The organism is Streptomyces sp. NPDC057743 (genome assembly GCF_042798755.1).
GTDB lineage: Bacteria > Actinomycetota > Actinomycetes > Streptomycetales > Streptomycetaceae > Streptomyces.
This window is the reverse complement of the sequence record NZ_JBHVJX010000029.1, coordinates 54,871-99,371: the sequence shown is the minus strand read 5'-3', so window position 1 is coordinate 99,371 and position 44,501 is coordinate 54,871. Positions and strand designations below refer to the sequence as shown.

The window sequence follows — 44,501 nt, the reverse complement described above, 5'->3', positions numbered from 1 at the left end:
CAATCCACACCGAACCCGGAAGGCCCTCACCCGTTCAAACACCCCGACGGTGCATGTCACCTGTCACCAACGTGCCGGGACAGCACACCTAGGGCTAGGGACCCGCCCGCCCCGTCACCGGAACACCCACCCACGCCGGAACACCCGCCCACGCCGGAAGGCCAACCCATCGGAATGCCACCGGCCCCCGGAACGTTCTTCGAAGGGACCGCAACCACCACCGGCCCCCGCCTCTCCTCTCCTCTCCTCTCCTCTCCTCTCCTGGAGCACGATCCTGATGCTGTTCTCCCGCTTCAAGACCCACCTCCCCGCCCCCGAGGAAGCGCTGAAGGGCCGCCCGGAGCGGGACTTCACCGTCCCCGACCGGCACACCGTCCTCGGCAACCCGCTGCTCGGCCCGTACCCGGACGGCCTGGAGATCGCCGACTTCGGGCTGGGCTGCTTCTGGGGCGCCGAGCGGAAGTTCTGGCAGACCGACGGCGTGTGGACCACGCTGGTCGGCTACCAGGGCGGCCACACCCCGAACCCGACCTACGAAGAGGTGTGCAGCGGCCACACCGGCCACACCGAGGCCGTCCGCGTCGTCTTCGACCCCAAGGTCGTCCCGTACACCGCCCTGCTGAAGCTCTTCTGGGAGTCCCACGACCCCACCCAGGGCTTCCGCCAGGGCAACGACATCGGCACCCAGTACCGCTCCGCCATCTACACCCACTCCCCCGCCCAACAGCAGGCCGCCGAAGCCTCCCGCGACGCCTACCGCACCGTCCTGCACTCCTCCGGCTACCCCGACCCCACCACCGAGATCCTCCCCGCCACCCCCCGCCCCTTCTACCCGGCGGAGGCGTACCACCAGCAGTACCTCGACAAGAACCCCGCCGGTTACTGCGGGATCGGGGGGACGGGGGTGTCGTGCCCGGTCGGCGTGGCCCCGGCCGGCGACTGACGGCGCGACGCAGACCGGCACCGGCCGGAAGCGCTCGTTCTCGTGGCTCGGGGCAGGCGGGTCTCGAACCTCGCTGCCCCGGGCCCGAGTTGGGGGGCAGTCGCGAGAGCTCGGACGCTTCCTGTCAGTGGCCGGGGCTACGCTGTGGGGTGTGGTCGCGGTGTGGTCTTCAGGGGGTGCGCGCGGTGTCGAAAGCGTCTGAGTTTCGTGGCTTCGATGTGGCGTGGCGGGGTTACGACCGCCAGCAGGTGGATCTCTGTCTCAAGGCCCTGGCCGAGGCCGACGCGCCGATCGGCCCGCCTCCGTTCGGGGTCGTGCGGCGGGGCTACGACCGTCGGCAGGTCGATGCGCGGATCGAGGAGCTGTTGGCGGACAAGGCGGACAAGGGCGCCGGGGGCTGACGGCCCCGGCCCGCGCCCCACGTGTACGGCAACGGGGCGGCGGTCAGGGGTGGTTGTGGCTGCGGTGGAGGCGGGCTTCCAGGTGGTTGATCGCGAGGTTGGTGAGGGCGATCAGCAAGGTGGTCAACAGGGCCGGTAGCCAGGGGTGTTGGACGTGGAGGCCGGGGGTGAAGGCTTCGACGAACAGGGTGGCCAGGAAGGTCGTGGCGGCCGAAAGGGCCATCTCTGCACGGTGCTTGGCCTTGGGCGAGGGGAGGGCGAGGCGCAGGGCCAGGCGTACGGGGTAGGCGAACGCGCCGGCGAGCAGGCCGCAGGGCAGGAGGAGTAGGGCTGCCCAGATGAGGGGGCCCGTGCCGTCGGCTTCGATCAGGTTGCGGGACAGGTAGCCGATGGTCAGGACGCCCGCCAGCACTGCCGCGGCCACGAGGGCGAGTACGCCGAGGCTCAGGCCGGCCATGCCGACGGCGGCGAGCGCTTTGCCGCGCGGAGGGAGGGAGGCCCAGGTGGGCTCTTCGTCTGGGCGTTGGCGTTGGGGGTGCACGGTGATTCCTGGGGCGGCCGAAGGGGTCAGGTGCGTGGGGGACGTTCCGGGCGGTGGAGGTGGGCGCGGTCGGCGGCGGTGGTGCCCTGGTGCCAGCCGGCGGCGTCGCGGATGCCGCGGAGGCGGACCGGGGCGGTGTCGGGGAAGAGGGCGCCGGCGGTCTCCTCGACGGCGAGTTCGCGGGCGGCGAGGACGGGCAACAGCCGGTCCTCGGCGGCGGGTTCGGCGGTGGCCTCGGCCGTGGCGGCGGCGGTGGCCGCGGCCAGGCGGGTGCGGATGCGGTCCGCGTACGCCACGAGGAAGGTCTGGCGGAAGTCGCGGGTGCGGCGGGAGCGGCCCCGGGCATGGTGGTCGTCGGCCGCGCGCTGCATCGCGGCGGTGGCCTGGAGGAGCAGCGAGGCGTGCAGCAGCTCGGTCGCCTCCAGGTCGGGCGGGAAGCCGACGACGGTGGAGAAGCCCAACTCGGCGGCCCAGACGGCCTGGCAGCGGTTGGCGGCCGCGACGGCGTCGAGGAGCAGCGCCTTGCCCTGTTCGTAGGGGCCCTCGATGCCGATGCGGAGCGCCGTGGGTCCGTCGGCGGGCGGGGCGCCCTGGGGGCCGTGAGCGGGGGCTAGGAGGGCCTCGTCGATGCTGTGACGGGCCATCAGTTCCTGGGCCTTGGCGGAGAGCGCCTCGGCCTCCTCGGCGAAGGTGGTCGCCTCCGCCTTGGCCAACAGGGCGCGGATCCGGGTGAGGAGGCGGGGCGCGGGCCGTTCGCCGGGGCCGGTCGGGCCGGCCGTCGCGGGCGGGGGCGGCAGCGGGGTGATCCTGGGGAGCCGGGCAAGCAGGCGGAGGGTGCCGAGGACGTCGTAGGCGGTCTCGAAGCGGGAGGTGCGGCGGCGGGCGGCCAGCGCGTCCAGGTAGGCGGGGTCGCGGTCCCACCAGACACGGACGTCGAGGCGCTCCAACTGGGCCTGCCAGCGCGGGCCTTGGGAGGTTTCGGGCGGGCGGGGGCGGCGCGCCGCGTCGGCGGCGATGGCGTCGAGGACGAGGGCGGCCGGTGCGGGGGTGGCGGCCTCCCGGCGGACGATGCGTTCCAGGTCGGCGGGTTGCCAACCGCCCCTCCAGCAGCGGTGGACGGCGTCCGCTGCGGCCTCGACGACGACGGCGCTGATCGCCTCCCAGCCGGGGGCCGCGGCGGTCAGCATCGAGGCACCGGCCTCGATGGCGTCCTCGGCCGCGGTCCCGTCCGCCGCGTAGCGGACGCTGCCGAGGACGGTGCCCAGCAGTTCGGCGGCCTGGCGGGCGGCGTCCGGGGCGGGGCCGGCCTCCGCGTTGCCCGGGCCCGTACGGCCGGCACCGGGGCCGCCCCGGGTCGCGCCGCCCGTCTTGGCCGCCCGGTCACGGTCCCCACTCCGGCCGTTCCGGCGCCGCTTGCCGCCCCCGTTGTCCACGTGCTCGTTCACCCGGCCACTGTACGGACGGCCGGGACGGTGCCGGTCGGGCGCCCGGTCGCGCAACGGCCGGCGCCCGGCGCCTCGCCTTTACAGCGGGGCGCCGGGCGCCGGTCATCGAGAGTCATGCGCGGTGCAGGGGCGTCACTGCGTCGGTCTCAGACCGCGCTGCCGGCCACCCACTGCGACCAGGACATGTTCCACCCGTTGAGGCCGTTGTCCGGCTTGATGGTCTTGTCAGGGGAGTTGACCACCTTGACTACGTCGCCGAGCTGCGAGTGGTCGAAGAACCACGCGCCGTTGGTGGACGGGTCGTTGCCGCCCTTGACGTCCTTCAGGCCGATGCAGCCGTGGCTGGTGTTGGCCTTGCCGAAGATGCCCTTGCCCCAGTAGTTGCCGTGGATGAAGGTGCCGGAGTTCGACAGCCGCATGGCGTGCGGGACGTCGGGGATGTCGTACTCGCCCTTGCCGTCGTTGTTGGTGAAGCCGACGGTGGAGCCGTCCATGCGGGTCTGCTTGAACTTCTCGGAGATCACCATCTGGCCGTTGTAGGTGGGGTGTTCGGCGCTACCCGAGGAGATCGGGATGGTCTTGATGGTCTTGCCGTCGCGGACCACGGTCATCTGGTGGGTCGCGGCGTCAACGGTGCTGACCTGCGAGTGACCGACGGTGAAGCGGACGGTCTTGTTCTGGATGCCCTTCACGCCCGGGGACGCCTCCACGCCGTCCAGGGCCAGCTTCATGGTGACCTCGGAGTTCGGCTTCCAGTAGCCCTGGGGGCGGAAGTCCAGCCGCTTGTCGCCGAACCAGTGGCCGACGACCTGCTGGTTGCTGCTGGACGCGACCTCGATCGCCGACTGGACGGCCTTGCGGTTCTTGACCGGCTTGTCGAAGTTGATCGACACCGGCATCCCGACGCCGACCGTCGAGCCGTCCTCGGGAGTGAAGTTCCCAAGGAAGCTGTTGCCCGGCGAGACCGTGGTGAAGGTGGCGTTCTCCACCGCGGTGCGGCCCTGGCCGTCCACCGCGTGCGCGGTGATCTTGTAGGTGGTCGCGCGGGACAGCGCCTGCTTGGGCTTCCAGGAGGTGCCGTCGGCGGAGAGGGTGCCCGGGACGGTCTTCTGCTGGGTCTTGTCGGTCTGGTGCGTGACCACCGTGGTCATGGTGACGTCGGTGAGCTTGCCGCCACCGGCGGTCACCTTGACCGCGTTGAGACCGGCGTCGGTCGAGCCGTCCTTGGGCGTGATGGTGATCTTCGCCTGGGAGGCGTCCTGCGCGGCGGCCTCGTCCACCTGCTGGGTGTTCTCGTGCTGGGTCTCCTGGCGACCGCTCCCACCGTCGCCGTGGCCGGTGGCGCTGCTGGCACCACAGGCGGCGACCGTGAGAACGCCGCCGAGCAGCGCGGCACTGGCTATGAGGCCATTGCGGCGCTTGCGGTCCGTCATCACACGCTTCTCCATTGCTACTGACTTCTGCGAAAAATCCCCGAGCGAGCCGCCAGCTGAACGCGGGCAAAACTGGGCGCAGGCATTCCGGCCGCCTCCCATTGGAACGCTATTTCCGTTTCGCCCGCCTCATTCCTGGCGTAAATGTGGGGAACGACACGCAATAGCGCCAAAACGACCTTCGCCCGAATAATGACCCAGAACGCGCATATGACTGCGGAGCGCTGTTTCCCTTACCCCCGCTTCACTACGTCACCGCACTCCACGTCACGACGGCCCGACCGGATAACGACCGCGCGCCGAAGACGTCATCGGCCCCGGACGACGCCGTCGGACCGGCCCGTACACGACATCGGCCCCCGCACGACACCGGGTCGTGCGGGGGCCTGGGGGCTGGTGTTGCGCGGAGTGCGCGGGGTGCGCGGGCCTCGACGAGGCGGTGGGACGGGACGGTCAGCCCTCCCCGTCCGCGTCGTCCGCGAGGTCCCACTCCGCCGCGTCCCACTCGGCGTCCGGGTCGTAGTCGGTCATCTCCTCGCTGCTCCAGGACGCCTGCGCGAGTTGGGTGCCGGGCACCCCGGTGACCAGGTCGAAGGGGTCGACGAGGTGGGCCAGCGCCTCCGCCGGATCGTCTCTGACCGTTTCCAACGACTGCCTGCGTTCGTCGTCCGGGAGCGCGGGGTCGTCGTTGAGGCGGTCGACCGCGGCGCCGGTCAGCCGGGCGGCGTCGGTGACCTCCATGACGAGTTCGACGTGAAGCCGTACAAAGCGTGATGTCTCACCATTGCTCATGTCCGGAGGGTAAGCACGACCGGGTCCCGACTACCGCGCGACCCGCGGCGGTCACTAACATCTGCGGTCAACGGCCAATTCGCCGAACCCACAAGGGGGATAGCTTTCGTGACCGCACGTCGACCACTGCTGACCGCCGCTGCCGCGGGATCGGTGCTGTTCGCCCTGTGGTTCGTGCCGTCCGCCAACGCGATCGTGGGAGTTGACGGGGAGCCACATTCCGGCCCCCGTGCAGAATCCGCAACGACCGGCGTCGGACGGGCGAATGTATCGGACGCGGCCGACCCGAAGGGGCATTCCGGCAAGGCGTCCGCGGAAAAGAACTCCGGTGCGCAGAGCGCGAACCGCGGCTCCACCACCACCCGGCCCGACGGCGGCCCGCACCACTACCTCGCCGACACCGGCAGCCCGGACACCACGCCCTACGCGGTGGGCGGCGCGGCCTTCCTGGCGCTCGGCGCCGCGCTGGTCGGCTACTCCGTGCGCCGCACCCGCGACGGGGCGGCCTGAGCCGGCAGCCGCACCGCCGGCCAACCGACCGCCCGGCGCCGCGCCATGACCCCCGCGCCGCCCCTTACGACAGCATCAAGTCAGCGCCGGTCAGCCCGCCTTCACAACACTTGACCGCAGGCCCCCGTCCGACGGCCGGCGACCGGCGACCGACCAACCGCCACCGGCTGCCGCACGCCACCAACGGACGGCGGCAGCCACCCCGACCGCGGCATCTCGCCGCCCACGGCCGGGAGTTGACGCGCTGCCAGGCCACCCGACGCGGCATCAGGCGACCTGACGCAACCGCAACGTCAGGCAAGCTCCCCGGTGACCGACTCCGCCGCCGCCACCAGCTTCCCGTCCCGGACGAACGCGTACGCCGCCTCCAGGTCCGGCGCCAGGAAGCGGTCCTCGCCCGGCCCCTGCACGCCCGCGTCGCGCAGCGCGGCCAGCACCGCCCGGGTCGCCGGCGCGGGCGTCAGGCCCTCCCGCAGCTCGATGGCGCGGGTCGCCGCGTAGAGCTCGACGGCGAGGATGCGGGTGAGGTTGTCCACCGCGGTGCGCAGCTTGCGCGCCGCCGACCACCCCATCGAGACGTGGTCCTCCTGCATCGCGGACGACGGGATGGAGTCCACCGACGCCGGGGCGGCCAGCCGCTTCAACTCGCTGACCAGCGCGGCCTGGGTGTACTGGGCGATCATCAGGCCCGAGTCGACGCCCGGGTCGCCGGCGAGGAAGGCGGGCAGCCCGTGCGAGCGGTTCTTGTCCAGGAGGCGGTCGGTGCGCCGCTCGGCGATGGAGCCGAGGTCGGCCGCGGCGATGGCCAGGAAGTCCAACGCATAGGCCACCGGCGCGCCGTGGAAGTTGCCGTTGGACTCCACCCGGCCGTCGGGCAGCACGACGGGGTTGTCGACGGCGGCGGCCAGCTCCCGCTCGGCGACCAGGCGGGCGTGCGCCAGGGTGTCCCGGCCGGCGCCAGCGACCTGGGGCGCGCAGCGGATCGAGTAGGCGTCCTGGACGCGCGGGGCGTCGTCCTGGTGGTGGCCGGTGAAGCCCGAACCGGCAAGGAACGCCAGCATGTTGGCGGCCGAGGCGGCCTGCCCGGGGTGCGGGCGTATCGCGTGCAGCTCGGGTGCGAGGACCTTGTCGGTGCCGAGCAGCGCCTCCAGGGAGAGCGCGGCGGTGAGGTCCGCCGAGGTGAACAGGCGGGCCAGGTCGGCGCAGGCCATCACCAGCATGCCGAGCATGCCGTCGGTGCCGTTGAGGAGCGCCAGCCCCTCCTTCTCGCGGAGCTCGACGGGCGCGATGCCGTGCGCGGCCAGCAGCTCGCCGGACGGCCGGACGACGCCGTCGGGGCCCTCCGCCTCGCCCTCGCCCAGCAGCGTCAACGCGCAGTGCGAGAGCGGCGCCAGGTCGCCGGAGCAGCCGAGCGAGCCGTATTCGTGGACGACCGGGGTGATGCCGGCGTTCAACAGGGCGGCCATGGTCTCGACGACCACCGGGCGGACACCGGTGTGCCCGGAGGCGAGCGTCTTCAGCCGCAGGAACATCAGGGCGCGGACCACCTCGCGCTCGACCCGGGGGCCCATGCCGGCCGCGTGCGAGCGCACGATGTTGCGCTGGAGTTGGGCACGCAGCTCGGGGCTGATGTGGCGGACGGCGAGGGCGCCGAAGCCGGTGGAGACGCCGTAGACCGGGTCCGGCTTGGCCGCCAGCTCGTCGATGAAGGCGCGGGAGGCGGCGACGGCGGTGCGGGCCTCTTCGGACAGCTCGATCCGGGCCGCGCCGCGGGCCACCGCGATGACGTCCTGTGCGGTGGTGCCGGACGTCCCCAACACCACAGTGTGCATATCCATATTCAGGCACCCTAGAGACTGAATCTTCGGATGTCACCACCGGATTCCGGGTTCATCCCTTACCGATCTTCACCCGGGCCGGGCCGCCCCGACAGCCGGCCCGCCTCACCTCCGGAACCTCCGCCGCTCCGGCCCGGACCGCGGCTGCGGCGAGTCCGCCAGCCGCACCACCGGGTCCTGCGCGCCGCCGTGCCGCCCGGCCACCACCGGCTCGCCGGACTGCGCCGCCTTGGCCCGGTACTGGGCCGCGTCCGCGAGCCGGAAGAGCCGACGGGCGCTGCGCACCGGGCCGATCGGGTCGCCGGTCGAGGCGACCCCCACCGCGACCCCCTCGCCGAGGTCCAACTCCGCGGCCCGCGCGCACAGTTCACCGGCCACCTTGACCACCTCGTCGGACTCCGGCCCGACCGCCAGCAGACAGAACTCGTCCCCGCCCAGCCGCGCCGCCAGCGTCCCCGGCAGCATCGCGCCGCACAGCGACAGCACCGAACCGAAGCGCTCCAGGAGCCGGTCGCCGACCGCGTGCCCGCGGGAGTCGTTGACCCGCTTCAGCCCGTTCAGATCGCACACCACCAGGCTGACCACCAGGCCGCCGGTCCGGTGCTGCTCCAGCGCCTCGTCCAGCCGCATGTCCACCGCCCGACGGTTGGCCAGCCCGGTCAACGCATCGGTGAACGCCAGCCGGCGGGCCTCCGCGAGCCGCTCGGTCTGCGCGATCCCGGCGGCCGCGACGGCGGCCAGCACGGTCGCGAAATCGGCGTCCGCCCGCCCGAACACCGGCTCGCCGGCCGGCCGCGCCACATACAACTCGCCCCACGCCCGACCGTGCAGCACGATCGGGGCCACCACGCAGCACCCCCGGCCGCGCCGCCGCAGCGCCGCCACCCGCTGGTGGTTGTACGGACCCCGGTGCCGCGCGCCCCCCATCCCGTCGTCCGGCTCGCCGTCGGCGACCTCCACCCAGGCGTTGGGCTCCCCACCGCCGGCCCACTGCTCGTGCAGAAACCCGACGATCTCCGGGAACTCGTGCACCGGATACGCCTCGTCGTCCGGGAACTCCCGCTCCCCCGCGGCGAGTTCACCGACGTTCGCCAGCACCCGAAGCTGTCCCAGCTCGCGCTCCCACTTGGAGATCGCCGCGAAGGAGCCCCCCAACGCCTGCCGCACCCCCTGCGCCGCGGCCCGGGCCGCCTCGCGCAGCGTGGGCGCGGCCGCCATCGCCTGGGCCAGCTCCACCACGGCCCGAAGCCTCGCGTCACCCTCGCCCGTCACCGGATCCTCACATTCCGTCACCGTGAGCACGCTCTGTACTACAGCGTAGGAATGATTAACCCTCTTCGCCCCTTCCGCCGGTCAACGACCACCGGAAGGAGCGGCCCCGGGGCTCACTCCCCCGGCCAGTCCGGGTCCCGCTTCTCGTTGAACGCGGCGACGCCCTCGGCCCGGTCCCCGGAGAACGCCACGCTCCGCCAGGCACCGTCCTCAAGGTCCAACCCGGCCCGCAGGTCCAGCCCCTGCCCCAGCCGCATGGCGCGCTTGGCGGCGCGCAGCCCGACCGGCGAATTGCGGGCGATCGTCGCGGCCAGCGCCAGCGCCTCGGCCCGGTCCTGCCCGTCCGCCACCAGCCGGTCCACCAGCCCCAGCTCGGCCGCCTCCGCGGCCGGCACCCGGCGCGCGGTGAAGACCAGTTCGGCCGCCCGCGCCGCCCCCACCCGGCGCGGCAGCAACTGCGTCCCGCCGCCACCGGGAATGACGCCCACCGACACCTCCGGCAGCCCCACCACCGCACTCCCGTCCGCGACGATCAGATCGCAGGCCAGCGCCAGCTCGTAGCCGCCGCCGAGCGCGAAGCCATGGACCGCGGCGATGGTCGGCACCGGCAGCTCCAGCACGCCGGTGTACGCGGCGCGGGCCCGCGGGCGCTGCCGCATCAGCTCCGCATCCGTGAAGGAGTTCCGCTCCTTGAGGTCGGCGCCCACGCAGAACGCCCGCTCGTGGGTGGAGGTGAGCACCACCGCCCGTACGGAACGGTCGGCGGCCAGCGCGGCGCACGCCTCCGCCAGCGCGTCGGCCATCGCCGTCGACACCGCGTTCATCGCCTTCGGCCGGTCCAGGACCAGCTCCGCCACGAAACCGTGGCGCTCGACGCCGACCCACTCCTCCGCGCCGAACCGCTGCATTCCGCTCATACCGCCCTCCCGATTGCCGGTTAACGCTCGTTGACCTGATCGCCCGAGGATCATGTCAGCTCGCGGCGGTTTACGGCAGGGGCCGACCCGGCCGGGCGCACCTCACCCGCGCCGGGTCAACATCCACGGCTCGACGACGCCCAGCCCGCGCACCGGCCGCTGCCACATCGGCTGCAACGCGAAGCGGTAGGGGGGCGGGGGGCTGCCGGTGCCCTCCTGGGCGGCCTTCTCCGCGGCCGCGGCGTCCGCCTCGGAGACCGGTGCATCGCCGGTGCGCCCCAACTCCTCCGCGAACGCCTCGTCCACCAACACGGCGTCCCGCGGCGCTATCGAGGTCAGCCGGCTCGCCAAGTTGACCGTCGTCCCGAAGACATCGCCCATACGGGTCGTGACCGTGCCGAACGCGATGCCCACCCGCAGCTCGGGCATCGTCTCGTCGTGGCCCATCGTCTCGATGAGCCGCAGCCCGATCTCGGCGGCCACCCCGGCGTCGTCCGCCGCGAACAGCACCTCGTCCCCGAGCGTCTTGATGAGTCGCCCGCCGTGCGCGGCGACCAGGTCCGCGGCGGTGGTCTCGAACGCCTCGACCAGCTCGCCGAGTTCCTCCTCCTCCAGCCGCCGGGTCAGCCGCGTGAACCCGACCAGGTCGGCGAAGCCGACCGCCAGCCGACGGTCCACCATCTCCGCGTCGTCCTGGGCCTGGACGACGCGCCCGGTCGCCGCGGCGAGCTGCCGCCGCCACACGTAGACCAGGAACTCCTCCAACTCCGGGAGGAGAAGCTCGACCAGCGGGTACGTGATCTCCGTACGGGTCAGGCCGGAGTCCTGGGGCTCGGTCAGCCCCTCCAGGAAGGAGTCGATCTGCCAGTCGGCCAGCCGGGCGGTGGTCTGCCCCGTGGAACGGGCGACCTGCACGGCCATCGCCTCGCTGAGCAGCCCCGCCTCGACCAGGCCGGCGAGCCGGCGCAGGGCCAGCACGTCGGCCTCGGTGAGGGCCTTGACCTGGCCGATGTCCGCGAAACCCATGGCGCGCCAGAAGCGCGCCGCGAGGTCCATGGAGACGCCGGCGCTGCGGGCCGCCTGGAACGGCGTGTAGCGGCGCTCGGCACCGATGATGAGCTGCTCCAGCTTCACGGCGATGTTGTTCTCGCCGTTGCCCTCGCCGTTGCTCTCTCCGTCGCCTTCGGCGCTGGTCGTGCCGCCGCCTTCGCCGCTGCCCTCGCCGCCGTTGGCCGTGCCGCCGTTGGCCGTGCCGTCGCTGCTTGCGGGATCACCCGTGGGCTCGCCCGCGGGGGCCTCGCCCACCGCGCCGCCCTCGGCATCCGCCCCGCGCGGGGTGGCCCCCGAGTCGTCCGCGGTCACCGGCCACTCCCTGTCCGATCCCTGCGCACTGCCCTTCCGATCTGCCCGCTCGCCCGTGATCCGCTCCCTGACGGACCGCCTCAACGATACGGCAGGTGTGCTCTGCCTCACGTGGTCGCTGCGCTGGCTTGCGGCCCACGTCGTGGTGACGGCGCGTTCGTTTCCCGCCGGATGCTGTCGGTTGGTCGTTGCGCGCCGTGGCGGCGGGGTGTGTTTTGTGGTCGCCCCGCGTTGTTGGCTGGCCGGTTTCGTGGTGGCTGGGGTGGCCTCGCCCACTCTTCGGTGGTGGGGGTCGGAGGGGATGCCCCGGAGCCCGTCCTCGGTGCGGGCGCCTCTGGTCAGTCAGATGACGCATACCCGGGGCTTTGCTCCAGATCCTGCGGGCGGGCTCCGGGGCATCCCCTCCGACCCGGCGCCGTGGGCGGCTTTCCCACCGCGTCGGTTCCGGGTCGGCTACGTGTTCGCGTCCCCTGGGTAGCGTTGCCGGCCGCGGCCCGGCGGTCGTCTTCCCGACTGGCCCGGCGGTCGTCTTCCTGCTGTCGCTGACTGTGGGGGCGTATCCCCAACCCTCCTCACCACCCCCACCCACTCGACTACAATCCGTAACGGAACGTGGAACTCCCCACCCCTCCGCGTTCGTTGCCGGATAAGAGGAGGCGGCGGCGAGCAAGGCAGCGGACCATGCCCGGCCCGCGGGCGCCCCAGAGCCGCAATCGTGGGAGGGGAATGGGAGGAGATCGTGGGAGGGGCAAGGGCCATGCGTAACCGCTACGCGTAACCGTCGCCCGTTGCTGGGCGCAGGTGGACGATGTCGCCGGCGTCGACGGGGTGTTGGACGCCGTCGGCGGTGGCCAGGATGAGGCGGCCGTCTCCGTCGAGGGCGACGGCCTCGCCCTCGACGGAGCGGTCGCCGGGGAGGATCGCCCGCACCTGGCGGCCCAGCGTCGCGCAGCCCGTCGCGTACGCCTCCTGGAGGTGGCAGGCGGCCGGGTCGCCGTCCGCCGCCTGCCACTCGCCGTACCAGTGCTCCAGGGAGCGGAGGACGGCGCGGAGCAGGGGGTCGCGGTCGGTGTTGGGGGCGCCGGCGAGGGCGAGCGAGGCGGCGGTGGGGACGGGGAGTTCGTCGGCGGTGAGGGTGACGTTGAGGCCGATGCCGAGGACGACGCCGTCGGCGGCGCGTTCGGCGAGGATGCCGCCGGTCTTGCGCTCGGTGCCGTCCACGGTGACCAGGACGTCGTTGGGCCACTTCAGGGCGGTGTCGACGCCGGCGGTGCGGGAGAGGGCGGTGGCGGTGGCCACGCCGGCGAGGAGCGGGAGCCAGCTCCAACGGACGGCCGGGACCGTGGGGGTGAGGTAGACGGAGACGAAGAGGCCGGAGCGGGGCGGGGCGGACCAGCGGCGGTCCAGGCGGCCGCGGGCGGCGGACTGTTCCTCGGCGACGAGGACGGCGCCCTCGGGCAGGTCGCCGGCGGCGGCCCGGTCCGCGAGGTCGGTATTGGTCGACCCGGTGGTGGGGACGACGTCCAGGGAGGACCACAGCGAACCGGGCCGGACGAGGGCCCGGCGCAGCGCGGGGGCATTCAGCGGCGGGCGACCCAGATCGCTCCAGCGACCGGCGTCTTTGTCCCGGTTTTCCGGTGGTTGAGGCGTCATGGTCACAGCCTAGGGTCTGTCCGATGGGTCAGGGTCGGGTAGGCCGGGGCGTCTGGTGCGGTGCATCGCAAGGCGCCAAAGCGCCCCGATAGCGGAGCTATTGGGGCGGTTTGGCGACGCCGCGAGGTGCCGTGCCAGGCGTCGCGGCCCCGGCCATGACCCATCGGACAGACCCTAGGTGTGGTCAACGACGCAGTGCCGCAGAGCAGTCCCGCCGATACGCTACGAGGCGGTAGCCACACCCGTACCTCCCTTTCGTACGAGTGCCAGTCCAGGACGAGCAGGAGCCGCATCCCGATGTCCGAACCGCAAGCGAACATCCACACCACCGCGGGCAAATTGGCGGATCTGCAGCGGCGGATCGAGGAAGCCACACATGCCGGCTCCGCCCGCGCGGTGGAAAAGCAGCACGCCAAGGGGAAGTTGACGGCGCGTGAGCGCATCGACCTCCTCTTGGACGAGGGCTCGTTCGTCGAGCTGGACGAGTTCGCGCGGCACCGGTCGACGAATTTCGGGATCGAGAAGAACCGGCCGTATGGGGATGGCGTCGTCACCGGTTACGGGACCGTCGACGGGCGGCCGGTGTGCGTGTATTCGCAGGACTTCACGATCTTCGGCGGCTCGCTCGGCGAGGTCTACGGCGAGAAGATCGTCAAGGTGATGGACTTCGCGCTGAAGAACGGCTGCCCGGTCATCGGGATCAATGACGGCGGGGGCGCCCGGATTCAGGAGGGGGTGGCCGCCCTCGGGCTGTTCGCGGAGATTTTCCGCCGCAATGTGCACGCGTCGGGCGTGGTGCCGCAGATTTCCCTGATCGTGGGTCCGTGCGCGGGCGGTGCGGTGTATTCGCCGGCCATAACGGATTTCACGGTGATGGTCGACCAGACCTCGCACATGTTCATCACCGGGCCGGACGTCATCAAGACGGTCACCGGCGAGGACGTCGGCTTCGAGGAGTTGGGCGGGGCCCGGACGCACAACACCACCTCGGGCGTGGCGCACCACATGGCGGGCGACGAGAAGGACGCCATCGACTTCGTCAAGAGCCTGCTGTCGTACCTGCCGTCCAACAACCTCTCGGATCCGCCGGCGTTCGCCGAGGAGGTGGATCTTGAGGTCTCGGACGCGGACCGCGAGCTGGACGTGTTGATCCCGGACTCGGCGAACCAGCCGTACGACATGCACACGGCGATCGAGCACGTGCTGGACGACGGTGAATTCCTGGAGACCCAGGCGCTGTTCGCGCCCAACATCCTGACCGGGTTCGGGCGGGTGGAGGGCCATTCGGTCGGCGTGGTGGCCAACCAGCCGATGCAGTTCGCGGGTTGTCTGGACATCAAGGCGAGCGAGAAGGCCGCGCGGTTCGTGCGGAGCTGCGACGCGTTCAACATCCCGGTGATCACGTTCGTCGACGTGCCGGGGTTCCTGCCGGGGACGGACCAGGAGTACGACGGGATCATCCGGCGCGGCGCCAAGTTGATCTACGCGTATGCGGAGGCGACGGTGCCGTTGATCACCGTGATCACGCGGAAGGCGTTCGGCGGCGCGTACGACGTCATGGGGTCCAAGCACCTGGGTGCGGATCTGAACCTGGCGTGGCCGACGGCGCAGATCGCGGTGATGGGGGCGCAGGGTGCGGTGAACATCCTGCACCGGCGGACGCTGGCGGCGATCGAGGATCCGGCCCAACAGGACTCCCGGCGCCAGGAGTTGATCCAGGAGTACGAGGACGCGCTGCTGAATCCTTACGTCGCGGCCGAGCGGGGCTATGTCGACGCGGTGATCATGCCGTCGGAGACCCGGCGGCACATCGTCCGCGGGCTGCGCACGCTGCGCAACAAGCGGGAGGCGCTGCCGCCGAAGAAGCACGGCAACATCCCGCTGTAGTCCGCGTTGGTGCCCGTCGGAGGAGGTCGGTTGTCGATGATCAAGGTGGTGCGGGGCAATCCCACGCCGGAGGAGTTGGCCGCCGCGCTGGCGGTGGTGAAGGCGCGGGCGGCGGCGGTGGCCGCGGGTGGCGCGCCGGAGGCGGGTGGCCGGGGAGGCGAGTGGGCGGATCCGGCGGCGACGGTGCCGGCCCGGTCGCGGTTGCCGCATCCGGGGCCGCGGGCGTGGCGGACCAGTTATTGGCCGCGGTGAGGTGCTGACGGTGACCGTGTGGCGTGGGTCGCCGCGCGGTGCGCCGGGGGTCGGTGCATGGCGCACTGACTAGTCCTCCGCGGTGCGGCGCCTGAGTACGCGTACTCAGGCGCCGTTGCCGTTGGGGGCGGGAGGATCGAGGCCATGCTGTGGTCCGATCCACCCGATGAACCGCCCGAGGAGCTGCGCGAGGTGCAGGCCAAGCTCCGTCGGATGGGCATCGTGCTGGCCACGGCGATCATGGTGGGGACGTTGGTCGTCGTGATCAAGTAAGGGCTCCACGCGATGCCTCTTTGGGGCGGCCGGTTCCCCCGTTTCCATCGGGCCGCTGTCACTTCCGTCACGTGGGTCTCGTCACGGCTTGCAACCGCAGCGGCCGAACACGCATCTTTCTCTCTCGACAGTGCAATTCGGGCACCCGGCCGCGGTGATCTTCAGCGGCCGGCCGGCGGAGGGGAGTTCATGAACAGGCCACTCAGACACATAGCCGTCTTCTGCGGGGTGTTGGTGGTCGCCCTGCTGGTCCGGGTGACCTGGGTGCAGTTCGTGCAGAGCGATCAGCTCGCGAACGACGAGCACAACCGGCGGGTCAAGATCGAGGCGTACTCGTATCCGCTGGGCAACATCATCGTGGGCGGCAAGCCGATCACCGGGTCGGTGGAGACCAGTGGTGACTTCAAGTACAAGCGGACGTACACCGACGGCGCGATGTACGCCCCGGTGACCGGCTACGCCCGGCAGGCGGCGGGCGAGACGATGCTGGAGGGCGTCTACAAGAAGGTGCTCAACGGCAAGGACGACCGGCTCTTCTTCAACCGGGCGCGCGGGATGCTGACGGGCGAGAAGCCGCGCGGCGGCGACGTCCTCACCACGATCAACGAGAAGGCGCAGAAGGCCGCCTACAAGGGGCTCACCGATCTGCACGCCAACGGTGCGGTGGTCGCCCTGGACCCGCGGTCCGGCAAGATCCTGGCGATGGCCAGCACGCCGTCGTACGACCCGTCGACGTTCGCGGGGCTCTCGACCGAAGAGGGCAAGAAGTACCTGGCGCTGGACGCCGACAAGAGCAAGCCGATGAACAACCGGGCGCTGCGCGAGATCTACCCGCCCGGCTCGACGTTCAAGGTGCTCACCGCCGCGGCGGCCCTGGAGCACGGCACGGTCACCGACATCAACGCCTCCTCCGGTGCCCCGGCGCCGTACACCCTGCCGCAGACCCGTACGCAGGTCGGCAACGACGTGGTGGGGGCGCCGTGCGACAAGGCGTCGCTGAAGACGGGCATGCAGTGGTCCTGCAACAACGTCTTCCTGGACGCGGCGCACAAGTTGGGCACCGACAAAATGCGGGAGACCGCGGAGAAATTCGGGTTCAACGCCGAGCAGTTCACTCCGGTGCGTTCCGCGGTGAGCGGTTATCCGAAGAAGCTCGACCAGCCGCAGACCGCGCTGACCGGTATGGGTCAGGGCAGCGTGACCAGCACGCCGTTGCAGATGGCGATGGTCGCCGCGGGTATCGCCAACAACGGCAAGGTGATGAAGCCGTACATGGTCGAGGAGTTGCGCGGTCCGGACCTGTCCACGATCGAGAAGATCGACCCGAAGCCGCTCCATCCCGATGACCCGCAGGCGGTTTCCAAGGACACCGCGCAGAAGGTGCAGGAAATGATGGAGTACACCGTTTCGGACGGCACCGCGTCGAAGGCGAAGATCGACGGGGTGACGGTCGGCGGCAAGACCGGTACGGCACAGCACGGCGCGAACGTGAACGACGAGCGGCCGTATGCGTGGTTCGTCTCGTACGCGAAGCTGCCGGACGGCAGTTCGCCGGTGGCGGTGGCGGTCTTCGTCGACCCGAAGGACATGAGCATTCCCCGTTCGGAGATCGCCGGTGGAAAGCTGGGCGGGCCGATCGCGAAGTCGGTGATGCAGGCGGTGTTGAACAAGGGCTGACGCGGGCTGCGGAATGCGGCGGGCCGGGCGGCCGGGAAAGCGGAGAAATCAGAGAAGCGGGGAAGCAGAGAAATCGCCTCCCGCACGTACCGGGCCCGGTCCGCTGGCCTTCGTGGCCTCCGTACGATGGCGGGCATGACCGAAGCTCCGCGCGCCCGCCGCCTCATCCTCGCCTCCCAGTCCCCGGCCCGCCTCGGCCTGCTCCGGCAGGCCGGCCTGGCGCCGGAGGTCGTGATAAGCGGGGTGGACGAGGACGCGCTGACCGCCGCCACCCCCGAGGAGCTGGCACGGGTGCTGGCCGAGGCGAAGGCCGAGGCGGTCGCGGCCCGCCCGGAGGCGGCGGGCGCGCTGGTCGTCGGCTGCGACTCGGTGCTGGAGCTGGACGGGCGGGCGCTGGGCAAGCCGGCGGACGCCGAGGACGCCACCGCCCGGTGGAAGGCGATGCGCGGCCGGTCCGGGGTCCTGCGCACCGGTCACTGCGTGATCGACACCGCGTCCGGCCGGCGGGCCAGCGCCACCGCGTCCACCACGGTCCGCTTCGGCGAGCCGAGCGACGCGGAGATCGCCGCGTACGTGGCCAGCGGTGAACCGCTGTACGTGGCCGGCGCGTTCACCCTCGACGGCCGCTCGGCGCCGTTCATCGACGGGATCGACGGCGACCCGGGCAACGTCATCGGCCTGTCGCTGCCGCTCCTGCGCCGCCTGCTGGCCGACCTGGACATCGCGATCACGGATCTTTGGGCCTGAGGGGGCCCGCGCCTCACCGGTTGAGGTCGAAGACGGGCACCCCGCGCCCCGCGTACTCCTTCGGTTCGACCGTGGCCACCAGCGCGTTCGCACCCCACTCGGGGAGGTGGCGGGCGGCGTGGAGCGCCGCGCCGATGCCCACCGGGACGCCGTCCCGGTGCAACTGGGCCACCGCCAACGTCGCCGGGTAGTCCAGGTCGACGGTGTGGATGACCTCCAACTGCCCGACGTGCTCGGCGAGCCCCGGGTGTTCCCGGTCGGCTTCCAGGAGGGACAACACCGGTGCCCACAGGCGGGCGTCCGACTCCAGATGGGCGCGGTGGATCAGCGCGGAGACCTGGCGGTTGCCCGCCAGCGCCGTGAGCGTCGGGGTGTCGAGCACGAGGTGGTGCCAGATCACGTGGCTGCTCCCGACTGTTGCGCGAACGCCTCCCGGAGCCGGGCGCCCATGGCCGCGCTCTCGTCGTCGCTGACCTCGACGCCGAAGTGCTCCGCGAGATAGGCCCGAGTCCGCTCCGCCTGCTCCCGGCGCTCCTCCTCGGTGAGGGTCTCCTCGGCGAACTCCTGCACCAGCGCGCGGATCGACGTTCCGCGGGACTCCGCGATCACCGCCAGCCGGTTCCGCACCTCGGCGGACACTCGAATCATCGCATCAGACATAGCTGGAGTATACGTCGATGTATACAGGAGTGGGGGCCGACGACCACCCCCTCAGAACACCGGTAGCGCGTACAGCGACCGGCCGTTGAGGGCGAAGACGCGGTTGCCGTCGGCGACCAGCCACTGGCGGTCGGCCCGGGGCAGTTTGTACGTCCACACGCCGCGACCGTCCGTCGCGCCGACCGCGTTGACCTCGTAGAAGCCGTCGCCCTCGATCGTCCACAGGCCCTGGCCCTGGAGGACGACGGGGGTGCTGATGTTGGACGCCCCCAGGATCTGGAAGACCTTGCTGCCGTCCTTGGGGCTCCACTTGTTGGGGTAGGTGGACTTCGAGTCCAGGTATGCCTGGCAGGTGGCGTAGAGGGCGTCGTCGGTGGCGGTGACCGGGCTCCACTTCATGCCGGGCTCGTTCATCAGGCTGCGCCTGCGGACCGTCCACAGTTCCTTGCCGTCGGTGATCCGACGAGCCGTCATCGAGAGGCCGTTGAGGTAGACGGTGTTGCCGTGGCAGGTGGGGCGGACGAAGTCGTCGGACTGGTGGCGCAGGTCCCATGTCCGGCGGCCGTCGGCGGTGTCGACGGCGAGGACGTTGCCGTCGTTGGTGCCCAGGACGAGGCGGCCGTGGGCGACGACGCCGGGCGGGGTGAGGGTGGTGCGGAACGGGGCGTCCAGGGGCGCGGTCCAGCGGATCCGCGCGTCCGAGCGGCCGATCGCGCGCAGTTGGTGGTCCTTGGTCAGGACGTAGACGGCGGTGTCGTCGGCGGCCAGCAGGAGCTCGGCGCGGGCGTCGGCCGTCCACCGGGGTTCGCCGGTGGACGGGACGAAGGTGCGCAGCGTCCCCGCGGCGTCGACGGCCGCCAGCAGGCGGTCCGAGAGGGAGAGGTAGCGGCCGGTCGCCTTGATGTCGCGGGCGGCCCAACGGCGTTTGCCGTCCACGACGTTGTGGGCGGCGATCCCGCCGTCGACGGCGCCGAAGACGATGACGTCGCGGACCGGGAGCGGGGCGGGGGTGTCGTCGGCGAGGACGTCGAGCGGGCCCCAGAGGGCCTTGGGCTGGCCGCCGACGATGTAGTCGCCGTCGTCGGCGTTCAGGGCGTGGGCGGTGGGCGTGGCGACCGCCGGTGGGAAGGCGAACAGGTCGGTCGTGGGCGCCGGTTGGCGCTCTCGGGGCCACCACAGGGCGGCCGCGCCGCCGCCGGCGGCGAGCACCGCCCCGCCGGCCGCGAGACCGAGCACCATCCGGCGCCGGGACACCGGGGTGCCGGCTTCCGGGGCGGCGGTGAGCGTGGTCAGCTCGCGGACGGTGGCCTCCCGCTCGGCGACCTCTTGGGCGATCGGGCCGCGGCGCCAGGCCCGGTCGGCGCCGCGGGGCGGGGCGAAGGCGGCGGCGACGTCCGCCGGGGCGGGGCGGGCGGCGGGGTCCTTGGCCAACAGCGGTTCGATGAGCGGGCGAAGCGGTGCGGGCACCCTGCTGGTGTCGGGCGCGTCGTGGACCACGGCGTACTGGACGGCGGCGATATGGCCGCCCTCGAAGGCGCGTCGGCCGCTGGCCGCGTAGACCAGGACGGCGCCGAGCGAGAAGAGGTCGGCGGGCGGGGCGACCCGGTGGCCGAGGACCTGTTCGGGGGCGCCGTAGCCGGGGGTGACCGGGATCTGGCCGGTGGTGGTGAGGGTCAGGCCGTGTTCGGGGCGGGCGATGCCGAAGTCGATGATGCGGGGGCCGGACGAGGTCAGCACGATGTTCGGCGGCTTGAGGTCGCGGTGGATCAGGCCGGCGGCGTGGATGTCGGCGAGGGTGCGGGCCAGGGACGCGGCGAGCGCCCGCACCGCGGCCTCGTCGAACGGGCCGTGCGCCTCGACGGCCTGGTCGAGCGTCGGCCCGGCGAGGAACTCGGTGGCGATCCAGGGGTGTTGGCCCTCGGTCTGGGCGGCCAGGACGGCTGCGACGCCCGTGCCGGTGACCGCCCGGGCGGTCCCTGCCTCGCGGATGAACCGGCTGGCGAGGTGGGTGTCGGCGGCGAGTTCGGGCCGCAGCACCTTGACCGCGGCGACCGTGCCGGCCGCGTCCTGGCCGATATAGACCTTGCCCATGCCGCCTTCGCCGAGCACGCCGAGCAGCCGGTACGGGCCGAGCCGCAGAGGGTCTCCGGTGTCCAGGGGTTTCATGGGCGGGGGCTTTCTGATGCGGCCGGCGGGGGCGCCGGGGCAGTGGGGCGGGTCACCGAAGCGGGAACGCGGCGAGGAAGTGGCCGCCGACCGCCAGGACGGTCTTGCTGCGCTCGTGGGCGGCGAAGCGGTCCGCGGTGGTCTTGTAGGTGTGGGCGGTCAGGTGGCTGGTGAGCGAGACCGCCCGCAGGACGCCCTCGGCCTTGCTGTGGACGTAGAGGTGGCCGGGGCCGACGACCGGCGGGTCCTGGACGGCGGACCGCCCGGCGTCGCCGCCGAGTTGGGTCCAGCGGACCGCGCCGGTGGTCGCGTCGCGGGCGACGGCGCCCAGGCCCTGCTCGACGGCGTAGAGCGTGCCGTCCTTGAGGGTGGGCGGGCCGTAGGTCTTGCCGGCGCGGGTGGCGGAGCTGTCCCAGGCGGGGGTGCCGTCGCTGAGCCGTAGGGCGCGCAGCGGCCCGTTGCCCAGGTAGAGGTGGCGGGCGTCGGTGGCCAGTTGGGGGCGGACGGCGTCCTTGCCGACGGGCAGCGGCCGGTCCCAGAGGAGCTTTCCGGTGCCGGTGTCCCGGCCCTGGGCGCGGATCGTGCCGTCGTTGGTCTCGAAGAGCAGCAGCAGGCGGTCGGCGGTGGCCTTGGCGGCCGGGAAGTACAGGCGGGTGGAGCCGACGTACTTGCCCTTGGGCGGGCGGGGCGGCAGCGGTTGCCGCCAGCGGACCGTGCCGTGGCTGCGGTCGACGGCGGCGACGTACCAGGTCTGCTTCTCCGGCTCGAAGTAGATGTCGTTGCTGCGGCCGGTGCAGGCCGCCAGGTAGAAGGTGTCGGCGGTGACGGCGAGGAGTTGGTTGAGCCAGAGGACGCCGTTGAAGTCGGCGAGTTCGAGGGCCGGGTCGCCGGCCTTGCCGGTGGTGGGGTCGAGGGTCTCGATGCGCAGCGGGGCGTTGGCGCCGGCGTGGTCGATGACGGGCATCCGGAAGAGGTGGCCGCCGTCCCAGGCGGTCTCCCAGCTTCCGCCGCCGTCGGTGACCCACGTGACGTTCCCGTCGGCCGGGTCGAAGGCGGCCAGGCCCGCGGAGGCGAAGACCAGCCCGAGGTCGCCGAGGGCCGCGGGCGGCGCGGGACTGCCCGGCCCGGCGGTCGGGTCGGGCTCGGCGATCTGCTTCTGCCAGAGGGAGTCCAGCTTCTTCTTGGCCAGCGGGGGGACGCTGGGGCCGGGCTTCGGCTTCCGGTACGGCGACGCGTCGAGGGCCCGGTCGCCGGAGGAGAGCCAGGCCCACAGTCCGGCGCCGGCGCCGGCCAGGCCCAGGGCGGTGCCGGCGCCGGCGGTCAGCAGGCCGCGGCGGGACAGCCGGCCCGGTGCCGGGGCGCCCGGGGTGGGCGACAGCGTGGCGGCGCCCTCGGGGGCCGGCAGCCGCTCCGGGGGCGCCTGCCAGACCTCGCTCGCCCGGGCGCCGATCAGCGCCAGCAGGTGAGCGGGGAGGCGGTCGACGAACTCGCCGTCGGTGAACTCCCCGTCACCGCCGGAGAGTTGGCCGGCCAGTTCGGCGGTGGTGGGGCGGGCGGCGGGGTCCTTGGCCAGGCAGCGGGCGAGCAGCGGGGCCAGGGCGTCGGGGGTGCCGGTCAGGTCGGGGTCGGCGTAGCGCACCCGGTAGAGGAGGTCGGCGGGCGCCCCGCCGCCGAACGGGCCGCGGCCGGTGGCGGCGAAGACCAGCACCCCGGCGAGGGCGAAGACATCGCCGGCGGGGGTGTGTTCCTGCCCGGACGCCTGCTCCGGCGACATGAAGGCCGGGGTGCCGACGGCGGCGCCGGTGTGGGTCAGCCGGGCGTCGCCGAGGGCGCGGGCGATGCCGAAGTCGATGACCTTCGGGCCGTGCGCGGTGACCATGATGTTGGACGGCTTGAGGTCGCGGTGGACGACGCCGGCGCGGTGCAGTTGGCCGAGCGCCCCGCACAGCGCGGCGCCGAGGGCGCGCACCGCGGACTCGGGCAGCGGGCCGCCTCGCTCCACCGCCTCCGTGAGCGGCGGCCCGAGGACGTACTCGGTGGCCAGCCAGGGGGTTTCGGCGGCGGGGTCGGCGTCCACGACCTTCGCGCCGTGGCGCCCGCCGATGACCCGGGCGGCGTCCACCTCCAGCCGGAAGCGGGTGCGGTAGGCGGTGTCCCGGGCGATCGGGGCGTGCATCGTCTTGACCGCCACGGTGCGGCCGCCGGGCGAACGGGCCAGGTAGACGGTGCCCATGCCGCCGCTGCCCAACCGGGCGAGCAGGCGGTACGGGCCGAAGCCGGGCGGGTCGTCGTGGGTGAGCGGGAGGGGCACGGGAGTCAGTCCTGGCGGCGGGAGGGGGCTATCGGGAGCGTGGCGCCGGCCGGCGCGGGGGTGGGCGGCGCGGCGGGCGCGGGCGGGGCCGGGACGGTCGGGCGCCGCGCGGCCGGGATGTCGGCGGCCAGCAGGGCGGCGGACTGGCGGGCCAGCGCGGCGATCACCCGGCCGGGCAGCCAGCCGGGGCCGAACAGGGCGGCGGTGCGGCCGGGTTGTGCCGGGTCGCCGTCCTTGGCGGGGGCGAGCGCGTCGAGGAGTTCGGCGGTGCTGGGGCGGGCGGCCGGGTCCCGGGCGAGGCAGCCGGCGACCAACGCCCGCAGCCCGGCGGGCAGTTCCTCGCGTTCCGGCACGGTGTGCCCGGTGGCCGCGTACGCCAGCGTCGCGCCGAGCGCGTAGAGGTCGCCGGCCGGTTGGGTGGGGCCGCCCGCGGCCTGTTCCGGGGGCAGGCTGCCGGATTCCAGGCCGGGCAGCCCGGAGCGCGCGGTGCCGTCCGCGGCGGCGGCCCGTACGGCGCCGAAGCAGGTCAACCGGGGCCCGTCGGCGGCCAGCAGCACCGCGGCCGGGGAGACCCCGGCGTGGCTGAGGCCCTGCCCGTGCCCCACCCCCAACGTCTCGGCGAGGGCGGCGCCCAGGGCGCGGACGGTGGGTTCGGGGAGCGGGCCGCCGTGGGCGTCGAGGGCGGCGGGCAGGGGCAGCGCCGGCAGGTAGGGGCGGGCGTGCCAGGGCGGGGTGCCGTGGGGGGCGACCTCGGTGGCCGGGGACGCCCACGGGCCGAGGAGGTAGCGGGAGGTGTCCGCCTCGGCGCGGAAGCGGTCCGGGTCGGTGCCGGGCAGCGGCAGGCCGAGCAGCACCGTCCGGTCGCCGTCCGCGCTGCGCGCCATGTAGCGGCGCTCCGGTACGGGGACGGGGGACGCGGGATCGTCCAGGCGGTTCAGCACGACATAGGGACCGACCGGATCGAATCGTTCCGGTTCACTGCCCCCTGTGTCCTGCGGCCGCATGGCCCCTCCCCCGTGTCTTCTCCTGTTGGTCACCGTTCGCGGCCCGGCCCGTGGGGCGGGCGTGCGGCGAACGGCCCGAAGAGCCTACAAGGGTGATCGGGACGGCCGCGGGGCGACGTCCAACGGGGGCCGACGGACGGGGAGTTCGTCAGGTCAGGCGGTGGCGGGGCCCTCGGTCGAGGCCGGGGCGGGGCGGGGTTCGGCGTAGGCGACCAGGGTCAGCACGAGCAGCGCCAGCACCACCATCGCGGCGGCGAACGCCGGCCAGCCGACCAGCCCGACGGCGAACGCCCCGAGGACGCCGTGCACCACGGCGCAGCAGATCAGCGCGAGGCGCGGGAGGCGTCCCGGCGCCCGGTCGCGGGCGCCGCCGTAGAGCAGCACGGTGGCGCAGAAGAGCAGGAAGAGGGCGAAGAGCGCGCCGCCGGCCCAGGCGCCGGTGGACATGGCGCCGGGCCGCAGCCCGGCCAGGGACATCTGCTGCCGGTCGACCACGATGCTCAGGATCCAGTTCAGCAGCAGGATTCCGGCCGCCTCCAGGATCAGCACCACCGCCGCCACCAGGGCCACCGGTCTGCGCGCCACCACCATGCCGCCCACCCCATTTCCTCCGCCGGTCCGCGCCGCCCGCGCGGGCCGTGCGCCGCCCCAACGAACCGTTACCGGGAGTACAGAAAGCATCCCGCACGCTACTAACGGGTAACGGTCACGGCAAGGGGTCTGCAGGACGGTCTGCGACCCCCCTCCGTCATCCCCCCACCCGCCGCGCCCACCCGAAAACTTTCACTCGCCCATTCGTAGGGACTCCACAAAGAATTGACGGTTCGCCGGACGTCCACAGTTCGAGACCTAGGCCACACCGTGCCACGAGCCGGAGCCGTGGAATCCGGGCCTACCCTGGGATTCCAACGGACTTTGGTCCCTCATCATCGCCGCGTGCACGCTCCGTGTGGGCAAGCTCACCCCAGGGAACGGGTCGGCACGCGGTGTCGTCAGTCCCTAAACTCGCTGCGTTCAGTGTGTTGCGGCGTAGCGCCCAGGAAGGACCCATCGTGCGCAAGGTGCTCATCGCCAACCGTGGCGAAATCGCTGTCCGCGTTGCCCGTGCATGCCGGGACGCCGGGATCGGGAGCGTAGCGGTCTACGCCGACCCGGACCGGGACGCCCTGCACGTCCGTGCCGCGGACGAGGCTTTTGCCTTGGGCGGTGACACCCCTGCCACCAGTTACCTGGACATCGCCAAGGTCCTTCAGGCGGCCGCCGATTCCGGCGCCGACGCCATCCACCCCGGCTACGGCTTCCTCTCCGAGAACGCCGAGTTCGCGCAGGCCGTGCTCGACGCCGGCCTGACCTGGATCGGCCCGCCGCCGCACGCCATCCGCGACCTCGGCGACAAGGTCGCGGCCCGGCACATCGCGCAGCGCGCCGGCGCCCCGCTGGTCGCCGGCACCCCGGACCCGGTCTCCGGGGCCGACGAGGTCGTGGCGTTCGCCAAGGAGCACGGCCTGCCGATCGCGATCAAGGCGGCGTTCGGCGGGGGTGGCCGCGGCCTGAAGGTCGCCCGCACCCTCGAAGAGGTCCCCGAGCTCTACGACTCCGCGGTCCGCGAGGCGGTCGCCGCCTTCGGCCGCGGCGAGTGCTTCGTCGAGCGCTACCTCGACCGCCCGCGGCACGTCGAGACCCAGTGCCTGGCCGACAAGCACGGCAACGTGGTCGTCGTCTCCACCCGTGACTGCTCGCTCCAGCGCCGCCACCAGAAGCTCGTCGAGGAGGCCCCCGCGCCGTTCCTGAGCGAGGCGCAGAACGCCGAGCTGTACCGCGCGTCGAAGGCCATCCTCAAGGAGGCCGGCTACGAGGGCGCCGGCACCTGCGAGTTCCTCGTCGGCCAGGACGGCACCATCTCCTTCCTGGAGGTCAACACCCGTCTCCAGGTGGAGCACCCGGTCACCGAGGAGGTCACCGGCCTGGACCTGGTCCGCGAGATGTTCCGGATCGCCGACGGCGAGGAGCTCGGCTACGACGACCCGGCGGTGCGCGGCCACTCCTTCGAGTTCCGGATCAACGGCGAGGACCCGGGCCGCAACTTCCTGCCCGCGCCCGGCACGGTCACCGCGTTCGCCGCGCCGACCGGCCCGGGCGTCCGCCTGGACGCCGGCGTCGAGGCCGGCTCGGTCATCGGCCCGGCCTGGGACTCCCTGCTGGCCAAGCTGATCGTCACCGGCGCCACCCGCGAGCAGGCGCTCCAGCGCGCCGCCCGGGCGCTGAACGAGTTCCAGGTGGAGGGCATGGCGACCGCCATCCCGTTCCACCGCACGGTCGTCAAGGACCCGGCGTTCGCCCCCGAACTGACCGGCTCCGCCGAGCCGTTCACGGTCCACACCCGTTGGATCGAGACCGAGTTCGTCAACGAGATCCCGCCGTTCACCGCGCCCGGTGGCGAGGAGGGCGAGGCCGACACCCGCGAGACGGTCGTGGTCGAGGTCGGCGGCAAGCGGCTGGAGGTCTCGCTGCCGGCGTCGCTGGGCATGCCGCTGGCCCGCGCCGCGGTCGCCGGGGGCGCCAAGCCCAAGCGGAAGGCCGCCAAGAAGTCCGGCAGCGCGGCCTCCGGCGACACCCTGGCGTCCCCGATGCAGGGCACCATCGTCAAGGTCGCCGTCGAGGAGGGCCAGCAGGTCGCCGAGGGTGAACTCGTCGTCGTCCTGGAGGCGATGAAGATGGAGCAGCCGATCAACGCGCACCGCGCGGGCACCATCAAGAGCCTGGCCGCCGAGGTGGGCGCGGCCCTCACCTCCGGCGCGGTGATCTGCGAGATCAAGGACTGACGCGGCCTGACGGACCGTACGAAGGGGCGGGCCCCCGGTGCCTTTGGGACCGGAGGCCCGCCCCGTTGTGCGCCGCGGTGCCGCGGGCGGCTACGACGTGCCCACGACCTCCTCCGGGAACACCAGCGTCCGGCTCATCCACTGGAGCGCGGCGGGCAGTTCGCGCCGCCAGGTGGCGAAGTTGTGGCTGCCGTGGTCGAGCACGATCGCGTCCGCCTTCATGGGCGGGCGGACCGCGGCCAGGAACGCCCTGGCCGCCGGGTAGTTGTTCTCGCCGCTGCGGCTGGTGCCGATCAGCACGTTGACGGCGGGGGCGGGCAGGTGCGCCAGGCGCCACATCAGGTCGTGCTGCTCGCGGCGGGCGCCGCGGTCCTTGTCGGTGCCGAAGAGGTTCCCGGTGGTGGGGTCGTTGGACACCTTGTAGTCGGGCGAGAGGGCGGCCGCCGCGGTGTAGGTGCGGGGGTGGCGCATGGCGAGCTGGAGGGCGCAGCTTCCACCGGAGGAGTAGCCGAGGACGCCCCAGGCGGACGGGTCGTGTCCCACCCGGTAGTGCGACTTGAGGGCCTCGGGGACGTCCTGGTCGAAGAAGGTCTCGGCCTGCGGGCCACCGGGGACGTCGACGCACTGGGTGTCCCGCGGCGGGGCGATGGTGGGCCGCAACATCACGATGACCGACGGCTGGAGGGAGCCGTTGCGGATCAACTTCGTGGCGGTCTCGGGCAGTCTGAGGTGCTGGCCCAGCAGGAATATCCCGCCCGGGTAGCCGGCCAGCGCGACGATGACCGGGAAGCGCTGGCGGGCGTACTGCTTCTGGAAGTACTGCGGCGGCAGGTAGACATAGGCCGGGTCGACCACCTTGGTGCGCTTGCCGACGATCCGCACGGTCTCGACCTTGCCGTTCTTCTCCGGCGGCCCCGTGGGCACCCCGTGCACCTTGTCCAGCCCCTCCGGGCCAGACGCCTGCACCAGCCCCTTCGACGGGTCGCCGGCCGGCCCCGCGGTGCCCTCGTTGCCCCACTTGCCGACCGCGGCGGGCGCCCCGTCGTACAGGCCGAGCAGCTCGTGCCAGGACGCGTAGAACTGGAAGCTGGAGTTCACCACCAGGCCGAGCACGGCCACGATCACCAACTGGGTCGCGGCGAGCGCGCCGAGCCGCCCCAGCACCGCCCGTGGCCCGCGCCCGGCGAGCCGGGGCCAGATCCACACCGTGAGTGCCACGCAGGCCACGGCGAGGGTGATCACGACGTACAGCAGTGGCCGGCTGGTCAGTCCCATGCGTAGTTCCCCAGACTTCCGAGGCGGCCTCCGGACCGTCCCCGGAAGACCTCTTTGCGCCTGGTTTGATGGCCCTTGGAACGTCGACGTTGCGGGTGTTCCCAGGAGTTCGCCGGCCCGACGCGGGGGGTATTCCGGGGCGTCACCGGCCGGCCGCCGCCCGTCCACCGGAGCCCGGGGTATCCACACCCGGCCCGGCCGCCGGCGGCGCGATGGCATGCTGGACCCATCCGGGCCCAGGGCCTGTCCGACCCTGATCCACCAGACAGGCCCCAGAACCGGCCGGATCGAGGAAGGACGGCGGATGGCGACCGAGACGGCAGGGCAGCGGCGGGCCGCTGCGGCGCACGCACCGGCGGGGGCGCCGGCGTCCGCGGGTGCGCCCGCGGCACGCCCCATGCGGGCCGATGCGCGCCGCAATTACGAGCGGCTGCTGGCCGAGGCCCGCACCGCCTTCACCGAGCACGGCACGGACACCTCGCTGGAGGACATCGCCCGCCGCGCCGGCGTCGGCATCGGCACCCTCTACCGGCACTTCCCCAACCGCACCGCCCTGATGGGCGCGGTCTTCCAGGGCGAGGTGGAGGCGCTGCTCGCCTACGCCCGGGAGCTGGCCGACGCGCCGCAGCCCTGCACCGCGCTGGTCGACTGGCTGCGCACGCTGATCACCCATGCCAGCACCTACCGGGGCCTGTCGCGGGCCCTGATGACCGCCTCGGCGGACGAGAGTTCCGGGATGGCGCGGTGCAGCGTGCCGCTCGGCGCGGCCGGCGCCGCGCTGTTGGCCCGGGCTCAACAGGCCGGCGCGGTGCGCCGGGACGTCGTGATCGGCGACCTGATGCAGCTCACCAACGGCATCGCGCTGGCCGCCGAGGAGTCCCCCGACGACCCCGAACTGGCCGACCGGCTGCTGACGTTGACCCTGCGCGGCCTGAAGGCGGAGACGGCCTAGGGGCTGACCCATCGGACAGGCCCTAGGGGCGTTCCGGCGCCGCACCCTCGGCCTCGCCGAGCGGCAGGCCGCACCGCCCCACCGTTCCGGTCAGCCCCAACGCCCCGTCGTACCGGCCCTGGTGGGGACGGCGGACGCAGGGGCATCGGGCCCCGGCGCCCCCAGGGGCGGCCGACGCCGGGCCGTGCCGTCGTGCCCGGCGCCCGCTCTCCCGGCGCCGCTCAGCGGCGCCGGGGCGCCAGGTCGGCCACTCGACCGTCCGCCAGCGAGCCCGCCGACCGCAGTTGGGGCGCGCCGGCCGGGGCGCCCGGGTGGCTGCGCCGCTGGCCCGGCAGCGGCACGTCCCGCCGCGGGCCCCGACGCTCGGGCGGGGCGGCTTCCAGACCGGGCCCGCCCGGCGCCTGGCCGGGCAACGAGCCGCTGGCGACGGCGATCTGGACGCCCTGGTCGGCGAGCGCCTGGAGCTCCGTGGCGGCCCGGTCGTCGTGGGCGGGCGGCTCGTCGGTCACCAGCCGGGTGATGACGTCCGTCGGCACGGTCTGGAACATGGTGTCGGAGCCCAGCTTGGTGTGGTCGGCGAGCACCACCACCTCCCCCGCCGCCTGCACCAGCGCCCGGTCGACGCTGGCGGAGAGCATGTTGGAGGTGGACAGCCCGCGCTCGGCGGTCAGCCCACTGCCCGACAGGAAGGCCCGGGAGACCCGCAGTCCCTGGAGCGACTGCTCGGCACCGCTGCCGACCAGCGCGTAGTTGGAACCGCGCAGGGTCCCGCCGGTCATCACCACTTCGACGCGGTTGGCATGGGCCAACGCCTGGGCGACCAGTAGGGAGTTGGTGACGACGGTCAGGCCGGGCACCCTGGCGAGCCGGCGGGCCAGCTCCTGGGTGGTGGTCCCGGCCCCGACGACGATGGCCTCGCCCTCCTCGACGAAACCGGCCGCGAGATCGGCGATGGCCGTCTTCTCGGCGGTCGCGAGGTGGGACTTCTGTGGGAAGCCGGATTCCCGGGTGAAACCTCCCGGTAGGACCGCTCCGCCGTGCCGGCGGTCGAGCAGTCCCTCTGCCTCCAGCGCCCGGACGTCGCGCCGTACGGTCACTTCGGAGGTCTGGACGACGCGGGCGAGCTCACGGAGCGACACGGCCCCGTTGGCGCGCACCATTTCTAGGATCAATTGGCGACGTTCTGCAGCGAACACGAAACTGACAGTAACGCCAACGACCGTCTGTTTTCAGCAGGTTGCACCAATTAACGGAAGTTGTTCACACGGCATCGCTTCACGTGGTATGCGGCATGCACATGCCTCAATCCCAGTCACCGTGCGTGCACAAACCCACGCGCTGCCTGGTCAGTTGCACTCTCGGCGGCCGACCGAGGGCCCATGGGGCGAGTTGTCCGGACCCGTCCATGCAGGACCGTTTCACCCCAAGTGCCCATCGTGGGCACAAATATTCCAGGGGACCGCTTGTGGCCCGCCACCCCGCCGGCGCCTGGCGTGCGCCGGCGGGCGCCGGTCATGCGCCGGACGCCTTCCGGGTGTGCAACTGGCGGGCCACCTCGGCGATCGAGCCGGACAGCGACGGGTAGACGGTGAAGGCGCTGGCGATCTGCTCGACCGTCAGGTTGTTGTCGACCGCGAGCGAGATCGGGTGGATCAGCTCGCTGGCCCGCGGCGAGACGACCACGCCGCCGACCACGATGCCCGTGCCCGGGCGGCAGAACAGCTTCACGAAGCCGTCGCGGATGCCCTGCATCTTGGCCCGCGGGTTGCGCAGCAGCGGCAGCTTGACCACCCGGGCGTCGATCACGCCGTTGTCGACGTCGGCCTGGGAGTAGCCGACGGTGGCGATCTCCGGGTCGGTGAAGACGTTGGCGGAGACCGTCTTGAGGTTGAGCGGGGTGACCGCGTCGCCCAGGAAGTGGTACATCGCGATCCGGCCCTGCATGGCGGCGACGGACGCCAGCGCGAAGACGCCGGTGCAGTCGCCGGCGGCGTAGACGCCGGGGGCGGTGGTGCGGGAGACCTTGTCGGTCCAGATGTGGCCGGAGTCCTTGAGCCGGACGCCGGCGCTCTCCAGGCCGATCCCCTCGGTGTTCGGGATGGAGCCCACCGCCATCAGGCAGTGCGTGCCGGAGATCGTCCGGCCGTCGGCGAGGGTGACCTCGACCCGGTCGCCCACCCGCTTCGCGGACTGCGCCCGGGAGCGCGCCATGACGTTCATCCCGCGGCGGCGGAAGACGTCCTCCAGCACGGCGGCCGCGTCCGGGTCCTCGCCCGGCAGCACCCGGTCCCGCGAGGAGACCAGGGTGACCCGGGAGCCCAGCGCCTGGTAGGCGCCGGCGAACTCGGCGCCGGTGACGCCGGATCCGACGACGATGAGTTCCTCGGGCAGCTCGGTGAGGTCGTAGACCTGCGTCCAGTTCAGGATCCGCTCGCCGTCCGGCAGGGCGTCGGGGATCTCGCGCGGGTGGGCGCCGGTGGCGATCAGCACGGCGTCGGCGATCAGGCCCTCGGTCGTGCCGTCGGCGGCGGTGACCGTGACCTTGCGCGAGCCGTCCGGCGCCTGCCCCGGCTCCAGCCGGCCGCGGCCGCGCAGCACCCGGCCGCCGGCGCGGGTGACGGAGGCGGTGATGTCGTGGGACTGGGCCAACGCCAGCCGCTTGACCCGTCGGTTGACCTTGCCGAGGTCGACCCCGACGACCCGGGCCGGATGGTCCGCGTCCGGGGTGCCGTCCTCGACGATGATGCCCAACTCCTCGTAGGAGGAGTCGAAGGTGGTCATCACCTCGGCCGTGGCGATGAGCGTCTTCGACGGAACGCAGTCGGTCAGCACCGACGCCCCGCCCAGACCGTCGCAGTCGACGACGGTCACCTCCGCGCCGAGCGAGGCCGCCACCAGGGCTGCTTCGTATCCGCCGGGTCCACCACCGATGATCACGATCCGAGTCACGTACTCCATTGTCCCGCACGCCCGTCCGTGGCTCTCCCCCGGGGGCGCTCGGCGCCCTGGCACGGGCGCCGGGCATGTGCACTCCCCCACCCTCGTACGAACCTCCGGTACCACGAGCCCAACGGGGAACCTCCCGTACCCTCGGAAGCATGTCGCTCTACGCCGCGTACGCCGGCAACCTCGACGCGCGGCTGATGTCCCGCCGCGCTCCGCACTCCCCACTGCGCGGCACCGGCTGGCTGAACGGCTGGCGGCTCACGTTCGGCGGCGAGCAGATGGGGTGGGAGGGCGCCCTGGCGACGGTCGTCGAGGACCCCGGCTCGCAGCTCTTCGTCGCGCTCTACGACATCGCCCCCGGGGACGAGGAGTCGATGGACCGCTGGGAGGGCGTCGGCCTGGACATCTACCGTCGGATGCGGGTCCGGGTGCACACCCTCGACGGCGACGAGACCGCCTGGATCTACGTCCTCAACGGCTATGAGGGCGGCCTCCCCTCGGCCCGCTACCTCGGCGAGATCGCCGACGCGGCCGAGTCCGCCGGCGCCCCGCACGACTACGTGATGGAGATCCGCAAGCGGCCCTGCTGACGCGGCCCCTCCTGTCCGGCCGCGCGGCCCTTGGACCCCTTTGGCAAAAGCCACAAGCCGGCGCCCACAGACCCGTGGGCAGTGACATCTACGCGCGTAGGGGAAGACCGGCTACCCTCGTCCGCGTGAACGCATCTGTTACCCCGGACATCGACCCGAAGGGCGCCGCGGACGCGGCGGCCGCCCGCCTCCGCGAGCTCACCGGCATCGAGCAGCACGACGTCGCCCTGGTCATGGGCTCCGGCTGGGCCCCGGCCGCCGAGGCCCTGGGCGCGCCCGAGCACGAGTTCCCGGTCACCGAGCTGCCCGGCTTCCCGCCGCCGGCCGTCGCCGGCCACGGCGGCAAGATCCGCTCGTACAAGATCGGCGAGAAGCACGCCCTGGTCTTCCTCGGCCGCACCCACTTCTACGAGGGCCGCGGCGTCGCCGCCGTCGCGCACGGCGTCCGCACCGCCGTCGCCGCCGGCTGCAAGACCGTGGTGCTCACCAACGGCTGCGGCGGTCTGCGCGACGGCATGCGCCCCGGCCAGCCGGTGCTCATCAGCGACCACCTCAACCTCACCGCCACCTCGCCGATCCCCGGCGCCAACTTCGTCGACCTGACCGACCTGTACTCGCCGCGGCTGCGCGCGCTGTGCAAGGAGGTCGACGCGAGCCTGGAGGAGGGCGTCTACGCCCAGCTCCCCGGCCCGCACTACGAGACCCCGGCCGAGATCCGGATGCTCCGCACCATGGGCGCCGACCTGGTCGGCATGTCCACCGTCCTGGAGGCCATCGCGGCCCGCGAGGCCGGCGCCGAGGTGCTCGGCATCTCCCTGGTGACCAACCTCGCCGCCGGCATGACCGGCGAGCCGCTCAACCACGAGGAGGTGCTCCAGGCCGGCCGCGACTCCGCGATCGCGATGGGCACGCTGCTCGGCCGGGTCCTCGGCAAGATCTAGCCGGTACCGGCACCGGGCGGGCCGCGGCGCCCGCCCTGCCGGCCCGGTCCCGTGGCCGGCACGGACCCGTGGCCGGCCCGGACCGCCGGCGAACGCGGGCCCCGCACGCCCCTCCCCCACATCGCACCCACAGGCAGGAGCATCACGTGGCTACCGTTCCCGCGGAGCTGATCGACCGGGCCCAGACGTGGCTGGCCGAGGACCCCGACCCGGAGACCCGGGACGAGCTGGCCGGGCTCATCGAGGCGGGCCGGCACGAGGAGTTGGCGGCCCGGTTCGCCGGCACCCTCCAGTTCGGCACCGCCGGGCTGCGCGGCGAACTGGGCGCCGGCCCGATGCGGATGAACCGCGCGGTGGTCATCCGGGCCGCGGCCGGCCTCGCCGCGTACCTCAAGGACCAGGGGCAGGGCGACGGCCTGGTCGTCATCGGGTACGACGCCCGCTACAAGAGCGCCGACTTCGCCCGGGACACCGCGGCCGTGATGGTCGGCGCGGGGCTGCGCGCCGCGCTCCTGCCGCGCCCGCTGCCCACCCCCGTCCTGGCGTTCGCCATCCGGCACCTGGGCGCGGTGGCCGGCGTCGAGGTGACCGCCAGCCACAACCCGCCCCGCGACAACGGCTACAAGGTCTACCTCGGCGACGGCTCGCAGATCGTCCCGCCCGCGGACGGCGAGATCGCCGACCGGATCGCCGCGGTCCGCTCCCTCGCCGACGTGCCCCGCCCGGAGGCCGGCTGGGAAACCCTGGACGACACCGTCCTGACCGCCTACCTGGAGCGCACCGACGCGGTCCTCACCCCGGGCTCCCCCCGCTCCGTCGACGTGGTCTACACCCCGATGCACGGCGTCGGCCGGGACACCCTCGTCGCCGCGTTCGCCCGCGCCGGCTTCCCGGCCCCGACGGTCGTCGCCGAACAGGCCGAGCCGGACCCGGACTTCCCCACGGTCGCCTTCCCCAACCCGGAGGAGCCGGGCGCGATGGACCTCGCGTTCGCCACCGCCCGGAAGGCCGCCCCCGACATCGTCATCGCCAACGACCCGGACGCGGACCGCTGCGCCGTCGCCGTCCCGGACCCCGGTGCCCCCGAGGGCTGGCGGATGCTGCGCGGCGACGAGGTCGGCGCGCTGCTCGCCGCGCACCTGGTGCGCAAGGGCGCCACCGGCACCTTCGCGACCACCATCGTCTCCTCCCAGCTCATGTCCCGTATCGCGGGCGGCGCTTCGCTGCCCTACAAGGAGACGCTGACCGGCTTCAAGTGGCTGGCCCGGGCCGACGGCCTGCGCTACGCCTACGAGGAGGCGCTGGGCTACTGCGTCGACCCCGAGGGCGTCCGCGACAAGGACGGCGTCACCGCGGCCCTCCTCATCACCGAACTGGCCGCCGAGTTGAAGCAGTCCGGCCGCGGCCTGACCGACCTCCTCGACGACCTCGCCGTGGAATTCGGCCTGCACGCCACCGACCAGCTCTCGGTGCGGGTCACCGACCTGTCGCTGATCGCCGACGCGATGCGCCGGCTGCGCGCCCAGCCGCCGACCGCGCTGGCGGGCCTGACCGTCTCCCGCGCCGACGACCTGAACGCGGGCGGCCCCGACCTGCCGCCCACCGACGGGCTGCGCTACTACCTGGCGGGCTCCCCCGCCGACGGCATCGAGGCGGCCCGCGTGGTCGTCCGCCCCAGCGGCACCGAGCCCAAGCTCAAGTGCTACCTGGAGGTCGTGGTGCCGGTAGCCGACGCGACGGGCCTGCCGACGGCCCGAGAGCGGGCGACGACGACCCTCACCGCGCTCAAGCGGGACCTGTCGACGGCGGCGGGGATCTGACGACACGTCAATTCACGTGCGTATAGGGGCCGGGCTCTTCGGAGCCCGGCCCCTGCCGTTTGGGCAGAGGGCGTATCACCCCAACACCCCGACAAATGCCCGGAGGTGTGGCACACCCTGGGGAGGGAATTTTCTTGTGAGGGGTTGCGCCGGACGCCGCCCAGTCGTTCGGTTGTTCCGTTCGCCGCGGGCGCGTCGGTGGTGCCGCCTACCATCGAAGCAGCCGCTCCGCCTGAGCAACCCACCGAGGTGATCGTGAGCAACTGGGCCGACCTTACGACTGGCAAGCGCATCAAGCACCTGCGGGGTTCGGATCTGACGCAGCAGGGACTCGCCGAGGCCGCGGGTGTCTCGCTCGCCCTAGTGCAGAAGGCCGAGCAGGATCGCGGCGAACTGTCCGTGGGTTCGCTCCTGAAGCTCGCCAACGCGCTCAAGACCGACGTTGCGGTGATCCTGGGGCAGCAGTCGCCGCGGCGGGGGATGAACCGCGATGACCGCGCCGCGCTGCGCCACTTGTCCGACGCCGTACACGAGAGCGCGCTCGGGCAGTGGGACGGCGTCGGCGATCCGAGCACCCTGGCCGAACTGACAGAGGTCCGCGACCTGGCGTGGGCCGCCTACTGGGCCAGCGATACCGCGAAGGTGAGCAGCCTCGCCTCAAAGGTCCTTATGGAAGGCCAAGTTCGGCTCAACAGCACCACGGGAACCGAGCGCGCACGGTTGGCCTTGGTCCTTGCGAGCACGTACCGGGTCGCTGCATCCTGCGCGAACGGCTTTGGGCATCGTGACCTCGCGTTGAGCGCACTTACCTCTGCAAAGCTCCTGGCCAAAGAGGCTGCCGATCCCGTGATGTCAGCGCTGCTCGAATCCACGCTGTCCTGGATCTACCTGCGCGGCGCCAAGATGCCCCGGGCCGTCTCGGTGGCCGAACGAGCGGCATTGGCGATCGAACCGTCGTTCAGCAGGGCCCCACGTCCCGAACTTCTCGCCTACGGACGCCTGATGATCTCCGCGGCCGTTGCCGCGTCAAGGCGTGAGGACGAGCGTGCGGCCGATGACTACATTTCCCAAGCACTTGCCGCTGCGGCGCGGCTTGGCCGCGACGAGAAGCTGTACGGGACCCACTTCGGCCCAACTGCCACGAAAGCCGAGGCAGTTGGCATCCAGGTCGCACTGAAGAATTACGGGCGCGCGCTCCAGTTGGCCGATCAGCCCGACATGAAGAAGCTCCCCAAGAGCATGTCGAAGGTCGCCCGCAACCGCTACCGGCTCGACGTCGCCCTGGCCCAATGCGAGGCAAAGCTCTACGACCGAGCCGCCGACACCCTCACCGAAGTGGCCCTGGACGCCCCGGAGTGGGTCAGGCATCAGGCGCTGCCCGGCGTCATCGGCAAGCGCCTGGCCAAGGTTTCCGTGGCCCGGGTGCGCAACATCAGCGAACTGATCGGCGTGCCACTGATCGCCTGAGTCCCACGGAACGTACGAGTCGAAGCTCGATGTCCTCGCCCTGCCCTACCCTCCGTCACTTCACCATGGGTGATCGTTCGGACACGATTGAGGCATGGCCAGCAACGAGTGCCGACCGGAAGACGGGCCGCAGATGACCCGTCGAACCGAGGACGACTTACGACGCCGACGGGACCTCGCGGACGCCGCAGCGGGCATCTCCGCGAGCGAGGCCGCAGGACCCGCCGACGCCGCACACATCGAGCGGTTCCGCTGCGTGATCTACGTATGCGCCGTCCCCGACGCGAACCTCGCGGAGCTTCGCAAGGAGTGCACGGAGTACGCCGAGGCGTTCTGTTGGGGGATCACGGCCGTCATCGAGGATGACGCCGGAGGGCTGCCACCCAGGGCCCGCACCGGACTCGCGCGGGCGGTCGAGCACATCAGGTCCGGCGAGGCCGGTGCGGTGGTCACGGCACGGCGTTCGATGATCTCGCCGGTGACGCAGGAGTACGAGCGGTTCGCCCACGAAGTCGAGACGGCCGGCGGTTTCCTGCACGTCATGGATTCGACGCGTGGCCGGACAGACGTCGAGCACGCCTGAGCCCTCCCTGACGCCCCAACAGGCCATCAGTACAGACCCCCGCGACCGTCCGACCGGCCCGGGGGCATGGCCCTCAACTAACACGGAGTTGACGACATGAGCCACGCTATCGCGCGAGGGCGCGCCACGGGCCCCGCGGCCACCGCCCGTCTACTGCCCTGGACCAGCCCGGACGGAAAGCCCTGTTACCTCCTCGGCAGCGACGGGACCGGCTACGTCTCCCGCCTCGCCGACGAGATCGAGGCGGAACAGATGGACTCGGCCGCCGAACTCATCGAGGAGGCCCGCGGCATCCTCGCCGGCCGGGCGTGGACTCCCGGCGAAATCCACCTGCTGGCCGTCGAGTTGAACGCCAACCTGGCCAACGTCCGCCGGGTCTCGGAGAGTCGGGGCGCCCGGTTGCTCGCGCTGGAGGACGCCTTCGACACCAGTAGTGCGGACAGCGAGGACGACGGGGACGCGAACGACCCGCCGCCCGCACACGACTCCCCCGACCGGTCACGTCACGAGCGGGGACGGCGCCCGTCCCCTCCGGGCCGAGGGGCTCGGCTCGCGGCACCGGTCCGTCCCGCGGGGAGCGTCCCGGGCGCTCCCCTGAAGGATGCCGCGCGGGTCCCACCCGCGCGGTGAGGGAAAACGGTCCCGCCCTCCGGCGTTGCCTGAAGGGCGGGGCCTCCCGGCCGGGGGCTGCCAACCGGCCGCTCCCGCGGAGGCGTTGAGGCGCAGCCGCACAGACCTCGACGGACTCTTACAGCGCCACCATCACCGCCAGCCCCACCGCCCCCACCAGGATCGGCACCAGGACCGCGTAGGACCAGCGGGCCTCGGGGGTGCCCCGGGCGGTGTCGCGGTAGGCGGAGCGTTGCTGGATCTCGCGGAGTTCGGCGAGGGTCTGGTCGGCCATCGCCTTGGGGACCGGGCCGGCGTCCGCGTTCAGGCCGAAGCGGGGGCGGGCCGGGCCGCGCGCCGCCTGCCGGGTGGCCTTCTTGCGCTGCCGCAACGAGACGGGGATCGCCCAGAGTTGGTACTTGGCGTCGTCGGTGAGCACCTCGGCGGAGAAGGTCGCGCGCAACTCCTGCACGGCGGACCAGGGCAGCGTGATGGTGCGGAACGGGTTGCGCACCAGGAGCCGGTCCTCGTCCGCCCGCACCAGCGGACGGAGGGAGAAGGCGACGACCAGGGGCACCCCGAGGAGTAGCGCGAAGAGCGTGGTGAGCTTGGTGTGGGGGGTGCCGCGCAGCAGGGCGTCGGCGCCGAGCCAGAGGCCGAGCGCGATCAGCAGCACGCCGCCGGCCAGGGCAGCCGGCGAGCGGTAGCTGCGCTGCGCGTACTGCGGCGCGGGCGTGGTGGACCGTTCCGGGCTCGTCATCAGGTCTCCTTCGTAGATACCCCCACCTTGAGGTGGGGGTGGGGGGTACCTCCCGCTTGCGGGGAGAAACGAAGCTCCCGCGTGAGCGGGGCAGGAAAGCCGATTCGCTGTCAGGGCGGATCGGCGTACACCAAAACTGCTGGCGAGGAACATCGCAAAGAGCGATAGGACTCAACTGTCAGCCCTCCCAGGTAGGTTCAGATGCATGACGGCAGAGGCGGCTACGGAGGCGGCCGGGCACGCCCGGTACACGTACCGTCTGCGTCTGTCGTCCACGGCGCGGCGTTCGCTCGAAGCCGAGTGGGACCGAGCGCGGTGGGTTTGGAATGAGTGCGTCGCCAAGTCCATGGCCGTCCACCAGTGCAACCGGGCGACCGGCGAGAAGACAACGTGCGGGCCAGTGCAGCTCGCGGCGATGCTGACCGAAGCACGCGCCCGGACCCCGTGGCTGCGTGAGGGTGCCTGTGTTCCTCAGCAGCAACTGATACGCGACTTCGGCAAGTCCCGGGCCAAGGCGCTCAAGGACATCAAGGCGCGGTTGCCGATGCGGCAGCGCGCTGGAATGCCGAAGTACAAGAAGAAGCGCGAGGCGCTGCCCAGCCTCGAATACACCAAGCGCGGGTTTCGCCTGAAGGACGGGCGTCTGCATCTGGCGGGCGGCATCGTGGTGCGGCCGGTATGGTCGCGGGAGCTTCCCGAACCGCCCAGCTCGGTACGCGTATACCAGGACAGTGTCGGCCACTGGCACGCATCCTTCGTGACGGCCGCCGTGACCGAGGAGCTGCCCACGACCGGGCGTGTGATCGGCATCGATTGGGGCGTGACGGAGACCGCGACCACCACATCCGACGCCCACGATCTTCCCCACGCCCAGCACGGGCGCACGGCCGCGCAGAAGCTCGCCAGATACCAGCGGATGATGGCCCGGCGTAAGCCGAAGAAGGGCCAGCCGGGGTCGAAGGGCTACCGCGAAGCGAAGCGGCAGACCGCGAAGCTGCACAAGAAGGTGGCCCGGCAGCGGCAGGACACCGGTCGCAAGTGGGCTAAGAACGTTGTCCGCGATCATGACGCTCTGGCCGTGGAGGACTTCCGTCCGAAGTTCCTGGCGAAGACCACGATGGCGCGTAAGGCGGCCGACGCCGCGATCAGCGCCACCAAAGCGGCCCTGATCGAGATGAGCCGGAAGCACGGGCGGGATGTCCGCCTGGTGCACCCCGCGCACACCACGATGGACTGTGCGCAGTGCGGAGCGAGAACCAAGCACGCACTCCCCCTTTCAATGAGAACGTATACCTGCGCCGCGTGCGGAGCCGTGTCCCCCAGGGACAAGAACTCCGCCCGCGTGATGCTGGTCCGGGCTGGTCTCTGTCCCGGCTAGTGCTGATCGTGTAAGACCTGCACCCCCGCAGGGGGTCAGGCGACGTGAGCTAGGAATCCCCCTCGTCCACGAGAGGGAGGAGTCAAGGCGCAGATTCTGCCTTGCGGTACGGCATCGATGTCCGGTGCCGCGCGGCGGCGGTCACGCGGCCCGGGGCAGCAGGTCGGCGCCCCGTTCCGCCCCCTCCACCCCCTCCACCCCTTCCGCCGCCTCCGTCAGCCCGCCCACTCCTCCCCTCTCCCCAGGATCAAAATCCGGGGGCTGGCATGTCGCTACGCGCGTAGATATGCTCCCCTCGTGACCATGCCCACCACTGTTCCCGCATACGGCAAGGAGGCCGCGGGGCGCCTGGCGTCGATGGCGGACGTGACCGCCTCGGACGGAGCGCTGCGCCGCTTCCTGCACGGACTCCCCGGCGTCGACGCGGTAGGGCTGCAGGCCCGCGCCGCCACGCTCGGCACCCGCTCGATCAAGACCACGGCGAAGGCGTACGCCATCGACCTGGCGGTCTCGATGATCGACCTGACGACGCTCGAAGGCGCGGACACCCCCGGCAAGGTCCGGGCGCTGTGCGCCAAGGGCGTCCACCCCGACCCCACCGACCGCACCGCCCCCAAGGTCGCCGCGATCTGCGTCTACCCGGACATGGTCGCGACCGCCAAGGAGGCGCTCGCCGGCTCCGGCATCCACGTCGCCTCGGTCGCCACCGCCTTCCCGGCGGGCCGGGCCGCGCTGCCGGTGAAGCTGGCCGACACCCGGGACGCGGTGGCCGCCGGCGCCGACGAGATCGACATGGTGATCGACCGGGGCGCCTTCCTCTCCGGCCGCTACCTGGAGGTCTTCGAGGAGATCAGGGCCGTGAAGGAGGCGTGCGCCCGCCCGGACGGCTCGGCCGCCCACCTGAAGGCCATCTTCGAGACCGGCGAGCTCCAGACCTACGACAACGTCCGCCGGGTCTCCTGGCTCGCGATGCTCGCCGGCGCCGACTTCATCAAGACCTCGACCGGCAAGGTGGCGGTGAACGCCACGCCTCCGGTGACCCTGCTGATGCTGGAGGCGGTCCGGGACTTTCGCGCGACCACCGGCGTGCAGGTCGGCGTCAAGCCGGCCGGCGGCATCCGCACCACCAAGGACGCGCTCAAGTACCTGGTGATGGTCAACGAGACGCTGGGCGAGGAGTGGCTGACCGCCGACTGGTTCCGCTTCGGCGCCTCCAGCCTCCTCAACGACCTGCTGATGCAGCGTCAGAAGCTCAGCACCGGCCGGTACTCCGGCCCCGACTACGTCACGGTGGACTGACCATGGCCAACATCTTCGAGTACGCACCGGCGCCGGAGTCGCGCGCCGTCGTGAACCTCGCGCCCTCCTACGGGCTGTTCATCGACGGCGAGTTCACCGAGAGCGCGGGCGGCGGCCTGCGCAAGACCGTCTCGCCCGCCACCGAGGAGGTGCTGGCCGAGTACACCCAGGGCACCGCCGAGGACGTGGACCGCGCCGTCAAGGCGGCCCGGAAGGCGTTCGAGAAGTGGTCGGCGCTGCCCGGCGCCGAGCGCGCCAAGTACCTCTTCCGGATCGCCCGGCTCATCCAGGAGCGCTCGCGCGAGCTGGCCGTCCTGGAGACGCTGGACAACGGCAAGCCGATCCGCGAGTCCCGGGACTCCGATCTGCCGCTGGTGGCCGCGCACTTCTTCTACTACGCGGGCTGGGCCGACAAGCTGGGCCACGCGGGCTTCGGCCCGGACCCCAGGCCGCTGGGCGTGGCCGGTCAGGTCATCCCGTGGAACTTCCCGCTGCTGATGCTGGCGTGGAAGATCGCCCCGGCGCTGGCCTGCGGCAACACCGTGGTGCTCAAGCCGGCCGAGACCACCCCGCTGTCCGCCCTCTTCTTCGCGGACATCTGCCGCCAGGCCGGGCTCCCCAAGGGCGTGGTCAACATCGTCACCGGTGACGGCTCGACCGGTGCCGCGCTGGTGGCCCACCCCGACATCAACAAGGTCGCCTTCACCGGCTCCACCGGCGTCGGCAAGGCGATCGCCCGCACCGTCGCCGGCACGGAGAAGAAGGTCACCCTCGAACTGGGCGGCAAGGCGGCCAACATCGTCTTCGACGACGCGCCCATCGACCAGGCCGTCGAGGGGATCGTCAACGGGATCTTCTTCAACCAGGGGCACGTGTGCTGCGCGGGCTCCCGGCTGCTGGTCCAGGAGTCGATCCAGGACGAGCTGTTGGACGCCCTCAAGCGCCGGATGGCCACCCTGCGGGTCGGCGACCCGTTGGACAAGAACACCGACATCGGCGCGATCAACTCCGCCGAGCAGCTGGCCCGGATCACCGAGCTCGCCGACGCGGGCGAGGCCGAGGGCGCCGAGCGCTGGTCGCCGGCGTGCGAACTGCCCGGTTCCGGCTACTGGTTCGCGCCGACGCTGTTCACCGGCGTCACCCAGGCGCACCGGATCGCCCGCGAGGAGGTCTTCGGCCCGGTGCTGTCAGTGCTGACCTTCCGCACGCCGGAGGAGGCGGTGGCCAAGGCCAACAACACGCCCTACGGCCTGTCGGCGGGCATCTGGACGGAGAAGGGCTCCCGGATGCTGTGGATGGCGAACCAGCTGCGCGCGGGCGTCATCTGGTCCAACACGTTCAACAAGTTCGACCCGGCCTCGCCGTTCGGCGGTTACAAGGAGTCGGGCCACGGCCGCGAGGGCGGCCGGCACGGTCTGGAGGCGTACCTCAATGTCTGATGCACGGCTGGGCGTTCTCAAGACCTACAAGCTGTACGTCGGGGGCAAGTTCCCCCGGTCCGAGAGCGGGCGGGTGTACGAGGTGACCGACGCAAAGGGCAACTGGCTCGCCAACGCGCCCCTGTCCTCCCGCAAGGACGCGCGGGACGCGGTGGTCGCGGCCCGCAAGGCGTTCGGCGGCTGGTCGGGCGCGACGGCGTACAACCGCGGGCAGATCCTGTACCGCATCGCGGAGATGCTTCAGGGCCGCCGGGACCAGTTCGTCGCCGAAGTGGCCGACGCCGAGGGCCTGTCGAAGGCGAAGGCCGCGGCGCAGGTGGACGCGGCGATCGACCGCTGGGTCTGGTACGCGGGCTGGTCCGACAAGGTCGCCCAGATCGCCGGCTCCTCGAACCCGGTCGCGGGCCCGTACTTCAACCTCTCCGCGCCCGAGCCGACCGGCGTGGTGGCCGTGTTGGCCCCGCAGGAGTCGTCGTTCCTGGGCCTGGTGTCGGTGCTGGCGCCGGTGATCGTCACCGGCAACACCGCCGTGGTCGTGACGTCCGAGCGGGCCCCGCTGCCGGCGCTGTCGCTGGCCGAGGTGCTGGCCACCTCGGACCTGCCGGGCGGCGTGGTCAACCTGCTCTCGGGCCGCACGGCGGAGCTGGGCGCGCCGCTGGCCGCGCACCAGGACGTCAACGCGCTGGATCTGGCGGGCGCGGACGCCGAGTTGGCGACGGAGCTGGAGACCGCGGCGGCGGACAACCTCAAGCGGGTGCTGCGCCCGCGGGCGGTGGACTGGACCGCCGACCCGGGCACCGACCGGCTGCTGGCGTTCCTGGAGACCAAGACGGTGTGGCACCCGATGGGGGTCTGATCCGTCGGCAAAAGCGGCGCGGACGAACGGCGCGGGACCGGGGCCCTGGTGGGCTTCGGTCCCGCGCCGTTGGTGGTGGACGGGGCGCGGCGCGCGGCCGGTCAGCCGGGCAGGATGCGGGTCAGCGGGCCGACCAGCGGCAGGGTGCGCAGCGCGCCGCCCTCGGTCAGCGGGTCGGTCAACAGCGCGGTGCTCACCGGCTTGAAGTCGGCGATCTGGGTGCCGACGGCGTTGGCCAGCGGGTCGACGTGGGTGTTGGCCAGCGGGTCCAGCTTGAGGTCCTTGATGGGGCCCAGGGCGTTGCCCGCGGAGTCCGTCACGGCGTGGGTGAGCGCGTGCGCCACGGCGCCGGTGTCCGACGAGGACGCCTGCGGGGTCGCGTTGTCGGACGCGGGGGCGGCCGCGCTCGCCGCCGCCGCGCCGCCCGTGACCGCGGCGCCGGCCGCGGAGATCACCAGCCCGGCGCGGAGCAGACCGCGGGGGATGCGGCTGGGCTTGGGACGTGCGTGGGAGGGCATGTGGGCCACCTGCCTGTGGTTCGGAAGCGGAGCGGAGGAGCGGGTCGTGCCACCGACTGCGCGAGCGGGACACTGCCACCGCGTAATCGTTTGACTGCGTAGCGTAGTTGAGCGGTAGCGGGGGTTCCACCTCGCGCGCCTGGGGTACCCCCCACGGCGCAA

General features: G+C 72.4%; 40 protein-coding genes. 20 read left to right on the top strand and 20 right to left on the bottom strand.

Annotated elements, in window-relative coordinates; all coding sequences use genetic code 11:
* The first annotated feature begins 277 nt into the window (after window positions 1–277).
* Both msrA and ACFVFQ_RS28665 read left to right on the top strand, forming a co-directional pair.
* Window positions 278–943 (top strand): peptide-methionine (S)-S-oxide reductase MsrA, encoded by a 666-nt coding sequence (gene msrA, locus ACFVFQ_RS28670; protein WP_383421275.1) that lies wholly within the window; start codon window positions 278–280, stop codon window positions 941–943.
* 185 nt (window positions 944–1,128) lie between these two features.
* Window positions 1,129–1,344 carry a hypothetical protein gene (locus tag ACFVFQ_RS28665; RefSeq protein ID WP_383421272.1) on the top strand — a complete coding sequence of 72 codons (216 nt, stop codon included), beginning with the start codon at window positions 1,129–1,131 and terminating at the stop codon, window positions 1,342–1,344.
* Window positions 1,345–1,387: 43 nt separating this feature from the next.
* Here ACFVFQ_RS28665 and ACFVFQ_RS28660 read toward each other — a convergent pair whose 3' ends face one another.
* The 4 genes from ACFVFQ_RS28660 to ACFVFQ_RS28645 all read right to left on the bottom strand — a co-directional run bounded on the left by ACFVFQ_RS28660 (window position 1,388) and on the right by ACFVFQ_RS28645 (window position 5,555).
* A complete protein-coding gene (locus ACFVFQ_RS28660) occupies window positions 1,388–1,885 on the bottom strand; it encodes a hypothetical protein (RefSeq protein ID WP_383421269.1) in 498 nt (165 codons plus the stop codon).
* A 26-nt stretch (window positions 1,886–1,911) separates the two neighbouring features.
* The gene (locus ACFVFQ_RS28655) at window positions 1,912–3,330 is read right to left on the bottom strand and encodes a DUF2786 domain-containing protein (protein ID WP_383421263.1); all 1,419 of its coding nucleotides are present in this window, start codon (window positions 3,328–3,330) and stop codon (window positions 1,912–1,914) included.
* A 146-nt stretch (window positions 3,331–3,476) separates the two neighbouring features.
* Complete coding sequence (locus tag ACFVFQ_RS28650) at window positions 3,477–4,763, bottom strand: Ig-like domain-containing protein (protein WP_383421260.1); 1,287 nt, start codon at window positions 4,761–4,763, stop codon at window positions 3,477–3,479.
* A 453-nt stretch (window positions 4,764–5,216) separates the two neighbouring features.
* Window positions 5,217–5,555: a hypothetical protein gene (locus ACFVFQ_RS28645; RefSeq protein WP_383421257.1), complete on the bottom strand. Its 339-nt coding sequence runs from the start codon at window positions 5,553–5,555 to the stop codon at window positions 5,217–5,219.
* A 108-nt stretch (window positions 5,556–5,663) separates the two neighbouring features.
* On the opposite strand from ACFVFQ_RS28645, the gene ACFVFQ_RS28640 reads away from it, so the two are divergent.
* Window positions 5,664–6,065 (top strand): hypothetical protein, encoded by a 402-nt coding sequence (locus ACFVFQ_RS28640; protein ID WP_383421254.1) that lies wholly within the window; start codon window positions 5,664–5,666, stop codon window positions 6,063–6,065.
* Between the two features lie 293 nt (window positions 6,066–6,358).
* Here the strand turns inward: ACFVFQ_RS28640 and hutH are convergent, their stop codons facing one another.
* From hutH to ACFVFQ_RS28615, 5 genes are all read right to left on the bottom strand, one after another.
* Entirely contained in the window at window positions 6,359–7,903 is a 1,545-nt protein-coding gene (gene hutH / locus ACFVFQ_RS28635) for a histidine ammonia-lyase (RefSeq protein WP_383421251.1), read from the bottom strand.
* 105 nt (window positions 7,904–8,008) lie between these two features.
* Window positions 8,009–9,121, bottom strand: a complete 1,113-nt coding sequence (locus ACFVFQ_RS28630) for a diguanylate cyclase domain-containing protein (protein ID WP_383421304.1) — start codon at window positions 9,119–9,121, stop codon at window positions 8,009–8,011.
* Between the two features lie 167 nt (window positions 9,122–9,288).
* The gene (locus tag ACFVFQ_RS28625) at window positions 9,289–10,083 is read right to left on the bottom strand and encodes an enoyl-CoA hydratase/isomerase family protein (protein ID WP_383421301.1); all 795 of its coding nucleotides are present in this window, start codon (window positions 10,081–10,083) and stop codon (window positions 9,289–9,291) included.
* A 111-nt stretch (window positions 10,084–10,194) separates the two neighbouring features.
* Window positions 10,195–11,454, bottom strand: a complete 1,260-nt coding sequence (locus ACFVFQ_RS28620; RefSeq protein WP_383421248.1) for an adenylate/guanylate cyclase domain-containing protein — start codon at window positions 11,452–11,454, stop codon at window positions 10,195–10,197.
* Between the two features lie 768 nt (window positions 11,455–12,222).
* A complete protein-coding gene (locus ACFVFQ_RS28615; RefSeq protein ID WP_383421245.1) occupies window positions 12,223–13,107 on the bottom strand; it encodes a biotin--[acetyl-CoA-carboxylase] ligase in 885 nt (294 codons plus the stop codon).
* Between the two features lie 297 nt (window positions 13,108–13,404).
* Here ACFVFQ_RS28615 and ACFVFQ_RS28610 point away from each other — a divergent pair, with 297 nt between their 5' ends.
* The 5 genes from ACFVFQ_RS28610 to ACFVFQ_RS28590 all read left to right on the top strand — a co-directional run bounded on the left by ACFVFQ_RS28610 (window position 13,405) and on the right by ACFVFQ_RS28590 (window position 17,943).
* Complete coding sequence (locus ACFVFQ_RS28610) at window positions 13,405–14,994, top strand: acyl-CoA carboxylase subunit beta (RefSeq protein ID WP_383421242.1); 1,590 nt, start codon at window positions 13,405–13,407, stop codon at window positions 14,992–14,994.
* A 36-nt stretch (window positions 14,995–15,030) separates the two neighbouring features.
* Window positions 15,031–15,246: an acyl-CoA carboxylase epsilon subunit gene (locus ACFVFQ_RS28605; protein WP_383421298.1), complete on the top strand. Its 216-nt coding sequence runs from the start codon at window positions 15,031–15,033 to the stop codon at window positions 15,244–15,246.
* Between the two features lie 144 nt (window positions 15,247–15,390).
* On the top strand, window positions 15,391–15,519 hold the full coding sequence (mmpB, locus tag ACFVFQ_RS28600) for a morphogenic membrane protein MmpB (RefSeq protein ID WP_366331187.1): 129 nt from the start codon (window positions 15,391–15,393) through the stop codon (window positions 15,517–15,519).
* A 189-nt stretch (window positions 15,520–15,708) separates the two neighbouring features.
* Complete coding sequence (locus ACFVFQ_RS28595; RefSeq protein ID WP_383421238.1) at window positions 15,709–17,196, top strand: peptidoglycan D,D-transpeptidase FtsI family protein; 1,488 nt, start codon at window positions 15,709–15,711, stop codon at window positions 17,194–17,196.
* Between the two features lie 135 nt (window positions 17,197–17,331).
* The gene (locus ACFVFQ_RS28590; RefSeq protein ID WP_383421235.1) at window positions 17,332–17,943 is read left to right on the top strand and encodes a Maf family protein; all 612 of its coding nucleotides are present in this window, start codon (window positions 17,332–17,334) and stop codon (window positions 17,941–17,943) included.
* A gap of 13 nt (window positions 17,944–17,956) precedes the next feature.
* On the opposite strand, the gene ACFVFQ_RS28585 is transcribed toward ACFVFQ_RS28590, so the two are convergent.
* The 6 genes from ACFVFQ_RS28585 to ACFVFQ_RS28560 form a co-directional block, all read right to left on the bottom strand.
* Window positions 17,957–18,343 (bottom strand): hypothetical protein, encoded by a 387-nt coding sequence (locus ACFVFQ_RS28585; RefSeq protein ID WP_383421232.1) that lies wholly within the window; start codon window positions 18,341–18,343, stop codon window positions 17,957–17,959.
* Complete coding sequence (locus ACFVFQ_RS28580) at window positions 18,340–18,603, bottom strand: hypothetical protein (RefSeq protein ID WP_383421229.1); 264 nt, start codon at window positions 18,601–18,603, stop codon at window positions 18,340–18,342. Before ACFVFQ_RS28580 ends, ACFVFQ_RS28585 begins: the two co-directional genes overlap by 4 nt.
* A 51-nt stretch (window positions 18,604–18,654) precedes the next feature.
* Window positions 18,655–20,769 carry a PQQ-binding-like beta-propeller repeat protein gene (locus ACFVFQ_RS28575; RefSeq protein WP_383421226.1) on the bottom strand — a complete coding sequence of 705 codons (2,115 nt, stop codon included), beginning with the start codon at window positions 20,767–20,769 and terminating at the stop codon, window positions 18,655–18,657.
* Window positions 20,770–20,821: 52 nt separating this feature from the next.
* Window positions 20,822–23,080, bottom strand: coding sequence for a protein kinase (locus tag ACFVFQ_RS28570; protein ID WP_383421223.1), 2,259 nt, complete (start codon window positions 23,078–23,080; stop codon window positions 20,822–20,824).
* Between the two features lie 5 nt (window positions 23,081–23,085).
* A complete protein-coding gene (locus tag ACFVFQ_RS28565) occupies window positions 23,086–24,084 on the bottom strand; it encodes a serine/threonine protein kinase (protein WP_383421220.1) in 999 nt (332 codons plus the stop codon).
* A gap of 153 nt (window positions 24,085–24,237) precedes the next feature.
* The gene (locus tag ACFVFQ_RS28560; protein ID WP_383421295.1) at window positions 24,238–24,675 is read right to left on the bottom strand and encodes a hypothetical protein; all 438 of its coding nucleotides are present in this window, start codon (window positions 24,673–24,675) and stop codon (window positions 24,238–24,240) included.
* A 461-nt stretch (window positions 24,676–25,136) separates the two neighbouring features.
* On the opposite strand from ACFVFQ_RS28560, the gene ACFVFQ_RS28555 reads away from it, so the two are divergent.
* Complete coding sequence (locus ACFVFQ_RS28555) at window positions 25,137–26,906, top strand: acetyl/propionyl/methylcrotonyl-CoA carboxylase subunit alpha (protein ID WP_383421217.1); 1,770 nt, start codon at window positions 25,137–25,139, stop codon at window positions 26,904–26,906.
* Between the two features lie 90 nt (window positions 26,907–26,996).
* Here ACFVFQ_RS28555 and ACFVFQ_RS28550 read toward each other — a convergent pair whose 3' ends face one another.
* A complete protein-coding gene (locus ACFVFQ_RS28550; protein WP_383421214.1) occupies window positions 26,997–28,181 on the bottom strand; it encodes an alpha/beta hydrolase in 1,185 nt (394 codons plus the stop codon).
* 304 nt (window positions 28,182–28,485) lie between these two features.
* On the opposite strand from ACFVFQ_RS28550, the gene ACFVFQ_RS28545 reads away from it, so the two are divergent.
* A complete protein-coding gene (locus ACFVFQ_RS28545) occupies window positions 28,486–29,133 on the top strand; it encodes a TetR/AcrR family transcriptional regulator (protein WP_383421211.1) in 648 nt (215 codons plus the stop codon).
* Between the two features lie 221 nt (window positions 29,134–29,354).
* On the opposite strand, the gene ACFVFQ_RS28540 is transcribed toward ACFVFQ_RS28545, so the two are convergent.
* Both ACFVFQ_RS28540 and ACFVFQ_RS28535 read right to left on the bottom strand, forming a co-directional pair.
* The gene (locus ACFVFQ_RS28540) at window positions 29,355–30,329 is read right to left on the bottom strand and encodes a DeoR/GlpR family DNA-binding transcription regulator (RefSeq protein WP_383421208.1); all 975 of its coding nucleotides are present in this window, start codon (window positions 30,327–30,329) and stop codon (window positions 29,355–29,357) included.
* 316 nt (window positions 30,330–30,645) lie between these two features.
* Window positions 30,646–32,145, bottom strand: coding sequence for an NAD(P)H-quinone dehydrogenase (locus ACFVFQ_RS28535; RefSeq protein ID WP_383421205.1), 1,500 nt, complete (start codon window positions 32,143–32,145; stop codon window positions 30,646–30,648).
* 86 nt (window positions 32,146–32,231) lie between these two features.
* Between ACFVFQ_RS28535 and ACFVFQ_RS28530 the strand changes: the two genes are divergently transcribed.
* The 6 genes from ACFVFQ_RS28530 (at window position 32,232) to ACFVFQ_RS28505 (ending at window position 38,110) form a co-directional block, all read left to right on the top strand.
* Window positions 32,232–32,669, top strand: coding sequence for a gamma-glutamylcyclotransferase (locus tag ACFVFQ_RS28530; protein ID WP_274913672.1), 438 nt, complete (start codon window positions 32,232–32,234; stop codon window positions 32,667–32,669).
* A gap of 125 nt (window positions 32,670–32,794) precedes the next feature.
* A complete protein-coding gene (locus ACFVFQ_RS28525) occupies window positions 32,795–33,610 on the top strand; it encodes a purine-nucleoside phosphorylase (RefSeq protein WP_383421200.1) in 816 nt (271 codons plus the stop codon).
* 146 nt (window positions 33,611–33,756) lie between these two features.
* Window positions 33,757–35,430: a phospho-sugar mutase gene (locus tag ACFVFQ_RS28520; protein ID WP_383421197.1), complete on the top strand. Its 1,674-nt coding sequence runs from the start codon at window positions 33,757–33,759 to the stop codon at window positions 35,428–35,430.
* Window positions 35,431–35,685: 255 nt separating this feature from the next.
* Window positions 35,686–36,897, top strand: a complete 1,212-nt coding sequence (locus ACFVFQ_RS28515) for a helix-turn-helix domain-containing protein (protein WP_383421292.1) — start codon at window positions 35,686–35,688, stop codon at window positions 36,895–36,897.
* Between the two features lie 94 nt (window positions 36,898–36,991).
* Complete coding sequence (locus ACFVFQ_RS28510) at window positions 36,992–37,480, top strand: hypothetical protein (RefSeq protein WP_383421194.1); 489 nt, start codon at window positions 36,992–36,994, stop codon at window positions 37,478–37,480.
* A gap of 96 nt (window positions 37,481–37,576) precedes the next feature.
* Window positions 37,577–38,110: a hypothetical protein gene (locus ACFVFQ_RS28505; protein WP_383421189.1), complete on the top strand. Its 534-nt coding sequence runs from the start codon at window positions 37,577–37,579 to the stop codon at window positions 38,108–38,110.
* 118 nt (window positions 38,111–38,228) lie between these two features.
* On the opposite strand, the gene ACFVFQ_RS28500 is transcribed toward ACFVFQ_RS28505, so the two are convergent.
* Window positions 38,229–38,849, bottom strand: a complete 621-nt coding sequence (locus ACFVFQ_RS28500; RefSeq protein WP_383421186.1) for a PH domain-containing protein — start codon at window positions 38,847–38,849, stop codon at window positions 38,229–38,231.
* A 205-nt stretch (window positions 38,850–39,054) separates the two neighbouring features.
* Between ACFVFQ_RS28500 and ACFVFQ_RS28495 the strand changes: the two genes are divergently transcribed.
* The 4 genes from ACFVFQ_RS28495 (at window position 39,055) to ACFVFQ_RS28480 (ending at window position 43,821) form a co-directional block, all read left to right on the top strand.
* Window positions 39,055–40,227, top strand: a complete 1,173-nt coding sequence (locus ACFVFQ_RS28495) for an RNA-guided endonuclease InsQ/TnpB family protein (protein ID WP_383421183.1) — start codon at window positions 39,055–39,057, stop codon at window positions 40,225–40,227.
* A 303-nt stretch (window positions 40,228–40,530) separates the two neighbouring features.
* Complete coding sequence (deoC, locus tag ACFVFQ_RS28490) at window positions 40,531–41,526, top strand: deoxyribose-phosphate aldolase (RefSeq protein ID WP_383421289.1); 996 nt, start codon at window positions 40,531–40,533, stop codon at window positions 41,524–41,526.
* Between the two features lie 2 nt (window positions 41,527–41,528).
* Entirely contained in the window at window positions 41,529–42,965 is a 1,437-nt protein-coding gene (locus ACFVFQ_RS28485; protein ID WP_383421180.1) for an aldehyde dehydrogenase family protein, read from the top strand.
* A complete protein-coding gene (locus ACFVFQ_RS28480; RefSeq protein WP_383421177.1) occupies window positions 42,958–43,821 on the top strand; it encodes an aldehyde dehydrogenase family protein in 864 nt (287 codons plus the stop codon). The genes ACFVFQ_RS28485 and ACFVFQ_RS28480 overlap by 8 nt, the downstream gene beginning before the upstream one ends.
* A 101-nt stretch (window positions 43,822–43,922) precedes the next feature.
* Here the strand turns inward: ACFVFQ_RS28480 and ACFVFQ_RS28475 are convergent, their stop codons facing one another.
* Window positions 43,923–44,339 (bottom strand): hypothetical protein, encoded by a 417-nt coding sequence (locus ACFVFQ_RS28475; protein ID WP_383421174.1) that lies wholly within the window; start codon window positions 44,337–44,339, stop codon window positions 43,923–43,925.
* Between the last annotated feature and the right edge of the window lie 162 nt (window positions 44,340–44,501).

Bases quoted from the DNA above. Each gene is read 5' to 3' on its own strand.
- ACFVFQ_RS28545 (WP_383421211.1), top strand. From the start codon at position 28,486: ATGGCGACCGAGACGGCAGGGCAGCGGCGGGCCGCTGCGGCGCACGCA.
- ACFVFQ_RS28645 (WP_383421257.1), bottom strand. From the start codon at position 5,555: ATGAGCAATGGTGAGACATCACGCTTTGTACGGCTTCACGTCGAACTC.
- ACFVFQ_RS28605 (WP_383421298.1), top strand. From the start codon at position 15,031: ATGATCAAGGTGGTGCGGGGCAATCCCACGCCGGAGGAGTTGGCCGCC.
- ACFVFQ_RS28575 (WP_383421226.1), bottom strand. From the start codon at position 20,769: ATGAAACCCCTGGACACCGGAGACCCTCTGCGGCTCGGCCCGTACCGG.
- ACFVFQ_RS28560 (WP_383421295.1), bottom strand. From the start codon at position 24,675: ATGGTGGTGGCGCGCAGACCGGTGGCCCTGGTGGCGGCGGTGGTGCTG.
- hutH (WP_383421251.1), bottom strand. From the start codon at position 7,903: ATGGATATGCACACTGTGGTGTTGGGGACGTCCGGCACCACCGCACAG.
- ACFVFQ_RS28480 (WP_383421177.1), top strand. From the start codon at position 42,958: ATGTCTGATGCACGGCTGGGCGTTCTCAAGACCTACAAGCTGTACGTC.
- ACFVFQ_RS28630 (WP_383421304.1), bottom strand. From the start codon at position 9,121: ATGGCGGCCGCGCCCACGCTGCGCGAGGCGGCCCGGGCCGCGGCGCAG.
- msrA (WP_383421275.1), top strand. From the start codon at position 278: ATGCTGTTCTCCCGCTTCAAGACCCACCTCCCCGCCCCCGAGGAAGCG.
- ACFVFQ_RS28650 (WP_383421260.1), bottom strand. From the start codon at position 4,763: ATGACGGACCGCAAGCGCCGCAATGGCCTCATAGCCAGTGCCGCGCTG.
- ACFVFQ_RS28595 (WP_383421238.1), top strand. From the start codon at position 15,709: ATGAACAGGCCACTCAGACACATAGCCGTCTTCTGCGGGGTGTTGGTG.
- ACFVFQ_RS28485 (WP_383421180.1), top strand. From the start codon at position 41,529: ATGGCCAACATCTTCGAGTACGCACCGGCGCCGGAGTCGCGCGCCGTC.
- ACFVFQ_RS28495 (WP_383421183.1), top strand. From the start codon at position 39,055: ATGACGGCAGAGGCGGCTACGGAGGCGGCCGGGCACGCCCGGTACACG.
- deoC (WP_383421289.1), top strand. From the start codon at position 40,531: ATGCCCACCACTGTTCCCGCATACGGCAAGGAGGCCGCGGGGCGCCTG.
- ACFVFQ_RS28510 (WP_383421194.1), top strand. From the start codon at position 36,992: ATGGCCAGCAACGAGTGCCGACCGGAAGACGGGCCGCAGATGACCCGT.
- mmpB (WP_366331187.1), top strand. From the start codon at position 15,391: ATGCTGTGGTCCGATCCACCCGATGAACCGCCCGAGGAGCTGCGCGAG.
- ACFVFQ_RS28565 (WP_383421220.1), bottom strand. From the start codon at position 24,084: ATGCGGCCGCAGGACACAGGGGGCAGTGAACCGGAACGATTCGATCCG.
- ACFVFQ_RS28610 (WP_383421242.1), top strand. From the start codon at position 13,405: ATGTCCGAACCGCAAGCGAACATCCACACCACCGCGGGCAAATTGGCG.
- ACFVFQ_RS28505 (WP_383421189.1), top strand. From the start codon at position 37,577: ATGAGCCACGCTATCGCGCGAGGGCGCGCCACGGGCCCCGCGGCCACC.
- ACFVFQ_RS28500 (WP_383421186.1), bottom strand. From the start codon at position 38,849: ATGACGAGCCCGGAACGGTCCACCACGCCCGCGCCGCAGTACGCGCAG.
- ACFVFQ_RS28475 (WP_383421174.1), bottom strand. From the start codon at position 44,339: ATGCCCTCCCACGCACGTCCCAAGCCCAGCCGCATCCCCCGCGGTCTG.
- ACFVFQ_RS28590 (WP_383421235.1), top strand. From the start codon at position 17,332: ATGACCGAAGCTCCGCGCGCCCGCCGCCTCATCCTCGCCTCCCAGTCC.
- ACFVFQ_RS28550 (WP_383421214.1), bottom strand. From the start codon at position 28,181: ATGGGACTGACCAGCCGGCCACTGCTGTACGTCGTGATCACCCTCGCC.
- ACFVFQ_RS28615 (WP_383421245.1), bottom strand. From the start codon at position 13,107: ATGACGCCTCAACCACCGGAAAACCGGGACAAAGACGCCGGTCGCTGG.
- ACFVFQ_RS28580 (WP_383421229.1), bottom strand. From the start codon at position 18,603: ATGTCTGATGCGATGATTCGAGTGTCCGCCGAGGTGCGGAACCGGCTG.
- ACFVFQ_RS28530 (WP_274913672.1), top strand. From the start codon at position 32,232: ATGTCGCTCTACGCCGCGTACGCCGGCAACCTCGACGCGCGGCTGATG.
- ACFVFQ_RS28625 (WP_383421301.1), bottom strand. From the start codon at position 10,083: ATGCAGCGGTTCGGCGCGGAGGAGTGGGTCGGCGTCGAGCGCCACGGT.